Here is a 57,671-nt window from a genome sequence, read left to right on the forward strand (position 1 = left end):
GGCCCCGGCCCCGGGGCGGGGGGGGCCCGCACGACCGCGCGAGCGCGCGGCTCGGCGGTCGGCACGGGCGACCCGTCGGCCACGGCCCCGTCTGCACCGGCGCCGTCGACCCCCGGCTCTCCGCGCGGCCACTCGGCCTCGTGGACCAGCTCGTCGCGCGGGTTGGTCTCGTCCTTCTCGGGCATGCCGGCCCAGTCGGCGTCGCTGATGATCCCGGCCTCGGCGAGCTCGACGAGGAACGGCGACGGGGTGCGCGGCTTGGTCGCGTCCCGCCACCAGGAGCCGGCGAGCAGGAGCTCGGCGCGGGCGCGCGTGAACGCGACGTAGGCGAGACGGCGCTCCTCGTCGACCTGGTGCTCGCCGCTCGCCGCGAGGAACTCCTTGCGGCGACCGTCGAGGTCCTTGGCGTCCTCGGCGACCTCGTAGTGGAAGACGGGCAGGTCCTCGGCGTCGCCGCGCAACGGGTACGGCAGGTTGCCCAGCCCGGTGAACCAGCCGCTGTCGGTCGGCCCCTTGTCCCCCACGGCCGTGCTGGGGAAGATCCCGTCGACCATGCCCGGCACGGCGACGACGTCCCACTCCAGCCCCTTCGAGGCGTGCACCGTGATGATCTGCACCGCGTCCGGGTCGGGTTCGCGCACGGGGAGGTCGAGCCCCCGCTCCTGCGACCCGGCCGTGCCGAGCCACGCGAGGAAGGCGCCGAGCGTGGGCAGGTCAGCGGACTGCGAGAACGTCGCCGCGACGTCGCGGAACGCGTCGAGGTGCGCGCGCCCGCGGTCCCCGACCTCCTCGCCGTACCCGCCGGCCGCGAGCGTGGCCGCGGTGGTCACCTCGATGTCGAGGCCCAGCGCCCGCTCGGCCTGGGTCACGAGCTCGGGGAGCGACAGGTACGTCTGCCCGCGCAGGTCGCGCAGCACCCTGGACAGCGCGGCGAGCCGCGCGTGCCCGGCCTCGGTGAGCACGCGACCGTCCCGCGCGGGGTGCCCCGGGGCGGGCAGGTCGTCGAGCGCGTCGACGATCGACCGGTGGTCGACGACGTCGCCCTCGACCACCGTGAGCGTCCCGTCCGCGGCGACGCCAGGCAGCTCTGCCTCGCCCGACGTGCCCGCACCCGACGGACCGGCGGACGCTCCGCCGTCGGGCGGGCCGGCGGGAGAGGAGTCGGCAGACGGGCGGCGCGCCGCGTCCCGGCGCGCCAGGTCCGCCGCCCAGCTGCTCAGCGCGTGCAGGTCGGCCGCGCCCAGGTTGAGGCGCGGACCCGTGAGGACACGCATGAGCGAGTCGCCGCGCGACGGGTCGTGCGCGACCTCCAGGAGCGCCACGAGGTCCACGACCTCCGGGGTCGAGAGCAGGCCGCCCAGCCCCACGACCTCGACCGGCAGCCCCTTGGCGCGCAGCGCGACCTCCATCGCGAGGAACTGCGAGCGCGCGCGGCACAGCACCGCTGCGGTCACGCGTTCCTGACGGCGCGTGCGCGGACGCCACCGCTCGGCGACGAAGTCAGCGACCGCCGCGGCCTCCTCCTCGAGCGTCGCCGCGTACACACCGGTCACGACACCGCGACCCGCGCCGGGACGCTCGTCGAGCTGCGGCACGGGCACGCGCGTAGCGCCCTCGCGCAACGGCGCAGCCGTGACGTTGGCCGCGGCCAGGACGGCACGGTCGTTGCGCCAGGACGTGCTGAGGTACTGCACGTCGGCCGGTGCGCCCGTGCTGCCGGGGCCCGTCGCGCGGAACCGCTCGGGAAACCGTGCCAGCCCCGACGCGCTCGCGCCGCGCCAGCCGTAGATCGACTGGTTCGGGTCGCCGACTGCCGTCACCGGGTGCCCGCCGAACAGCGCGCACAGGAGCTCGACCTGTGCGTACGACGTGTCCTGGTACTCGTCGAGCAGCACGACGCCGTACCGGGCCCGCTCCCCCGCGCCCACCGCGGGCACGGTCCGCGCGAGCCGGGCCGCGATCGCGACCTGGTCCCCGAAGTCGAGCGAGTCCGACGTCCGCTTGCGCTCCTGGTAGGTCTCGACGACGTCGAGCAGCCGGTGGCGCTCACCGAGCGAGCCCAGGAGCCGCTTGACCTCGGCATAGTGCTCGGTGCGCTTGCCGCCGAGCGGCGTCGCCAGGATCTTGTCGACGATGCCCGTGATGCCCGCGCGGGCCTCGTCAGGGCTCAGCAGGTGCTCGCTCAGCGCCCCGGACAGCGACAGGACCGCGCCCACGACCGTCGAGAACGCGGCGTCGGTCTGGAGGTCTCCGGCCCAGCTCTCGACGACCTCCGCCGCGAGCTGCCACTGGCTGGCCTCCGAGAGCAGCCGCGCGCCGGGCTCGATGCCGATGCGCAGCGCGTGGTCCCCCACGAGCGAGGCGGCGTAGGAGTTGTACGTCGAGATCGCGGGCCGGTCCAGCATCGACAGCGCAGCGCCGTCCTTGCCCAGTGCGCGGTCGAGCTGCACGAGGCGCGACTGGACGCGTTCGGCGAGCTCGCCCGCGGCCTTGCGCGTGAAGGTCAGCCCGAGCACCGCCTCCTTGGCGACCCACTCGTTCGCGATGAGCCACACGACGCGCGCGGCCATGGTCTCGGTCTTGCCCGACCCCGCCCCGGCCACCACGAGCATCGGCGCGAGGGGCGCCTCGATCACGGCGACCTGCTCGTCGGTGGGTCGCGGACGCCCGAGCATCTCCGCGATGCGCACGGCCGAGAACCGCGGCTCGGGCAGCTCCCGCTCGCCCGGCCCGTCAGCCCCGGCCGGGAACCCGACCGCCCCGAGGTCGACGTCGTCGAACAGCGACTCGGCGCTCATGCGATCACCTGGCGGCCTTCCGTCATGAGGGGGCACGAGCGGCGCACGGGGCACACCGAGCACAGCTTGTTCTCGCGGGCCGTGAACACCGAGTCGGCCATGGTGTCCGCGACGTCCTCCACGAGCTCGCGCGCCCAGCTCGACCCGTCGGGCTCGGGCTCGAGCGCGGGCTGCGTCCGCAGGCCCGCGTCCTTGCCGTCGCCCACGAACACGAGCTGGGCGCCCGCGCTGCGGGTGCCGTCGGGCAGGTCGAGGACCCCGCCCTCCACGGCGAGCTGATAGGTACCGAGCTGAGGGTTGGTCACGGCCTCGGCGACCGACGGCTTGGTCTTGCCCGTCTTGAGGTCCGCGACGCGCACCGCGCCGTCCCCGGCGTCCTCGACCCGGTCGATGACCCCGCGCAGCACGGCGCGGCCGATCTCGAGCTCGAACGGCGCCTCGACGAGCAACGGCTCGCCCGAGGACTGCAGGTACCCCGCGAGCCGGCCGACCATGTCCTCGGCCTTGTGCCGCGTCTGGGTCGCGGGCCAGCCCGGCGTGAGCGCGAGCTCGGGCCAGCGCCGGTCCAGCTCGGCAGCGAGCTCGGAGTGCGTCCCGCGCGGCGCCTCCTGCGCGATCGAGTGCACCAGGTTGCCCAGGGACTGCGCGGTCGCGTCGGGGGCCGTGCCGCCCGCGCTCTCCACGGCCCAGCGCAGCGCGCACCTGCTCACCGACTCGACCTTGGACGGGGAGATCATGACCGTGTCCTCGGGACCCCACAGGGGTTCGGTGCTGGAGACCGGGTTGACGCCGTACCAGGACTCGGGGCGCGCCTCGCCGACGCCTGCGAGCGCCAGGTCGGCGAGGAGCTCCGCGAGGTCGTCGGCGCGCGCGGGGTCCGAAGAGTCCGCGCGGCCGCGCCGCCCACCAGGGGCAGCCGACCGCACGGAAGGTGCGGGCACCTCGGGCGACGCCTTCACGACCTCCTCGACGAGCAGGCTGCGTGCCGAGGCGACGAGCCCGCGCAGGTCGAGCGGCTGCCCGACCTCGACGCGGCGCGGGTCGCGGTCCTCGTCGGGTACCGCGGGCCCGTCCCCGTCGTCGCCGGGCACCGCGCCCGGTCCCTCGTCGGTGTCGTCAGGTCCCGCGGGCGGGCACACGAGGTCGACGAACGGCGAGGGGACCTCGTCGACGTCGCTCACGGCCGTCACGAGCAGGCGTCGCGTCGCGCGCGAGGTCGCGACCGCGAAGGACCGCAGCTCGTCGGTGAGGACGGCGCGCCGGGCGTCCGGCCCCAGGCCGTGCGCGTCCTGCGAGCGCCCAGCGAGGAGCTCGACGAGCGCCTCGGAGCCGAGCAAGGAGTCACGCAGCCGCAGGTCCGGCCACACGCCGTCCTGGACACCGGCCACGACCACGACGTCCCACTCGCGACCGGCCGCGCCCGCGGGCGTGAGGGCGGCGACCGAGTCCGTACCCGCGGCGCGGGCCGCGAGCGAGTCGGCGGGCAGGTCCTGGGACTCGAGGTACTCCACGAACGCCGACGGCGGAGCACCCGGCATGCGGTCGACGAAGGTCTCCGCGGCACGGAAGAGAGCGAGGACGGCGTCGAGGTCGCGGTCCGCGCGGGCGCCGACCGCTCCCCCGCCCAGCGCTGCGTCGCGCCACCGGTCCGACAGGCCGGTCGCGTGCCAGATCGCCCAGAGGACGGTCTGCGCGGTCGCGTCGGGGGCGAGCACGGCCTCGCGTCCGGCGGCGATCACCCGGGCCACGGACACGGCTCCGCGGCGCACGCTCGCGGGCAGCGTCGCGGCGCGCGACTCGTCGAGCAGGACCTCGACCAGGAGGGCGTCGGACGTCCGTCCGCCACCCGAGCCGAGCTCCTCGGCGCGCAACGCCCGGCGGAGCCGCCGCAGCGCGACCACGTCGAGGCCTCCCACGGGCGAGGTCACGAGCGCGGCCGCCGTCACGGGGTCCAGCTCGTCGAAGCCCGACGGTGCGTCGGACGCGGCGGGCTCGCGCTCGATCAGCGTCTCCGCGGGGTCGCCCACGTCGCGGGTCACGGCGTCGTCGATCCCGGCCGCGCCGCGCACGCCGTCCAGCCCCCGCGAGTACCCGGCCGGGGGCAGACCCACCGCGACACGCATGATCGCGAGCAGCGGCGTGACCGCGGGCTCCTCGCGCAGCGGCACGTCCGAGCCGAGGATGCCGACGGGCACCGAGGCCGCGATGAGCGCACGGCGCAGCGTCGCGAGCTGAGCCCCGGCACGGCAGACGACGGCCATGCGCCCCCAGGGGGTGCCGTGCAGCAGGTGCTCGGCGCGCAGCTCGCGGGCCACGTACGTGGCCTCCTCGGCGCCGCTGCCCAGCAGGGCGACCGAGGCGCCGCGTGGCGGGCCGTCCTCCGGGACGGGGACGGGCGACGCCGCCGCCCCGCGGTGGACCGCGCCGGCGACCGTGCCGATCTGGGTCGTCACGGTCCGCGTGACCTCGCGCAGGTCGCCCTCCTGCCGCCAGGCGGTGCCGAGGACCTCGACGCGGGCGTCGAACTCTCCCGTCGCGGCGCGCCGCCGCACGGGTGCCGCGGCCCGCCCGACCAGGGCCGGGCTCGCACCGCGGAAGGTCTGGACCGCGGTGTCCGGGTCCGCGAGCAGGACGAGGCGCGCGCCGTCGTCGTGCACCACGCGCAGGAAGCGCGCCGTCGCGATCGTGGCCTCCTGGTAGTCGTCGACCACGACCAGGTCCCACCCGGGCCGGGGTGCCCCCGTGACCTCGTCCTCCCAGGCCAGCAGTGCCTCGGCGGCCTCGTCGACGACGACCGCGGGGTCGTAGCGCGAGCCCAGGTCCGGGGTCCCGACCCGCAGCGCCGTCACGTCGAGGTACTCCTGGTAGACCTGCGCGGCGGTCCGCCACTCGGGGCGGTCGTGCGCCCGGCCCAGGTCGTCGAGGTCTGCGGGCGTCAGTCCGCGCTCTGCCGCTCGCATCAGGAGGTCGCGCAGCTCCTGGCGCAGGCCGCGCAGGGCCAGCACCTCCTCCGGCAGGCCGTCCGGCAGGCGCAGCGGCACACCGTCGCCGTCGAGGTGACCCGCGAGCAGCTCGGCGAGCAGGAGGTCCTGCTCAGGACCGGAGATGAGGGTGGGCGGTGGCTCGCCGGTCGCCGCGGCCCGCGCCCGCAGGACCGCGAACGCGGCGGCGGCGGCGGTGCGGACCATCGGGGCGCTCACGGTGCGGTCCGCGCGCGCCGACAACCGGTCGCGCACCTCGGCCGCGGACCGCCGCGACGCCGCGACCACCAGGATCCGGGCCGGGTCCACGCCCTCGCTCAGCGCCTGCGCGGCCACCTCGATGGCCACGGTCGTCTTGCCCGTCCCCGGCGCCCCGACGACGAGCGTCGCAGGCTCCGTGCGCACCGCGTCGAGCGCGGCCCGCTGGGTCTCGTCGAGCCGGACGGGGGCCGCGGAGGCGGCGTCCGGGAGGACGAGGCGGAGGTCGGGAAGGTGCAGCACCCGAAGATCTCATCACGAGGCACCCACATCGCCAGGCCGCCCCGGCGACCAGGGTCGCGAACGCCGCTAGAGCGTCGGCCACCCGTTCGGCAGGCACCCCTCGGTCGACATCGACTGCTGGACCATGACGGGCGCGAGCGCCCCCGGCGCGGGGCAGCTCACGTGCCGGTGCCCCAGCACGTGCCCGACCTCGTGGTTCACCAGGTACTGCCGGTACAGCGGCAGGTCCTGCCCGAAGTCGGTCGCGCCGTTCACCCAGCGCGAGAAGTTGAGGATCGCGGCGCCGGTCACACCGCACGAGTACGCCCCCTCGGTCTGGAGCGGCGCGCACAGCCGGTCGGTCGTCGCAGGGCTCGCCAGGACCACACGGATGTCCGCGTCGCCCCCGGTCCGCGCGAACGTCACGCCGTCCACCGCGCTCCAGCCCCGCGGGTCGTTGAGCGTCGCGAGCACGGCGGCCGCGAACGTCTCGCCGTCCACGGGCAGCCCCTGCTCGACCTCGACACGCACACGCCGGACCGCCCCCGCCCCGGGCGCCGGCACCTCGGCGGGCACGATCGTCAAGGCTCCGCCGAGGTCCGGCACGACCTCCCGGCCGACCAGCCCCGACCCCTCCTCGACGACCCGCTCGAGGGGCAGCGGCAGCGACCCCGGACCGTCGAGGCCGACGAGCGGGTCGCGGACCGAACGGCTCGCGGGGTCCTCCGAGCGCGCATCGGCCGCGCCGTCCGTGCTGGCGGTCCCGCCCGCCGCGGAACCGGCGCTCGCCTCGGGCGCCGCGCCGTCCTCCTGCCCGACGCCGTCGCCCCCTGCGCGGTCCGTCGCACCGGAGGCCGCAGGGGCCACGGGACCGGTCGGGGCGCCGGGGATCAACGAACCCACCCCGAGGACGCCGGCCCCGAGCCCGCCCAGGACACCGGCCACGACGAACGCTGCCGCCGGACCGCGGCGCATCCCGCGCCGACGTGCGCTCCCGAGCCTCGCCCGGGCGCGTGCAGCACGCGACGGGCGCGCCGCCGTCGGGCCGGGAAAAGCCGCCTGACCTGGGTCTTCACCCTCCACCGGACGATCCCCCAGAGGGCCCCTCCAACCGTCGACGGGCGCTCCTGGTGCATTCACGTGTCCATGATCGCATCGCCCGCCGCACCACCTCTGCGCTGCCCGTACTATCGCGGCATGTCGGGGGTCGCAGAGAAGCAGAGAATGCCCGGTTCCGTCCGCGCACGCATGCCCAAGGGCGAACGGCGTGTGCAGCTGCTCACGATCGCCGAACGCCTGTTCTCCGACCACGGCTACCACCACATCACGATGGACGACATCGCCGACGGCGCCGGGGTCAGCAAGCCCGTCCTCTACCGGCACTTCCCGTCCAAGCTCGACCTGTACCTCGCGCTCGTCGACCAGCAGGGCGTGGCGCTCGTGGACTCGGTCCGCACCGTCCTCGCACCGTTCCGGTCCGCACCACCGGGCACCTCCCCCACCGACGTCGACGCGCTCGCCGTGGACGGGCTCGCCGTGATCGAGGCCATCGTGCGGGCGTACGTCGACTACGCGCGGACCGCCGGCCCGTCCGCGGGTCTCCTGTTCGAGTCCGACGTCATGCGCGACCCCGGCGTCCGCGCCCGCGTGCTCGAGCCCGACGAGGTCAACGCCCGCGAGTTCGCCCGCGTCCTCGGCCGCCTGACGTCGCTCACCGAGCACGAGGCGCTCGTCGTCGCGCGCACGTGCACCGCGATCGCGCGCAACGCCGCGGGCGAGGCCGCGCGCGCCGGCACCGACGTGACGAGCGAGGAGCTCACCCGGCTCGTGCCCGCGCTCGCGTGGCGCGGGGTCCACGGGATGCTGCGCCGCGACCGCTGACACCGGTCGGGCCCCTCACCCGCCTCCACCAGCGAGGGAGCGCCCGGGGCGTCCGGGAATCTCGTTAGTATCGGAGGAGTTGTCGACCAGTGGCCGGCGGGATCACCCGCAGGCGACGCTCGCGAAGGAGAATCACGTGGAAGTCACCATCGGTGTGCAGAACTTGGCCCGCGAGCTCGTGATCGAGACGGAGGAGACCACGGAGGCCGTGGCCGCCGCCGTCTCCGCCGCTCTGGCCGGCGGTCCGGCCCTCGAGCTGCTCGACTCGCGCGGGCGCCGCGTCATCGTCCCGACGGCGTCGATCGGCTACGTCGAGATCGGCACCGAGGAGCAGCGTCGGGTGGGCTTCGGCTCGCTCTGACGACTCGCGGCTGACTCGCTCAGCGCACGAGAGCGGGGCCCCGCCGGACCCCGCCGGGGGCCCGCTCTCGTCGTCTCAGGCCGCGAGGCCTAGCTCCACCCGCTCAGGCCGCGAGGCCCAACTCCACCCGCTCAGGCCGCGAGGCCCAACCGCCCCATCCGGCGCGTGTGCTCCGCCGTGAGCTGGGAGAACACCCAGGCCTGCCGGTCGGCGGCGGTACCCGTCACGTCGGCAGCCCCGGGCGTGCCCGCCTCGGTGCGGTGTCCCGCGCCGTCCGCGAGGAGCCGGCCCAGGCCCTCACGCTCGGAGAGCAGCGTCTGCACGAGCCCCAGGGCCTCGCCCACGAGGCGACGTCCCCACAGCGCGAGGCGGGACGCGAGCACGGGGTCGGCAGCAGCGGCGTCGGCGATGACGGTGGCCGAGCGCTCCGAGTCGACGCCGTCCGAGAGGATCTCCAGGACCAGGTCGCGCGACTCGTCGTCGAGCCCGTCCGCGGCGAGGCGGCAGAAGTCGTCGGCCACACCGTGCCCGACGTACCCCTTGAGGACGCCCTCCCACCAGGTGCTCGACGGGGTGCGGCTCTCGAAGTCGTCGAAGATGCCGTCGAAGGCTCCCATCTCGGCCTCGGGGTCACCGCCCAGGTCCGCGATGCGCTCCAGGACCCGCTCATGCCGCGCGAGCATCTTGCCCGCGTGCCGCGAGAGCTGGTGGCGCTGCGCGAGGGTCGGCGCGTTCGCCGCGTCGGCCGCCAGCCGTCCGAACGTCGCGAGCTCGGTGTAGGCGATCAGGCCCAGGAGCCCGATCACGTCGCGGTCGGTCGCGAGCCTGGCCGTACGGTCGGACAGGTCGTGGTGCTGGGGCTCGCTCATCCGGCCAGAATAGTCGAGCGCCCTCCGCCGGCCGCGACATGAAACGTGACAACACGGGTGATGACGGGTCCAGCGGGAGCAGTCCGATACTATGGGTGGGTACATCGGTTGCCCGGTCGTCCGAATCCCCGGCCCCCGGTGGGTGCTCCCTGAGCCCCACCCCGTGCCGAAAGACTTGCGAACGACACTGCACGACGCCGACCTCGGTCGGTGCGCGCGGGCGGAACCGGGGTTCGCGCCTCACGGCCGACGACCCCCGACGACGTCTTCGCGGCGAATACCCACGATCGGCTGCCGGCCACTAGGCGCGAGAGACCGTACCTGCCTGGGACTTCCCCGGAGCATCGTGGACCCGCCGAACCGTCGGGTCGATCACGCACGTGCGGCGCCTCGCGCCAGACATCAGAACCACGAGGCACCAGTGACCACCACCGAAACTCCCGTCGAGCCCACCGAGCTCGACCTCCCCTCTGTCGAGAACCCTGCCGACGACGTCCAGGGCACGCTGTCGTCGAGCGTCCAGGCCAAGGACGTCTCCTTCGCGGACTTCGGCGTCCGCCCGGAGATCGTCGAGGCGCTGGCCGACGCCGGCATCACCCACCCCTTCCCCATCCAGGCCATGACGCTGCCGGTCGCGATGTCGGGCCACGACATCATCGGCCAGGCCAAGACCGGCACCGGCAAGACGCTCGGCTTCGGCGTGCCGCTGCTGCACCGCGTCGTCGCTCCGGGCGAGGAGGGCTTCGACCAGCTCCCCGCCCCGGGCAAGCCGCAGGCGCTCGTCATCGTCCCGACGCGTGAGCTCGCCGTCCAGGTCGCCGGCGACCTCGAGGCCGCGTCGGCCAAGCGCAGCGTCCGCATCATCCAGCTCTACGGCGGCCGTGCGTACGAGCCGCAGATCGCGACGCTCAACGCGGGCGTCGAGGTCGTCGTCGGTACCCCGGGTCGCATGATCGACCTCATGAACCAGGGGCACCTCAACCTCACGCGCGCTCGCTGCGTCGTGCTCGACGAGGCCGACGAGATGCTCGACCTGGGCTTCCTGCCCGACGTCGAGAAGCTCCTCTCGCGCACGCCCGCAGCCCGCCACACGATGCTGTTCTCGGCGACCATGCCGGGCGCGGTCGTCTCGATGGCGCGCCGCTACATGACGCAGCCCACCCACATCCGGGCCAACGACCCGGACGACGGCGGCCAGACCGTCAAGAACATCAAGCAGGTCGTCTACCGCGCGCACGCGCTCGACAAGGTCGAGGTCCTCGCGCGCATCCTCCAGTCCGAGGGCCGCGGTCTGACGATCGTGTTCGCGCGCACCAAGCGCACGGCCGCCAAGGTGGCCGACGAGCTCGCGGACCGCGGCTTCGCGTCGGGCGCGATCCACGGCGACCTGGGCCAGGGCGCCCGCGAGCAGGCGCTGCGCGCGTTCCGCTCGGGCAAGATCGACGTGCTCGTCGCGACCGACGTCGCAGCCCGCGGCATCGACGTCGACGACGTCACGCACGTCGTGAACTACCAGTGCCCCGAGGACGAGAAGACCTACCTGCACCGCACGGGACGTACCGGCCGCGCGGGCAACAAGGGCACGGCCGTCACGTTCGTCGACTGGGACGACGTGCCCCGCTGGTCGCTCATCAACAAGGCCTTGGACCTGAACATCCCGGAGCCCGTCGAGACGTACTCGACGTCCCCCCACCTGTACACGGACCTCAACATCCCCGAGGGCACCAAGGGCCGCCTGCCCAAGTCCGCGCAGACCCGCGCGGGCCTGGACGCCGAGAAGCTCGAGGACCTGGGCGAGACCGGCAAGCGTGGCGGTGCACCGTCGCGCGGCGGCCGCGACGCAGGCCGCGACGCGGGCCGTTCGGGCTCGCGCGACGCCGGGCGTTCGGGTGGCCGCGACAGCGAGCGCAGCGGCTCGCGTTCCGGCGGCCGCGAGGGTGGTCGCGCCGGCGAGGGTGCACAGCGCTCCTCGTCCACGGGTTCCACCGACGCTGCTCAGGCTCCGCGCACCGAGGCTCCGGCTGCGGGCGCCTCGGCCGAGGGCGCTCCCTCACGTCCGCGTCGTCAGCGCAACCGCCGCCGCACGCACGGCGGCGCGTCGGGTGCCGGGACGGCAGGGACGCCGGCTCCGACCGAGTGATCCTCGACCGCTCCGCCTGACCTGACGGCGGGCCGTCGCTCCACGGCCGCCTGCGCCTCCGGCCCGCTGCCCCGGGGGGGGGGGCCCCCCCGTCGTGTCCAGGGACCTCGTCGGAGCACGTCCCGCAGGTCGGGTCTAGCGTGGGTCCATGGAACCTCGCGTCAGTCTGATCACCCTCGGGGTGCGCGACGTCGCCCGGGCGCGCGCCTTCTACGTCGACGGCCTGGGCTGGGAGCCGGTCAACGAGGTGCCGGGCGAGGTCGTCTTCCTCCAGGTCGGCCACGGCCTGCTGCTCTCCCTGTGGCGCCGCGCCGACCTCCTCGAAGAGGCCGGTCCTGGCGTCCACGAGGCCCACCACTCCCCTGAGCATTCGCCGGGGCACGTCGTACCCGTCGCGCTCGCGCACAACGTCGGTTCCCCCGCGGAGGTGGACGACGTCCTGGCGAGCGCGCTCGCCGCAGGAGGCTCCGTCGTCGTGCACGCGCAGGTGCGCGTGTGGGGTGGGTACTCGGGGTACTTCGCGGACCCGGACGGGTTCCGCTGGGAGGTCGCGCACAACCCGGGCCTCGTGGTGTCCGACGACGGACAGGTCACCTTCGTCGCGCCGGAACCCGACCCCGGGGCCTGGTAGGACCCGGTCGCCTCACGGGGTCCAGTCGACGTCCACGACCTCGTTCCACCCGATGCCCGCCGCGGTCCAGCGTGGGGACACCTGGACGAGCCGGTCGCGGAAGTCCGGGTAGCTGCGGTCGGCCTGGTCGGACCACGCGACCTCGGCCGTCGCGGGCAGGCGCGGGAAGAGCATGAAGTCGGCGTACTGGTCGACGGGCACGAACTCGTCGAGGCTCTCGGGGGTCTTCATGAGGCTGTCCGGGTAGGAGCGGTCGGACCACAGCAGCACCTCGACACCGGCCATGTCGGACTCGTCGGCCAGGACACTCTTCCCGTCCGGCGAGGTGAGCTCGGTCGCGGGGTCCCAGCCGTACGCCTCCTCGAGCGTGATCTGCGCGGCCCACTCCAGGCCGTACGGGGTGTCCTGGTCGTACTTCATGTCGAGGTAGGTGCGGTCCGCCGGGGACATGATGAGCCGCGCGCCCAGGTCGAGGGCGTCCTGCACGTCGACCAGGTCGGCGTTCGTCGCCTCCCCGCCGATGACCGGGCGCAGCCGCTCCCCCACACCCCAGTACTGGACGAGCGTGCCCGGCGGCAGCGCCTCGGCAGCACCCCACTGGTGCCAGCCGATCACGGTCTTGCCGTGGCCGGTCGCGATCTCGTTCGCGGCCTCGGCGTAGTTCTCGTACCAGCCGGGCGGGCTGGGGGCCTCGTCGCCGCCCAGGTGCAGGTACGGTCCGGGGTTCTGCCCCGCGACGGACGCGAGGACGGTCTGGAGGAACGCCCGGACGTTGCCCATGTTCTCCTCGCTCGAGCAGACCACGGGGTTGTTGACCTCGGGGCCCCAGTACTGCGCCGTGGGGACGCCGTCGCACGTCAGCGAACCGAGCGACGCCTGGGCCGCGAGCGTGTGGCCGGGCCCGTCGATCTCCGGGATGACCGTCATGAACTTCTCGCCCGCGTACGCGACGATCTCCGCGTACTCCGCGGCGGTGTAGTACCAGCGTTCACCCTCTCCGCTGCCCGGCTCCCACCACTCCTGCGTCGTGGAGCCGATCTCGGTGAGCTCGGGCAGGGCGTCGACGGCGATGCGCCACCCCTGGTCGTCCGTGAGGTGCAGATGCAGAGCGTTGAGCTTGTAGGTCGAGGCGTGGTCGATGAAGCGCTTGACGGACTCGACCGGGTAGAAGCGGCGGGCCACGTCGAGCATCGCGCCACGGTAGGCGAAGCGGGGCTCGTCGGTGATCGTGACGGCCGGGGCGGTCCAGCCGCCTGCGGGGGCGTCCTGGACGGTGGTCGACTCGATCTCCGGCGGGAAGAGCTGGCGCAGCGTCTGGACACCGCGGAACAGGCCGGGGGGCACGGCCGCCGTCAGGACGATCTGGTCGTCGTCGACCGTGAGCTCGTACGCCTCGACCGCCGGGTCGTCGAGCAGGCCGTCCCGGTCCCAGGCGACCTCGGTGTCCGGGACGAGCTCGAGCCGGATCTCGCCCGCCGCCCCATCGACAGCCGGGCCGAGCGGCAGGTCGAAGCCCGTCGCCGTCCCGAGGTACTCGGCGAGCTCCTCCCCGACGTGGTGGACGTCAGGGGCCAGGTACTCAGGGGTGACCAGGGCGATCGTCGAGTCCGCGGTGAGGACGAATCCCTCGCCCCCGTCGAGGCTCACGTCGGTGGGCACGGGGACGAGCCCCAGGCCGAGCGACGGGACAGTGCTCTCCTCGGCCGTGCAGGCCGTGAGCAGCGTCGCGGTGAGGATCGTGGAGAGGAACCCTGCGGCCAGGGCGGCGGGTCGACGGCGACCTGGCGAGTTCATCAGCACTCCTTCGTCACTCACGACCGGGGACGGCCACGCCGTCTCCTGGCGACCACCCTAGGGGCGACCAGGGGCGCGGCCACGTGGGTCAGCCGTCTCGATGAGGTAACGAATCCGGTGGGATCGGTCCCATGATGTCCGGCAGGCCGTACCGCTGCTGGAGCCGGCCCCGCCGCCCGACAGCACGACGCCCGCGAGACCCGAGGGTCTCGCGGGCGTGTCGACGAGAGGCGGCTAGTTCGCCATCTGCACGAACGCCGTGACGGCGTCCGCGACGAGCTGCACCGCGATCGCCGCGAGCAGCAGGCCCGCGATGCGGGTCACGAGGATCGTGCCCGAGTCGCCCAGGACGCGGTGGATGACGTTCGCGAAGCGCATCGCCAGGAACAGCGTGAGGTGCACGGCGACGACGCCGGCCGCGATCGCGACCCAGTCCGCGGCGGACCCGTCGGCGCGCTGGACGAAGACCATGGTCGCGACGATCGCACCGGGCCCGGCCAGGAGCGGCGTGCCGAGCGGGACCAGGGCGACGTTGACGCCCTTGTTGCCCGACGGCGTCGGCTCCTCCATCTTGCCCGTCAGCAGCTCCATCGCGACCAGCAGGAGCAGGAGGCCGCCGGACGCCTTGAGCGCCGGGAGCGAGATGCCCATGTAGTTGAGGATCTGCTGGCCGAAGACCGCGAACGACACGATCACGCCGAACGCGACGAGGATCGCCGTCCGGGCGGCCTGGTTGCGTTGCTTGGCGCCCATGGCGCTGGTCAGTCCCAGGAAGATGGGGACCGTCCCGGGAGGGTCCATGATCACGAACAGCGTGATGAACACCTCGGTGAAGAGGCGCAGGTCCATGATGTCGTTCACGACACCACCGCCCGCGCCGTCATCGGATCACGTCCAACGTGCCTAGCTCCTCGATCGTCTCCAGCACTCGTGGTGCTGTCGTGTTCTCGCCGAGCCGGTTCGGTTTGCCGGCCCCGTGGTAGTCGCTCGAACCCGTCACGAGGAGGCCCAGGGTGTGGGCGATGTCCTCGAGGCGGGCAACCTGCTGTGTGCTGTGGTCGCGGTGGTGCACCTCGAGCCCCAGCAGTCCTGCGTCGGCCATCTGCTCGATGACCACGTCCGGCACCACGCGTCCTCGTCCGTCGGCGCCCGGGTGGGCGAAGACGGGCACGCCGCCCGCCGCGCGCACCGCGCGCACGGCGTCCAGGACGTCGGGTGCGTAGTGCGGCACGTAGTAGCCGGTGCCGGGGTGCAGGATCGTGGCGAATGCCGCCGAGCGGTCGCTGACGTGGCCGGTGGCCACCAGGGCGTCCGCGATGTGCGGCCGCCCGATCGTGGTCCCCTCCTGCGTCTGCGACAGGACATCTTCCCACGTGAGCGGGTAGTCCTCGCCGATCCGCTCGACCATGCGCCGGGCGCGCGAGACGCGGTCCTCGCGCGTGCGCTCGGTCTCGGCCAGCAGGTCGGGGTGGGTGGGGTCGTGCAGGTAGCTCAGGAGGTGCACGGAGACGTGTCCCGCGCGGGCCGAGATCTCCGCGCCGCGCACCAGGGCGATGCCGTGCTGCTGGGCGGACTCGGCGGCGTCGGCCCAGCCGGCGGTCGTGTCGTGGTCGGTCAGGGCGACGACGTCGAGCCCTGCGGCGGCTGCGTCCGCCACGACGTGGGCCGGAGCATCGGTCCCGTCGGACGCCGTGGAGTGGGTGTGGAGGTCGATGCGCACCGTCTCAGGATAGTGAGGGTGCGCGTCGCGGCCCGCCGAGGCAGGCCCGACGGCGCCGCTCACGGCACGCGCCCTCTCGCCCGGGCGGGGCGAGAGGGCGCCACGGGTCAGAGGCCGGTCATCTTCTGCATGGCCTCGTTGTAGCGGGCACCGGCGACGCCGAGGCGGGCCGCCGCCTCCCCGAGGGACGAGAGGTCGGCCGCGGAGAGGTCGAGCGTGGTCGCACCGAGGTTCTCCTCGATGCGGGACAGCCTCCGGGTGCCCGGGATCGGGACGAGGTCCGGGCGCTGGGCGAGCAGCCAGGCGAGGGCGACCTGGGCGGGCGTCGCCCGGTGGACTGCCGCGACCTCGGTGACGAGGTCGACGAGCGCCTGGTTCGCGGCCCGGTTCTCCTCGGTGAAGCGCGGGATGAGGGTGCGGACGTCCCCCGGGGTGAACTCGGTCGAGGCGTTCACGGTGCCCGTGAGGAAGCCCTTGCCGAGCGGGCTGAACGGCACGAGCGAGATGCCGAGCTCGTCGAGGGCCGGCAGGATCTCGTGCTCGATCTCCCGGGTCCACAGCGAGTACTCGCTCTGCAGCGCGGTCACGGGATGGACGGCGTGGGCGCGGCGGATGGTGCCCGCGCCGGCCTCGGAGAGTCCGAAGTGGGCTACCTTGCCCTCGGCGACGAGCTCGGCGACCGCGCCCGCGACGTCCTCGATGGGCACGCCCGGGTCCACCCGGTGCTGGTAGAACAGGTCGATCCGGTCCGTGCGCAGCCGCTGGAGCGACGCGTCGGCGACGCGACGGATCTGCTCGGGGCGGCTGTCCACGCCGATCGACCTCCCGTCGCGGATGTCGAAGCCGAACTTCGTCGCGAGGACCACCTGGTCGCGCAGGGGTTCGAGCGCCTCGCCCACGAGCTCCTCGTTGACGTACGGGCCGTACACCTCGGCGGTGTCGAAGAACGTGACACCGCGCTCGACCGCCCCGCGCAGCACCGCGATCATCTCGTCGCGGTCACCCGGGTTGGGTCCGTAGCTCTGGCTCATGCCCATGCATCCCAGCCCGAGGGCCGAGACCTCGAGCCCTCGTCCGAGCGTCCGTGTCTCCATGTGCGCCTCCTGTGATGTCGTGCCGGTCGCGGTTGCGACGGGCGGCGCCTCACGCGCGCCGCTTCGTCGACGTCCCACAGCCGACGCTACGTCCGCCGCGCCGCCGCGGGCAGGGCCCAGCGGTACCTCTCTCGTCAGGGCACCCCTCGGTGGCCGACCGTCCCCGAGTCCCGCACAGGACGTTCACGCGAGACCCGCCGGGCTTTCGCAGTGCTCCCAGGTGCCCCTGGCAGCATCCGAAGAGATGCGTAAGAGCCAGCCCGCCCTCCGGGCCACCGCCGTCCCGTCCGCCCCGTCGATCGATCTCCTCCCGAGCCTCGCGCAGGCGTCAGCGGCGGGTTCCCCTGCCGCCGTCGTGTTCGTGCACGGGGTGCGCACGTCGAACACGATCTGGGGCCGTCAGCTCGCCCACGTGCGCGACGCGGGCCACCTCGCGGTCGCGGTCGACCTGCCGGGGCACGGCGAGCGGAGCGGCGAGCGGTTCACGCTCGAGCGGGCCTTCGAGATCCTGGACGACGCCGTCGCGTCCTTCCCCGACGACGTCCCGGTCGTCGTGGTGGGCATGTCGCTCGGCGGCTACACGTCGCTCGCGTACGCGGCGAGCCACCCCGAGCGGCTGGCCGGCGTCGTGGCGTGCGCGTGCAGCGCCGACCCGCGCGGCAAGCCCGTCGCCCTGTTCCGCGAGGCCGCGGCCCTCGTGGACACCGCGGGCAGCGCGACCCGCCGTGCCCTGGGGCGTGTGCAGGACGTGCTGCGCGCCGGACGCTCGCTGCCCGGCGGCGTGCGAGCCTCGGCACAGCTCACGGGTGCCGGGTCGTTCGCGGACCCGCAGCTCCCCGGCCGGCCCGCGTGGCAGGTCGTGACCGACGTGCTGCACGAGCTCGCGGGCCGCTCCTCGCGCGCGGACCTGCGCGCCGCGAACGTTCCGGTGTGGCTCATCAACGGGCAGCGGGACCACCTGCGTCTCGACGAGAAGCGCTACCTCGACACGGCCCCGGGCACCGCGCTCGTGGTCGTGCCGCGGGCCGGCCACGACGTGAACCTGGACGCCCCCGACGCCTTCAACGCCGCGCTGACCCGAGCGCTCGGCGATCTCACGAGCCGCTGGTCCCCTGTCCGTCGCGGCGAGCTCGCCGCGGCCTGACGCTTCCGGGCAGCGGCCCCGTTCGACGGTCCCGGGCAGCGGGCTCGGCTCGGAGGGGCCCGGGCAGCAGACTCGGCTGCGAAGCGCGTGTCGTGCCGCGCCGGCCCCTCGGTGAGCCTCGCGCTCGGGTGGGCCGGCGCCGTCGGGCAGGGGGCCACGCGTCGTGGCGACCTGAGGGCGGAGCGCCCCCGACCGGCCGGACAATGACGCCCAGCACGCGCGTATTGTCGCTACACAATTTGAAGTCTGCCACTTAAAGAGCACCTTTTGTGTGTTGACGACAGAACTTTCGTCTATCTGTTGACATAGCCCGAACCGTGCGTTCTGATGATTGACAGTTGCTCCTGGAAATCACCGGGGGACCCGGATCTCCTGCTCGGGGCAGGTCGGAGACCCGGACCGACGGTCGGCGCGCACGCATCGTCGCGTGCACCGGCTCGGCCACCCGTGGCCACCGACCTCGCCCCGTGACACGGGTTCCCACCGATCGATCGGTGTGCGCCCCTGTCGCTGACGTCCGGCGAGCGCGACCTGTCGCGCACGCGGGACCGACACCCCGCTCCGGGGCCGCTGCCCCGGGGTCCGTCGACCGAGAGACGTGGCGTGACGCGCCGCGGCGCGCCGTCGCGCCGCACGGGCTCGCCGTCCGCGTCCGGAAGGACATCCATGAGCGACCCGACGACCGAGCTCCTGCCCGCGAACCCCCTGTCCAGGCGATCGCTGCTCCTCGGAGCAGGCGTGCTCGCAGCGGCGCCCGTCGCCGCGTACGTGCTCGGCCCGGGCGGCGCCGTCGCCGCCGCTCCGGCAGCCGCGGCCACAGCCACGCCGAGCGCGACCGTGCGGCGGATCACGATGTACGCCGAACGCATCGCGGACGGCCTGGTCGGCTACGGGCTCGCACCGGGCGCGGCGACCGTCCCCGGTCCGGTCCTCGAGATGTGGGAGGGCGAGACGCTCGAGATCACGCTCGTGAACACGACCGACCAGCGCCTGTCCATCCACCCGCACGGCGTCAACTACGACGTGAACAGTGACGGGAGCCCGTTCAACGACTCGTTCAACGAACCCGGCGAGACACGCACCTACGTCTGGTCGACCGTGCCCATGGCCCGGGACCGCGGCATCTGGATGCCCGGGAGCGCGGGCTACTGGCACTACCACGACCATGCGTGGGGAGAGCACGGGACGCCCGGCGTGGCCGCAGGGCTCTACGGTGCGCTCGTCGTCCGCCGGGTGGGAGACGTGCTTCCCCAGAAGCAGTTCACGGTGGTCTTCAACGACATGCTCATCAACAACCTGGCCGCCCCCGACACCCCGATGTTCGAGGCGAAGCACGGTGAGCGGGTCGAGTTCATCTGCATCGGCCACGGCAACACCTTCCACACGTTCCACCTGCATGCGCACCGCTGGGCCAACAGCCGGACCGGGCTGCTCCAGGGCAGGGACGACCCGAGCCAGGTGGTCGACAACCGCGACCTCAACCCCGGTGACTCGTTCGGCTTCCAGGTCGTCGCCGGGCTGGGGGTCGGTCCGGGAGCCTGGATGTACCACTGCCACGTGCAGTTCCATGCCGACGGCGGGATGGCCGGGATCTTCCTGGTCCGCAACGCGGACGGCAGCATGCCGCCGGGCGCGCAGGAGTCGATCGACCGTTTCCGGGGGCACGGGGGGCACATGAGCGCCCCGAGCGCGCCAGCGGACCCCGCGGACCCCGCAGCTCCTGCAGACCCCGCAGCTCCCGCAGGTCCGGCAGGTCCGGCGGGTCACGCCGGTCACTGAGGTCCGGCGACCCAGCAGCCCGGCTGACCAGAAGCGCTGTCCACCTGCTACCGGCCCGCCGCTTCTCCCCCGAACCACCACCGCTCGGCGCCCGGGTCCCCGGGCGCACCGCACCGATGACGAAGGAGTTGGAGAGTGCTTTCGAGACGAGCAACATCCCCCACCACAAGAGGCCGATCCCGGCCGCGAGCCCTGCGAACCATGGCCGTCGGGCTCACGAGCCTCGCGCTCGTGGCTGGTGCGACCATGGTCCCCGCCTCCGCCCAGGTGGATCCCACCACCGGGGTTTCGGCATCGACGGTCCAGGCCTCCCCCGTGCAGGCGGCTCCTGCCCAGGCGGCCCCCGCCGGGACGGCCCCTGTCCGTGTCCTGGTGTTCCACGGAGCCCCGGACGTGCAGGACGACCCGGTCGTCGAGGCCACCCAGGCCTTCACCCAGCTCGGCGCCGAGCACGGGTTCGAGGTCGTCGCGTCGTCCGACCCCGCCGTGTTCAGCCAGGCCGCGCTCGGTGAGTACCGCGGCGTGGTCTTCCTGTCCGCCGAGGGCACCGAGTTCAGCGCTGCTCAGGAGGCGGCACTCAAGGACTACGTCAACGCCGGCGGTGGCTTCCTCGGCGTGCGCGACGCGGCGCGCGCCCACGAGGCCTCGCAGTGGTTCACGGGACTCGTCGGTACGCGCATCGCCGGCGCACAGCCCGACCCCGAGGACATCGCCGAGGTCACCGCGAGCGCCGACAACCCGCCGAACGAGGACGTCGGGAACCTGGTCGACGGCGACCCCGGCACCAAGTGGCTGGCGTTCGAGACCGCGGCGACGATCACGCTGCGGCTCGACGAGCCGGTCGCCCTGGCGCGCTACACGCTGACGTCGGCCAACGACTTCGACGGTCGTGACCCGAGGTCGTGGACGCTGCAGGGCTCCACCGACGGGCAGACGTGGCAGGACGTCGACGCGCGGATCGACGAGGACTTCCCGCAGCGCTTCCAGGGTCGGGACTTCGACGTCGAGAGCGACACCGCCTATGGCTGGTACCGCCTGAGGATCACGCAGAACCGGGGCGAGAGCTCCACCCAGCTGGCGGAGATCTCGCTCTTCGGGCCCGACGCCGTCGAGCAGCCCGAACCCGAGCTCCCCGTCGAGCAGCGCACGGTCGACCTCGTCGACCGCCAGCACCCCGCCACGGCTTCCCTGCCTCTCACGTGGGACCGCGAGGACAAGTGGCTGGGCTGGTCCGACAACCCCGCCGGCCAGGTGCACACGCTCGCACAGCTCGAGCCCGGACCGGGCGCAGGACCGACGACGTCTCCGTTCGAACCCGTGTCCTGGTGCCGCGACTACGACGGCGGCCGGTCGTTCTTCACCGGCATGGGCGGCACCGCGGGGAGCTGGACCGACGCATCCTTCCGCGAGCACCTGCTCGGTGCGCTGCAGTGGACGACCGGCGTCGTGCGGGGCGACTGCCAGGCGACGATCGCCTCGAACTACCGCGTCGAGCGCATCACGGCCCCGAACACGGCCGGCACGCTCGACCAGGTCGGCGAGCCGCACGGCCTGACGATCGCCCCTGACGGCACGGTCTTCTACGTCGGGCGCGGGGCGTGCCCGACCGGACCGGTCGTGAGCTGGGAGAACCCCGACGTGGGCCTCGGCTGCGGCACGATCCACGAGTGGGACCCCGACACCGGCGCCGTGAGCCTCCTCACGACGCTCGACGTCATGGGCAACCGGGGCAGCGGCAGCGAGCTCGTGAAGAACGAGGAGGGCCTGCTCGGCATCGTCCCCGACCCGGACTTCGCCCAGAACAGGTGGATCTACGTCTACTGGATGCCGCACGAGTCGATCGACCGTGAGAGCCGGGTCGGTCAGCGCACCGTCTCGCGGTTCACCTACGACCCCAAGGGCCCGAGCATCGACCAGAACACCCGTGTCGACCTGCTCGAGTGGGACACGCAGATCCACAGCTGCTGCCATGCGGGCGGTGGCATGGCGTTCGACGACGCGGGCAACCTCTACGTCGGCTCGGGCGACAGCAACTCGTCCGGGGGCTCGGGCGGCTACTCCGGGAACAACTGGACCCAGGAGTTCGGGGGCATCAGCTTCCAGGACGCGCGCCGCACGTCGGGCAGCACGAACGACCTCAACGGCAAGATCCTGCGGATCCACCCCGAGGACGACGGCACCTACACAGTCCCCGAGGGCAACCTCTTCCCCGCGGGCGAGTACCCGGCGGACAAGACCAGGCCGGAGATCTACGTCATGGGCGTGCGCAACATCTCGCGCCTGCAGATCGACCCCGACACCGACTGGCTGACGGCCGCCTGGGTCGGACCGGACGCGACCCTGCCCGACCCCGAGCTCGGCCCCGCGAAGTACGAGACGGCGACGATCATCACGTCCGCCGGCAACCAGGGCTGGCCCTACTGCATGGGGAACGGTCAGCCGTACCGCGACCGGAGCAACGAGGACGCGAGCGTGCTCGCGGGCTGGTACGACTGCGACAACCTCAAGAACACCTCGCCGCGCAACACCGGCCTCGTGGACATCCCGCCGGCACGCGACAACATGATCTGGTACTCCCCGAGCGGCGGCGGGCCGGTCTTCCCGGAGGGCGAGGACGGTATCCCGACCTACGTCGACGACGAGGCGACCTACACGATCCCGTGGCTGCGGGGCGGTGGTCAGGCCGTCATGTCCGGCCCGACCTACCGGACCTCGCAGGTCGACCCGAAGAGCGACGTCGCGTGGCCCTCGTACTGGGAGGGCAAGTGGTTGCTCGGTGACCAGTCCAACCCGAACAACCGCACCGCGGTGACGGTCGACCCGGAGACCGTGGGCGAGCAGGGGGCCCCGGCGTTCATGGAGGACCTGCGCCACATCATCCCGGGCGGTCGCGGCGACGAGCTGGTACAGAGCTGGATGGACGCGAAGTTCGGTCCCGACGGCGCGCTGTACCTGCTCGACTACGCCGGTGGCTTCTTCAGCCTCGACCCGAACCAGAAGCTCGTGCGCGTCACCTATCAGGGTGGGGCTCCCACCCCGGCCGTGACCGCGTCGGGGACGAGCGTCCAGGGTGACCCGCTCACGGTCGCCTTCTCCGGCGAGCGCTCCGGTGGCGTGTCCTACCACTGGGAGTTCGGCGACGGCACCACCTCGCGCGAGGCGAACCCGCGGCACACCTACGCACGGGTCGGCTCGCACGAGGCGACGCTCACGGTCACCTACGCCGACGGCACCACCGCCACGGCCACGGCCGACGCGACCAGCACCTGCACGATCCCTGACGGCCGCAAGACGGTGTTCTTCGGGGAGGTCGACTCCGGGGTGGCGAACGCCGACCTGGGCGGCTGCACGATCAACGACCTGTTCCAGGACGAGAAGGAGTGGAAGAACCACAACCAGTTCCTGCAGCACGTCAAGGCCGTGGCGAAGGGCCTGGTCGACGACGGCCGCATCAAGGGCGCGGAGCGCCGGGACCTGGTCAACGCCGCGGCGCGCTCGCAGATCGGCGTGGAGCCCGGCGGGTACCGGACGATCTTCGACGGCACCGAGAAGTCGCTGTTCGACTGGGTCCAGCTGCCCGGTGGGAAGTTCGACCTGCGGGCCGACGGGTCGCTGCGATCGTCCGGGGGTCTGGGGATGCTCTGGTACGAGGCGGAGGAACTCGGGGACTTCTCGGTCAAGCTGCTCTTCCGCGACGTCTCACAGGGGGCCGCGTTCGCGAACAGCGGCGTCTTCACGCGGTTCCCCGACCCGACGGCACCCGGCGACGCCGAGTGCGCCGAGGGACAGTCCCCGGCGTGGGTGGCGATCTCGTGCGGTCACGAGATCCAGATCTACGACGGCCCGACGGGCGAGCCGCAGAAGACGGGCTCGGTCTACAACTTCGACCCCGTCGGTCGTGACGACGCCGGGCTCACCCCGAAGGGCGAGTGGAACGAGTACGAGATCCGGGTGGTCGGGCAGAAGTACACGATCATCCGCAACGGCGTGGTCATCAACGAGTTCGAGAACACGCCGGGTCAGGAGTCCTCGCGTGCGGGCGACCCGCCGACGGACCTGCGTCAGTTCGACCGCGGGTTCATCGGGCTGCAGAACCACGGGAACGCGGACCTCATCGAGTTCCGCGACATCCGGGTGGCGGACCTGTAGCACCCGGCCCGGGGGGGGGGGGCGGCGCACGCCGCCCCCGCTGACCGTCGCACGACCCCACCAACAGCTCTGCACATCGACGAGGAGTGCACACCCATGGAACGAAGAAGTTCACGAGCGCGCGGCGCACGACGGCTCATGGCCGCCGTGGTCGCCGGCCTCACCGCTGCCACGGTCGTCTCCGTCGCCCCGGCGACGGCCGTCCCACCCACCACGAGCCTGTCGTCCGCGACGACCGCGACGACGGTCGCGGCCGAGCAGGTGCTGACCTGGACCGGCGACAACAGCGTCACCGACTACAAGGCCTTCCCGGCGACGGCCACCGCCGGCAAGGCGACGATCGTGTTCGAGAACAGCATCGCGACCGGCAGCACGTTCGGCATGAGCCACACGCTGACCTTCGACACGTCGACTCCCGGCTACAACCACGACGTCACGCTCGACATCCTGGCGAGCCCGTTCGACGCGAGCGGCGGCAAGCACGTGGCCGAGGTCGTCCTGACCCCGGGCACGTACCGCTACTTCTGCGCGATCCCCGGCCACGGCGAGATGTGGGGCGAGCTCGTCGTGACTGACGGGGGCGGGGGCGGCGACGACACGACCGCGCCGTCGGTCGCTGCCGAGGTGACGGGCGAGCGCGACGGCGACGGCGCGTACCTCGGCGGCGCCACCGTCACGCTCGCTGCGACCGACGACGGCTCGGGCGTCGCCGGGGTCGAGTACGACCTCGACGGCGCGGGCTGGCGTGCCTACGACGCTCCGTTCGTCGTCGGCACGGTCGGCGAGCACTCCCTCCAGTTCCGCGCGACGGACGAGGCGGGCAACACCTCGGACCCGCAGACGGCGACGTTCACGGTCGTGGAACGGGGCGGTGAGGAGGACACGGTCGCGCCGACCGTGACCGCCGAGGTCACGGGCCGGCAGGACGCCGCCGGGGCGTACGTCGGCTCCGCGACGGTGACCGTCGCGGCCCAGGACGAAGGGTCAGGCGTCTCCTCGATCGAGGTCGACGCGCACGGGGGGCACTGGATGCCCTACACCACGCCGGTCGCGATCACCGAGCCGGGCGAGCACACCGTCTCCTACCGCGCGACCGACGCGGCGGGCAACGTCTCCGAGGTCGGCACGACGACGTTCACGGTCGTCGCGGGCGACGGCGAGCAGGACACGACCGCCCCGACCGTGACCGCGGAGGTCACGGGCGAGCAGGACGACGCGGGTGCGTTCGTCGGGTCCGCGACCGTCGCCCTCACGGCGACGGACGACGCCTCGGGCGTCGCGTCCGTCGAGTACGACCTCGACGGCGCGGGCTGGGCCCCGTACACGGGTCCGGTCGTCGTCACCGGGCCGGGCGAGCACCAGGTCGCGTTCCGTGCGACCGACACGGCGGGCAACGTGTCCGAAGACGGCGTCACGACGTTCACCGTCGCCGAGGACGGTGGCGGCCAGGACACGACCGCCCCGGCCGTCGTGGCCGAGGTCGGCGGCGAGCAGGACGGGACGGGCGCGTACGTCGGGTCCGCGGCCGTGACCCTCACCGCGTCCGACGAGGGATCGGGCGTCGCGTCCGTCGAGTACGACCTCGACGGCGCAGGCTGGGCCCCGTACACAGGTCCGGTCGTCGTCACCGGGCCGGGCGAGCACACGCTCGTCCACCGTGCCACGGACGAGGCGGGCAACGTGTCCGAGGTCGCGTCCGTGACCTTCACGGTCGTGGGGGCGCAGCCCGGTGACACGGTCGCTCCGGTGGTCAGCGCCGACGTCTACGGCGCGAAGAACAGCGCCGGCGAGTACGTGGGCCGCGCGCTGGTCCGTCTCGCCGCGACCGACGAGGACTCGGGTGTCGCCACGATCGAGTACCAGGTCGACGGAGGGACCTGGTACCGGTACGCGTCGCAGGTCGCGGTGTCGACGCCGGGGCAGCACACCGTCGCCTTCCGGGCGAGCGACGTCGCGGGCAACACGTCGGCTGCGAAGAGCATCACGCTCGTCGTGGCGTCGACCGTGCCCGACGACACCGTCGCCCCCGAGGTGACGGCGACCCTCAGCGGGAGCCGGGACCTGCGCGGGGCCTTCCTCGGCACGGCGACGGTCACCCTCGTCGCGACCGACGAGGGCTCGGGCGTGGACCGGACCGAGCTCCAGGTCGACGGCGGGGTCTGGCAGCGCTACGCGGCGCCCGTCGTCATCGCCTCGGACGGGAACCACACCGTCTCCTACCGCGCGACCGACGCGGCGGGGAACGTCTCGAAGGTCAGGTCGGTGATCTTCACGATCGTCGTGCAGGGGCGTGACCGGTGCCCCGGCTCCGACGTGCGCCCGACGGTCGTCATCGACGGCAACGACAGCACCGTCACCAACGTGGACACCGGGGACGGCTGCACGATCAACGACCTCGTCGCCGAGGGCGCCGACTACCCGAACCACCGGACGTTCCTGCAGCACGTCAAGCAGGTGACACGGGACCTCGTCGACGACGGCGTCATCCGACCGGTCGAGCGGAGGCGGATCGTGGCAGCGGCCGAGCTGTCGGACATCGGGCGCTGACGAGGCAGATGCCCGTCGGGGACCGGAGGTGACCGGACAGGTGGTCTCGGAGTCGTCCGAGACCACCTGTCCTGCGCTCCCTGCTCCCCGGCCGGGGCGGGCCCGGCGCCCGAGGCCGAGCGCCGCCGTCGAGCCGCACGCCCCTTCCCCGGCACCGATGGGAGACTGGTACCCATGAGCAACGACACCACCCCTGTCAGCGCGCCGGCCGCGGAGTCCGAGCAGGAGATCGCCGCCCGGAACGACAACCGGTCGCACCGGCCCGACTCCGAGGCCTTCAAGGCGTTCATCACGAGCGGCTGGGCGCCGCGCGCGAGCAGCGACGTCGAGGCCGGCGTCGCCGCGCCGTACACCGCGGCCCGCCGCGCCGAGCTCTCGGCGGGCTTCCCCGGCGCGCGCCTCGTGATCCCCGCCGGGCCGCTCAAGGTCCGTTCGAACGACACCGACTACCGGTTCCGCCCGCACTCGGCGTTCGCGCACCTCACGGGCTTCGGCACCGACCAGGAGCCCGACGCGGTCCTCGTCCTGCACCCGGTCGAGCCCGGCACGGGCGACGACGGCTCGAACCACCACGCCGTCCTGTACGTGCGCCCCCTCGCGGCGCGCGACACCCAGGAGTTCTACGCCGACTCGCGCTACGGCGAGTTCTGGGTCGGCGCCCGCCCGAGCCTCGACGACGTCACCACCGTGACGGGCATCGAGGCCGCGCACATCGACGAGCTGCGCGACGCGCTCGCCAAGGACGTGGGCGAGCACGTCGTCCTGCTGGTCGTCACCGGGGCCGACGAGAACATCGAGGCCCTGGTCGAGGCCATCCGCCTCGAGAACGGCCAGACCGACGACGCCGCGGCGGACGCCACGCTCGTCGAGGCCGCCTCCGAGCTGCGCCTCGTCAAGGACACGCTCGAGATCGCGCACATGCGCGAGGCCGTCGACGCGACGATCGAGGGCTTCGCCGAGGTCGTGCGCAACCTTGCCCGCGCGACCGAGCACCGCCGCGGCGAGCGCGTCATCGAGACGACGTTCGACGCGCACGCCCGCCTCGAGGGCAACACGGTCGGGTACGAGACCATCGCGGCCGCGGGCGAGCACGCCACGACGCTGCACTGGATCCGCAACGACGGCCAGGTCCGCGCGGGCGAGCTCGTGCTGCTCGACGCGGGCGTCGAGGTCGACTCGCTCTACACGGCCGACGTCACGCGCACCCTGCCCGTCGACGGCACCTACACCGACGTCCAGCGCCGCATCTACACCGCAGTGCTCGACGCCGCCGACGCGGCCTTCGCGGTCGCCGTCCCGGGGGCCCGCTTCCGCGACATCCACGCCGCTGCGATGGAGGTCATCGCCGAGCGCCTCGCCGAGTGGGGCCTGCTGCCCGCGACGGCCGAGGAGTCCCTCGCGCCCGAGGGCCAGTTCCACCGCCGCTGGATGGTGCACGGCACGAGCCACCACCTGGGCCTCGACGTCCACGACTGCGCGCAGGCGCGCCGCGACCTGTACGTCGACGGCGTCCTGGAGCCCGGCATGGTCTTCACGATCGAGCCCGGCCTGTACTTCAAGAGCGACGACCTCACGGTCCCCGAGGAGTACCGCGGGATCGGCGTCCGTATCGAGGACGACGTCCTGATCACGCACGACGGCAACGAGAACCTCTCGGCAGCGCTCCCCCGCCGCCCCGAGGACATCGAGGCCTGGATGGCGTCGTTGCGCGACTGAGCACGACGCGTCGCGGCCCGACCGACGACGCACCAGCACGACCGCAGCACGACGAAGGCGGCGGTCCCGAGATGTTCTCGGGGCCGCCGCCTTCGTCGTGCCGGTGTCAGACGGCGCGCGCCACGACGAGCAGCTCGCCCGCGCCTTCTCCCACGGGTTCGCACGCCCACCCGCCGAAGACCTGCTCGACGGCGAACCCCGCCGCCTCGACGCTTCGGCGCACCTCGCCCTCGGGGCGGAACCGGAGCGTCGCGGTGCTCAGGAGCTCGTCCCCCTCGGGCATCTCGTAGCCGAGCGTGAAGTCGACGACGCCGTCGCGCTCACCCGTGATCTCGCACCAGGTCTGGACGACGCGCCCGTCGCTCAGGACGACCGGGTCGCGCTCGTCGGGCGTGTGCCACGTCTCCCACGCACGGTCGCGAGGGTCGCGGGTGTCGAACACGAGGATCCCGCCGGGGACGAGGGCCGCGCGGACGTCCGCGAGGACGCCCGCCCACTCGTCGTCGGCGACGAAGAACTGGGCGACGTGGCTCGTCATGAGGGCGACGTCGAACGCGCCTGCGGGCGCGTCGGGGGACGTCCCGTGGATCCAGGTCACGGCGTCGGCACCGGGTCGGCGCCCGGCCGCGTCGAGCGACGCGCCGGCGGGGTCGATGCCCGTCACGCGGTGCCCCGCGGCCGCCAGCGCCACGGTCAGCCGTCCTGTGCCGCACCCGAGGTCGAGCACGCGCGGGCCCGGGCCCTCGGTCGCGCGGGCGAGGAAGTAGTCGTCGTCCGGACCCCAGGTGTTCTGGGCGTCGTAGACCTCGACGAGGCGGGCCTCACGGAACTCGGCCTGGTGCGTGGCGGTGTGCATGCGGCCACGCTAACGGGCGCCTCGTGGGCGGTCACGAGATTTCCCTCTTGTGTACGCCACACACAATGCGTATGGTCTACACAGTGTAGGGAGCACACACAGTCTGCGACGCACACGGAGGTAGCGATGCCCGACCCCATGATCGACGTCCGGGGCCTCACCAAGGCCTACGGATCCCACGCCGTCCTGCAGGGCGTGGACCTGACCGTCCGGCGCGGCGAGATCTACGCGCTGCTCGGACCCAACGGCGCGGGCAAGACCACCGCCGTCAACATCCTCACGACCCTCGTCCGACCGGACGCAGGGACCGCGAGCATCGCGGGGCACGACGTCGTCCGCCAGGCCGCGAGGGTCCGCGAGGTCATCGCGCTGACCGGCCAGTACGCCTCGGTCGACGGGTTCCAGACGGGCGAGGAGAACCTCGCGATGATGGCCACGCTCGCACACCTGCCCCGCGCCGTCGTGGCGGCCCGCACGGCCGAGCTGCTCGACCGCTTCGACCTGACCGACGCCGCACGGCGCCGCGTCGAGACCTACTCGGGCGGCATGCGCCGCCGCCTCGACCTGGCGATCAGCCTCGTCGCGGACCCTCAGGTCCTGGTCCTCGACGAGCCGACCACCGGCCTCGACCCGCAGTCCCGCACCGAGCTGTGGGACGTGGTCCGCGAGCTCGCCGCCGACGGCATCACGGTCCTCCTCACGACCCAGTACCTCGAGGAGGCCGACCGCCTCGCCGACACCATCGCGGTCCTCGACGGCGGGCGGATCGTGGCCCGCGGCACCGCGAGCGAGCTCAAGGCCCTCGTCCCGGGCCAGCACGTGCGGGTCGACGTCGAGGACACGCGCGCCCTCGCGGCCGTCCAGGACCTCGGGCTCGAGATCTCCGGGACCGACCCCAAGGACCTCGCGGCCATGGTGCCCACGACCGACCCCCTCCGCACCGTCCGTGACGTCCTCGCGCTGGCCGACGAGCGCGGCATCCCCGTGACGGGCGTCAGCGTGGTCAAGCCCTCGCTCGACGACGTCTTCCTCGCTCTCACGGGATCGCGGGCGTCGCGGGCCGCGAGCCCGTCCGCAGCCCCCGGCCCGGCCGACCAGCAGGCACCCGCACCGACGAAGGCAGGCACCCGATGAGCACCACCGCCCCAGAGACCGCACGGGCCACGCGCCCCACCCCCGGCCGCCGGGCGGCGAGCACCGCCCGCAGCACCCGGCACTCCCCCGCGGCCGCGCTGCGCGACGTCTCGGCCATGACCGGCCGCGAGCTGCGCCGCACGCTGCGCAGCGTCGACGGCCTGGTCACGGCCCTCATGCTGCCCGTCCTGATCATGCTCGTGTTCGTCGTCGTGTTCGGCGGCGCGATCGAGGACGACGGCAGCTACGTCGGCTACGTCGTGCCCGGGATCCTGGTCCTGTGCCTGGGCTTCGGCTCGGCGACGGCCGCCCTCTCGGTCGCGCAGGACATGACGAGCGGCACGATCAACCGGTTCAAGACCCTGCCGATCTTCGGCCCGTCGGTCCTGTGGGCCCACGTGCTGGCCAGCACGGTCCGCAACCTCGTCTCGGCGACCCTCGTCCTGCTCGTCGCGGTCGCGCTCGGCTTCACCCCCGGCGCGGACCTGGGCGGCTGGGTGGGCGTCGCGGGCTACCTCGCGCTCATGGTCCTGGCGTTCACCTGGCTGAGCTGCCTCGCGGGCCTGGTCCTGAGCGTGGACGCCGCAGCGAGCTTCAACATGTTCTTCCTGTTCGTGCCGTACCTGTCGAGCGGTTTCGTCCAGGTCGAGACCATGCCCACGTGGTTGCACGGCTTCGCGATGCACCAGCCGTTCACGCCCATCATCGAGACGTTGCGCGCGCTGCTCTCGGGCACCTCGGCCGCGGGGAGCCTCGTGCCCGCGATCGCGTGGCTCGTCGGGATGTTCGCGGTCTCGTGCGCCCTGGCCTCGGTCCTGTACCGCCGCCGGACGGCGCACTGAGCGCGGACCTGAGCGGACGAGCGACACGGTCGCCGTGGCCCGTCCCGACACGTCCCCGACCGGACCCGCGATGATGTACCCATGACGGACACCACCGATCCCGGCCTGCCCCACGCCATCGCCCTGGCGTGGGGCGTGGCCGAGAACCCGCAGCGCGGCCCGCGCCGCGAGCTGAGCATCGAACGGATCGTCGAGCAGGCCATCGAGATCGCCGACGCCGAGGGGCTCGGGGCGCTCTCGATGAGCAAGCTCGCGACGGCCCTGGGGTACACGACCATGTCGCTGTACCGCTACGTCACGAGCAAGGACGACCTGCTGCTCCTCATGCAGGAGCAGGCGATCGACATCGATCTCCCCTCGGGCGCCCGGGCCGAGGTCGACGCGGTCATGGAGGGGCGAATCCCCGACGGCGACGAGCCCACGTGGCGGCGCGGCCTGCGCGAGTTCGCGCTCGCGACGCTCGCGGTCTACGAGGCCCACCCGTGGTTCCTCGACGTCGCGGTCCAGGGCGTGCCGCTCACGCCCAACAACCTGCGCTTCGTGGACCTGGGACTGCGCGCGATGCACGGGACCTCGCTCACGGACGAGGACAAGCTCGCGATGATCATGCTCGTCACGAGCTACGCGCAGAGCGCGGCCCGGATCCAGCGCGAACTGCGCGGCGCCCGGCAGACACCTGGCGGCCGGGACGTGACCGGCGCCGCGTACGCCGAGGTCTTCTCCGAGCTCGTGACGCCCGAGCGCTTCCCGTTCCTGCACCCCGTCGTGGCGTCGGGGGCGTACCTGAGCGAGGACGACGGGGTCGACGACGTCGTGTTCGGCCTCGAGCGCGTGCTCGACGGGATCGGGGTCTACATCGACCGCTCGCCCGCCGAGCGCGCGGACTCGCCCCTCCCCTCGTCGCAGGAGCGCGCCGCAGCCGAGGCCTACGCGCGCGACCCCCAGGTCAAGGAGGCGTCCAAGGCGCGCCGCGAGGCGGAGAAGGCGGTCCGAGAGGCCGAGAAGCGGCTCAAGGAGGCGCGCAAGCGCGAGCGCGACGCGGCGAAGGCCGCTGCCGAGCGGGTGGCGCGCTGACCTAGCGCGTGCCCGACGACGTCTCGTCGGTCGCGCCGTCGGCCGCAGCCTGGGCGTCGGTGGCCGACGCGCCCTTCCCCTCGACAGGTGCACCGTCGGCCGGGGCGGGCGGTGTCACGTCGCTGCGCATCGCACCGTAGCGGGGCGCCCCCGACGGCGTGGTCCAGCGCGGGTCGGGCGTCCGGACCGGCGGCGCGGGCTGGGCCGGTGCGTCGGTCGGCTGGACCGGGCTCACGACCGGAGCGGGCGCCTGCGGCTGCTGCGCACCCCACGGCTGACCGGGCTGCCCCTGGTGCTGACCGGGCGCCTGGCCCGGCTGGCCCCAGTGGCCCGGCTGCGCGGGCTGTCCCGTCTGGCCCGCGACCGGCGGGACCTGACGCGCGACGGCCGCGGCGCCGTCGGGCATCTGGGACAGGAGGCGACGCGCGTCGCCCGCCCGCTCCGCGAGGCACAGCAACGAGTACGACGACGCGACGATCTGGCTCGACGACGTGAAGTCACGCTTGCCGCCCGTGAGCGAGTACGACAGGACCGAGAACAGCAGGCCGAAGCCCGCACCCAGACCGATCGCTGCGAGCATCAGCCCGCCCCCGCTGTTGAACATGTACAGCAGCAGACCCACGAACAGGCCGAACCACGCACCGGACGCGAGGCCCGCGAGCGCCACCCGCCCGTACGTGAGGCGGCCCATGACCCGCTCGACCATGCGCAGGTCGGTGCCGACGATGGTCACGTACTCGACGGCGAACTTGTTGTCGGAGAGGTAGTCGACGGCCTTCTGCGCCTCGAGGTAGGTCGCGTAGGACGCGATCTGCTCCCCGCTCGGCGGCGTCGGGACCTTGGGCGCGGAATTGGGACGAGTCATGCTCATCTGCCCAGTCTCCCGTACATGTGGGCGTGAGGCGAGGGGGTTCGCTCTGGGGGGACGGCCGGAGTGCTCAGACCGCGTCGAGCACGGCCAGCAGGCGTACGACCTCGTCCCGCATCGCGTCGCGGCCCGCACCCAGGTACTTGCGGGGGTCGACGACGGTCGGGTGCTCGTCGAGGTAGGCCCGCAGCGCCCGCGTGAGCGTGTTGTTGAGGTGCGTCGAGACGTTGATCTTCGTCATGCCCTCCTTGACCGCGCGCGTCAGGTCGTGGTCGGCGACCCCCGACGAGCCGTGCAGCACCAGGGGGACGGGGACGGCGGCGCGCAGCTCGGCGATCCGCTCGAAGTCGAGCGACGCCGTCCGGTCCGTCATGGCGTGCGACGAGCCGACCGCGACCGCGAGCGCGTCGACCCCGGTCGCCGCGACGAACGCGACGGCCTCCGCAGGATCGGTGCGCACCCCGGGGGCGTGCACGCCGTCCTTGCCCCCGACCTTCCCGAGCTCGGCCTCGACGAAGACCCCGCGGGCGTGCGCCTCGCGCACGACGTCGGCCGTGGCCTCGACGTTCTGCTCGTAGTCGAGCGCGGACCCGTCGTACATGACCGAGGTGAACCCCAGACGGACGGCCTCGCTCACGAGGGCACGGTCCTCGGCGTGGTCCAGGTGGACCACGACGGGTGCGCTCGACGCGCGGGCGATCGCGAGCGTCGCGAGGGCGATCGGCTCGAGTCCGCCGTGGTACTTCGCGGCGTTCTGGCTGATCTGCAGGACGACGCCCGTGCCCGCGCGGGCGGCCGCGGCGACGAAGGCCTCGGCGTGCTCGACCTGGATCACGTTGAAGGCTCCGACCCCGCGACTCTCGGCGCGGGCCCGGTCGACGAGCTGGTGGGCGGTGACGAGCGGCATTCAGTCCTCCGTGGTTCTGGTGTCGATCAGGTTCTCGGCGAGGACGCGCGCGCCGAGGCGGCGCACGTCCTGGGGGTCGACCTCCCCCGCGACCGGCTGCAGCACGGCTGCGGCCGACGTGGCGACGGTCAGGGCCAGTCGCTCGGCCCAGGGCCTCCCGGCGCTCACCGCGAGCGCCGCCATGGCCGCGTCGCCCGCGCCCGTCGGGTTGCCCTGCACGGGGACGTCGAGCCGTGCGCGGGCCGCCGGGGTCGTGGACCCGGGCTCGAACGCCGCGAGGCCCTTCTCGCCGTCGGTCACGACGACGTCGCGCGCCCCCAGCCCTTGCAGCGCGGCCACGCCCTCGGCGAGGCCGGTCTCACCGGTCGCCTCCGCGAGCTCGGCCCGGTTGGGCTTGAGGAGGTCGGCGCCCGCCCGTGCGGCCCACAGCAGGCCCGGTCCCGAGGCGTCCACGTGGACCGGGCAGCCGGCCGCGCGCAGCGACCGCACCAGGTCGGTGAACCTGTCCTGCGTCGTGCCCGCGGGCAGCGAGCCGGAGATCGTGACGACCGTCCCGTCCCCCACGAGCCCGACCGCGGTGCGCACGAACAGCGCCCACTCCTGCGCGGTGAGCGGCGCCCCGGGTTCGTTGAGGACCGTGGGGTGACCGCCGTCGTCGGGCCCCGCGTGCTCCGGGACCACCGCGACCGCCTGCCGCAGCGCCCCCGCGACGGGCACGAGCGACGCGGGCTGTCCCGCGGCCTCGAGGTCCGCCGCGAACGCAGGCCCGAGGAGCCCGCCCACGGGGGCGACCGCGACCGAGTCGCCGCCCAGCGCCCGCACGACGCGGGCGACGTTGACGCCCTTGCCGCCCGCACGGGCCGCGACCGAACGGACGCGCAGCGCCTCGCCCGGGTCCAGGCGGTCGACGCCGTAGGTCACGTCCCAGGCCGGGTTCGGTGTGAGGCACAGGACCCGGACCTGCTGGTCGCCGCTCACATCGGCTCCAGGTCGCTCGTGGCCACCGCGTCCCACGCGAGGACCGTCGCGCCGTACGTGCCGGCGGCCGAGCCCAGCACGGCCGGGACCAGTCGCGGGGCCGGGTGGATGGTCAGGTAGGACCGCACCGCGGCGTCGAGGGGGACCATGAGGTCGTCGCCCGCGCGCACGAGCCCACCGCCGACCACGACGACCGGGAGGGCCAGGACGCGGACCATCGCGGCGACGAGCTCGCCGAGCCGGTCGACCGCGCGGTCCCACACCTCGCGGGCCACGGCGTCGCCCGCCGTCGCCCGGGCCAGGACCTCGGCCGAGCCGGGCACCTCGAGAGCAGAGGCGCCCGTGCGCTCCCGGTAGCTGCGCGCCATGCCCGCGGCCGACGCGTAGGTCTCGGCGCACCCGCTGCCGCCGCAGGGGCACGGCGTCCCGCCGCGCACTCCCCCGTGGCCCAGCTCGCCCGCGAAGCCGCGCCCGGCGTAGACCTCGCCGCGCAGCACGATCGCCGCGGCGATGCCCGTACCGACCGACACGTACGCGTGGTCGGGCTCGCCGCGGCCCGCGCCGAGACGGGCCTCCGCGAGGCCGCCCGCACGCACGTCGTGGCCGAACCCCACGGGCAGTCCCGTCGCGTCCGCGACGACCTGCCGCAGCGGCAGGTCCACCCAGTCGAGGTTCTCCGCGTTCAGCACGACGCCGGCGTCCTCGTCGACGACGCCGGGCACCGCGAGGCCCACGCCCCGCACGTGGTAGCCCGCCGGGACCTCGGCACGCAGCGCCTCGACCGCCGCCAGGACCGCGGCGACCGAGGCCTCGGGCCCCTGCGCGGCACGCGTGGGTGCCACGCGCTCGAGGAGGATCTCGTCGGGTTCGCCCGGGCTCGCACCGCGCGCGACCAGCGCCGACTTGATGTCCGTCCCGCCGACGTCGAGCGCGACCACCGCCGGACGGAGCCCCGCCGTCCCCGCCGCGGGCTCCGGGGCGGCGGGGAAGGCGGGCTGCTCCTCCCCGGGCCTCATGATGCGACGTCCTCCAGGATGATCGAGCGCGTCAGGTGGCGCGGGGCGTCGGGGTCCAGGCCCTTGCGCTCGGCGTTCGCGACCGCGAGGAGCTGGCAGCGCACGAGCGTGAGCTGAGCGTCCTCGTCGAAGCGGACCACGAGGGCTCCCGTGCGCTCGACGTCCTCGACCAGCCCCGGGACCTCGGCGCCGAGCAGGATGACCGCGCTCGTCTCGTCCGAGATGCTGATGGGACCGTGGCGGTAGTCCATGGCCGGGTACGCCTCGGCCCAGGCGAGCGACGCCTCGCGCATCTTGAGCCCCGCCTCGTTCGCGAGCCCCACGGCCATGCCGCGCCCCAGGAACGTGAACTGGGTGCGGGCCAGGACCTCCTCGGGGACCTGCCATCCCACGACGTCCTCGGCCGCTGCCGCGAGCGCCTCGACGTCGTCGCCGAGTCCGGCACGCAGGAGCGTGAGCGCGGCCGTCGCGAACCGGGTCTGGACCACGGACTGCTCGTCGGCGAAGGGCATCACGACCACGTCGTCCGCGGCGCCCGCACCGGGCGAGGTCGGGTCACCCACGATCGCCAGGGTGCGCTGCCTGCCGCCGAGCACGTCGAGGAGGTGCAGGATCTCGGTCGTGGTCCCGGAGCGCGTGATCGCCACGACCCGGTCGTAGTCGCGGCCCACCGGGTACTCGCTGCCCGCGAACGCGTCGGTGACGCCCTGGCCCAGCTCCTCGCGGCGGGCCGCGTAGGCCTGCGCGACGAACCAGGACGTGCCGCAGCCGACGATCGCGACGCGCTCGCCCGGCTGCGGGAGGACCGCGGCGCGCTCGGCCGCGAGGCGTGCCGCCTCACGCCAGACCTCGGGCTGGCTCGCGATCTCGGTGCTGACGTGGGAGGTGCTCATGGTGTCGAACCCTTCTGGTGGGGCCACCGGGTGCGCGGACCGCGCACGCCCGGAGTCCGTCATGGTGCGGACGTCGTGGACGGGACGCCGGGAGGGGCGGGAGGTGCCGTCGGGACGACGACGACCTCGACCCCTGCGTCCCGCAGGGGGGCGAGCTGCTCCTCGGTCGCGCCCGCGTCGGTGACGAGCGTGGTGACGGCGGACAGGTCGCAGATCTGCGCGAACGAGCGGACCCCGAGCTTGTCCGAGGTCCCGACGGCGACCACGGCGCGCGAGTGCTCGACCAGGGCGGTCGTGACACCGGCCTCGTCGGGGTCGGCGCACGTGAGCCCGGCGTGCTCGTCGATGCCGACCATCCCGACGACGAGCACGTCGAGCCACAGGCTCCGGGCCATCGTCACGGCGAGAGGTCCGGTGAGCTCGTAGGACTGCGCGCGTGCGGTGCCGCCCAGGCATACGGTCCGCACCTGGGGGCGCAGGACGAGGTCGGTCGCGATGTTGAGCGCGCTCGTGACGACCGTGTAGACGTGCTCGCCGTGCCGAGCCGCCTGCTCGGAGGCCTGGTCGGAGATCTCGCCGAGCATCTTCGCGACGAGCGTCGTGGTGCGCCCGCCGTTGAAGCCGACGACGGGCTGGCCGGTGTGGCGCTGCGCGACGAGCCGCGCGGCGGCCTCGGCCACGAGCTGGCGGTCGTCGACCTGCTGGCCGTAGCGACCGGGCAGGCCGTAGGCGACGGACGCCGCGACCACCCCGCCGTGGGTGCGGTGCGCGAGGCGCCGGTCGGCCATCTGGTCGAAGTCGCGGCGCACCGTCGACTCGGAGATGCCGAACTGCTCGGACACCTCGGTCACGGACAGCCGCTGCCGGTCGGCGAGCAGCGCGAGCATGCGTTCCCACCTGACGGACTTGCTGAGCCCGCCTGGTGCGTCGCCGACGGTCGGGTCTTCGTGGCGTGCCATGCGTCTCTCCCTGCCTCGGGGGCTGCGGCGCCTGCGCTGCGAGCCGGACCACCTGATGGACCGCGTGACTGATTCTGACGGATTAGCGTCTTTTCCTGTCAGATTCAAGCAGACATCGTGGCGGGCGTCCAGCACGCTGCCACCGCCCGGGCCGCTCGGCACACGGTCGGCACAGGGTCGGCACCTCCTCTCCTCCAGGTCGCCGGACCGTCGAGGCGCCACCGCACCGCGCGGTGCGTAGTCTTGCGACGTGAGTGCAACTACCCGCGTCTTCGTCGCGCGCCTGGCCGGTACGGCGGTGTTCGACCCCCTCGGTGACCAGGTCGGACGCGTGCGTGACGTCGTCGTCCTCCTCCGCCCCAAGGGGGCCCCGCGCGCCGTCGGCCTCGTGGTCGAGGTGCCCGGTCGACGACGCGTCTTCCTGCCCCTGACCCGCGTCACGAGCATCGACGCGGGACAGGTCATCAGCACCGGCCTGGTCAACATGCGCCGCTTCGAGCAGCGCGCCATGGAGACCCTCGCGGTGAGCGAGCTGCTCGACCGGACCGTGCAGTTCGTCGACGGCTCGGGGTCCGCGACCGTCGAGGACCTCTCGATCGAGAAGCAGCGCACGGGCGACTGGCTCGTCAACCAGCTCTTCGTGCGCCGTCACACGACCCCCAACGCGCTGGGGATCCGGCGGCGCGGCGACGCGTTCGTCGTCGAGATCGGCGCGGTCACAGGCCTCGCCGGGACGCCCGAGACCCAGGGCGCCGCCCGCCTGCTCGCGGCCTACGACGACCTCAAGCCCGCCGACCTCGCCGACGTCCTGCACGACCTCGGCGACACGCGCCGCCTCGAGGTCGCCACGGCCCTCGACAACGAGCGCCTCGCCGACGTCCTCGAGGAGCTCCCCGAGGACGACCAGGTCGCGATCCTCTCGGGCCTCGACACCGACCGTGCGGCCGACGTCCTGGAGGCCATGCAGCCCGACGACGCCGCCGACCTCCTGCACGAGCTCCCCCAGGAGCAGGCGGCCGAGCTCCTCGAGCTCATGGAGCCCGAGGAGGCGCGCGACGTGCGCCGGCTCCTCGCGTACGACGAGGACACCGCGGGCGGTCTCATGACGACCGAGCCCGTGGTCCTCGGACCCGAGACCACGATCGCCACGGCCCTCGCGCAGATCCGCCGGCAGGACCTGCCGCCCGCGCTCGCCGCGCTCGTGTTCGTCGTGCGCCCCCCGCTCGAGACGCCCACCGGACGCTTCCTGGGCGTCGTGCACTTCCAGAAGCTCCTGCGCGAGCCCCCGCACGTGTCGGTCGGGTCGGTGCTCGACTCCGACATCGAGTGGGTGCGCCCCGACGCGCCGCTCGGGCGCGTCACGCGCCTGCTCGCGGCGTACGACCTGCTGGCCCTGCCCGTGCTCGACGACGAGAAGCGCCTGCTGGGCGCCATCAGCGTCGACGACGTGCTCGACCACATGCTGCCCGACGACTGGCGCGAGACGGACGACGACGCGGACGAGTCGAGCCTCGGCACGCAGACTCCCGCGTCCTCCGCCTTCCCGATCCGCCGAGGAGGTCTCCGTGGCTGAGCGCCTCGACACGCCCAAGGCCGCGCGCCGCACCCTCCTGCCGCGCGTCCGCGTCGAGCAGGACGCGTTCGGCAAGATCTCCGAGGGCATCGCCCGGTTCATGGGCACCCCGCGGTTCCTGCTCTACATGACCGTGTTCTGCCTCCTGTGGCTGGGCTTCAACACGTGGGGACCCGAGTCGCTGCGTTTCGACTCGGCGGCCCTGGGCTTCACGGCCCTGACGCTCATGCTCTCGCTCCAGGCGTCGTACTCGGCCCCGCTCATCCTGCTCGCGCAGAACCGCCAGACGGACCGCGACCGCGTGAGCGCCGAGCAAGACCGCCAGCGCGGCGAGCGCAACCTCGCCGACACCGAGTACCTCGCGCGCGAGATGGCCGCGCTGCGCATCGCGCTCAACGAGGTCGCGACGCGCGACTTCGTGCGCTCCGAGATCCGCAACCTGCTCGAGGAGCTCGACGAGAAGGAGTCGGAGCGCGCCGCGGAGGCCGCCGACGTCGGCCGCTCGACGACAGGCTCGGCGGGCTCGACGGGCGCGTCCGGCCGGGGCGGCCTCGACTCCCCGCTGCCCCGTTCGACGTCCGGCCGCGGCGCGAACCGCGACGGGCGCCGCGCGACCACCGGACGCCGCGGGCCGGACACCACGACCGAGCAGTAGGGCGGGTCCGAGCGGTCCGGGGCGGTCCGGGCCTGCTCCAGCGCCTCGCGCGGTCAGGCGGTGGCTACTGCATCCCCTCGTTCGCGACGGCGCGCAGCCGGTCCACGAGCGCGGGGTCGCCGTGGACCGTCAGCCCCTGCCGGTCGGCCCGGCCCCACAGCCACAGGTCCAGCGCCCACGCCGGGCCCGAGACCTGGGCCGTCGTGGACCCGGGCAGGTCCACGAGCTGCGCCGAGTCGAGGTCGTACGCCGTGCCCGACTCGGGGCCGACCCCCGTGAGCCGCCCGAACGCGAGCTCCCACGACCGCGGCGTCTCCCCCGGCCCGTCGACCGCGACCGAGACCGTGCTCCCGTCGGGCGTGAACGTCCCCCAGGCGGGGATGCCGTCGACCAGGACGCGCAGGACCTCGTCGACCCCGTCGGCCGCTACCTGCGGGTCCGCGCCCGTGACGTCCCGTCCCGCGGTCTGCTCGGCGTCGACCCGGTGCACGAGGGCCTCGTGGGCCTGGCGCCGGGACACCCACCCCACGGTGCGCCCCGCGTCGTGCCAGGACCAGCACGGTTCGGACGGATCGCGGCCCGCGAGGGCCGCGAGCAGGCGCGCGGTGGCTGTCGCGGCGAGGTCGGGCAGCGCCGAGTCGTGCGCCGGACGCGCGAGGGGAGCGACGTCGTCGGCGTCGAGGCCCTCACCCGCTGCCGGCCCGACGACGGCGCTCCAGAAGGACTGCACCTCGGCCAGGTGGTACGTCAGGTCCGCGACTCCCCACTCCGGGCAGGCCGGGACGCGCGCCCCGGGCGGCGCGGCGCGCACCGCGTCGAGGAAGAGAGCCGAGTCACGCGCGATCGAGGCCAGGGCGTCCATCCTCGAACGCTAGCGGGCCGCTTAGGATGGGGCCATGGCTGGCGGCTCTGCAACACCCACGACCGACGTTCTCGAGGATCTCGTCCGGACGGCTCTGACCCAGGTGATGGACCCGGAGATCCGGCGCCCCATCACCGAGCTCGGGATGGTCCGGTCGGTCGAGGTGGCGGGGGGCGCCGAGGGCGCCGCGCCCGGGGACGGCACTGCGGCAGGCGGCGCGCGCGTCGTCGTCGGCGTCGACCTGACCGTGGCGGGCTGCCCCATGAAGTCGACCCTCGTCAAGGACGTCACGGCCGCGGCGCAGACCGTGCCGGGCGTGGGCGAGGTGAGCGTCGACCTCGGCGTCATGAGCGCCGAGCAGCGCACCGAGCTGCGCACCATGCTGCGCGGAGGCGTGGGCGAGCCCGAGATCCCCTTCGCCAAGCCCGGCTCGCTGACCAAGGTGTACGCGATCGCGTCGGGCAAGGGTGGCGTCGGCAAGTCCTCGGTGACCGCGAACCTCGCGGTCGCCCTGGCCGCGGACGGGCTCAGCGTGGGGGTCGTCGACGCCGACATCTACGGCTTCTCGATCCCCCGCATGCTCGGTGTGGACCGCCAGCCCACACGCGTCGACAACATGCTCCTGCCGCCCGTCGCCCACGGGGTCAAGGTCGTCTCGATCGGCATGTTCGTGCCGCAGGGGCAACCCGTGATCTGGCGCGGGCCCATGCTCCACCGGGCGCTCCAGCAGTTCCTCGCGGACGTGTACTGGGGCGACCTCGACGTCCTGCTGCTCGACCTGCCGCCCGGCACGGGCGACATCGCGATCTCGGTCGCACAGCTCCTGCCGACCAGCGAGATCCTCGTCGTGACGACCCCGCAGGTCGCGGCCGCCGAGGTCGCGGAGCGTGCGGGATCGATCGCGACGCAGACCCAGCAGGGGGTCGTGGGCGTCGTCGAGAACATGTCGTGGCTCGAGCAGCCGGACGGGTCACGGCTCGAGCTGTTCGGGGCCGGCGGCGGGGCGAAGGTCGCGGCGAACCTCACGGCCGCGACGGGCGGACCGGTCGAGCTGCTCGGGCAGGTCCCCCTGGACATGTCGCTGCGCGAGGCCGGGGACGACGGCACCCCCGTGACGCTCTCCGACCCCGACTCCCCTGCGGCCGTCGCCCTGCGCGGCGTCGCGCGCAACCTGGCCGCCCGCAGCCGCGGCCTCGCGGGTCGACGGCTGGGTCTCTCTCCCGTCTGACCCCCCTTCACCGCCCGAACGTCGCGAAGGCCCGCCTCCCCCGGGGCGGGCCTTCGTCGTGCCTCGCGCCCGCACCCGACGACGCGCACGGACGTCGGCGCCGTCCGAGCCCGACCGTGTGACCTGGCACACCTGTCCCGGGTGTAGGGTGCCCACATCGTTCGTCAGAAGCGTGACCAGCGCCGGTCGCCCAGGGGGGCATCGACAACGCATCACGGCAGGAACCACACCTGATCGTGATCTTCTGCGCAGACATCTCATACCTGAGGTGGATACGCGGGCCGAATCGGCCCCCCTAGGCTTCCCGGAGCATGCCAAGACCTTGAGCCTCCTGCTCATCGGATTCACCTGGAGACCTGCCGTGGGCGTCACCCGCCGGATCATCTTCCCAGCCCTTCGCATCGTGATCTGGGCGGTGATCGCCGTCACCCTCGTCGTGATCGCCTTCAAGTCCGCGCCGCAGGCCGAGGGCGACACCGAGACCCCCTCGGCCGTCGTCACGTTGCCGCAGGTGGCCGTGGCCAAGGGACCCATCACCAACACCGTGACCCTCACGGGCCAGGTCGTCGCGGACCCGGCGAGCACGGAGAAGGTCACCCAGCTCGGCAAGGTCACGGCGGTGCACGCCAAGGTCGGCGACGTCGTCGCGGTCGGCGCCCCGCTGCTGGAGGTCACCCTCGAGACGCCGCAGGAGCCGCTCGTCACGACGAACAAGGAGACGGGCGAGGAGACGGTGACCGAGCGCAAGCCCAAGGTCACCAAGAGCACCATGAAGGCCACGACGCCCGGCTCGGTCGCGACCTTCACCGCGATCAAGGACCAGGAGGTCGCGGTCGGCGACACGTTCGCGACGGTCTCCCCCGGCACGCTGTCGGTGTCCGCCTCGATGCTCCCGGAGCAGCAGTTCCGCCTCCTGACCATCCCCACCGAGGCGACCGTGACGGTCACCGGCGGGCCCGCGCCCTTCACGTGCACCGGACTGCGCATGGGCACGGCCGCCGCGGCTCCTGCGGAGAACCCGGACCCGACGGGCGCCGAGCCCGGTGCGACGCCTTCCGCGTCGATCACGTGTGCCGTCCCTGCGGGCGTCACGGTCTTCGCCGGCCTCGCGGCCAAGCTCGAGGTCACCGCCGGCTCGGCCGAGGACGCGCTGCTCGTCCCCATCACCGCGGTCCAGGGATCGGTCGAGACGGGCAACGTCTGGCTCGCGGGCGAGGAGGGCGGCGAGCCCGTCGAGACGGCCGTGAAGCTCGGCATCACCGACGGCACCCAGGTGCAGATCGTCGAGGGCGTCGCCGAGGGCGACCTCGTGCTCCAGTTCGTTCCTGGCCAGGACGTCGCCCCGGTCGACGAGGGCATGATGTACGGAGGCTCGGCCGGATGAGCCTGCTCGAGCTGCACGGCGTGACCCGGTCGGTCCGCCTCCCCGACGACCGGATCCTGGAGATCCTGCGCGGGATCGACCTCACGGTCGACGCGGGCGAGCACGTCTCGATCGTCGGCCGGTCGGGGACCGGCAAGTCCACGCTGCTCAACATCCTGGGGCTGCTCGACACGCCCACGGCGGGCGACTTCCTGCTCGACGGCGTGCCCATCGGCCGCCTCTCGGGGCGGGTGCGCGCGCGCCGGCGCGGCGCGGACTTCGGCTTCGTGTTCCAGCAGTTCAACCTGCTCCAGGCGCGCACGGCCCTCGAGAACGTCGCCGCTCCGCTGCTCTACGCCCAGGGCAAGCAGTTCTGGGCCCGCAAGCGCCTCGCGGCGGAGATGCTCGAGCGCGTCGGCCTCGGCGACCGCCTCGACACCATGCCGGAGAAGCTCTCGGGCGGCGAGCAGCAGCGCGTCGCGATCGCCCGTGCGCTGGTCCGTGGTCCGCGCGTGATCCTCGCCGACGAGCCCACGGGCGCTCTCGACGTCGACACGGGCGGCGAGGTCATGGACCTGCTCGACACGATCGCCCAGGAGAACGGGTCCGCCCTGATCGCCATCACGCACGACCTCGCGGTCGCCTCGCGCGCCAAGCGCCACTTCCGGCTCGCCGAGGGGGTCCTCACGCCCATCGCGATCGGAGCGCGCAGCGCGGGCTCCCTCGACGGCCTGGGCTCCGGCATGGAGCACGTGCCCGACGGCGAGGACCACCAGGCGGAGCACGTCGCCGTCACGCTGGGCCCGGTCGCGCCCGCCCCGGCGGCAGGCGCCGAGCCGGCCGGGACGCCCCGTCCCCGCACCGGCGTCGACGGGCTCTTCGACGACTCGGTGGTGGCCTCGTGACCGGCTTCTTCGGTGCCCTGGCCGAGGCGTGGGACGAGCTGCGGGTCCACAAGCTCCGGGTGCTGCTCGCGCTCATCGGGGTCGCGGTCGCGGTCTGCGCGATCACGACCATCACGGCGGCGGGCGACATGCTGCGCCAGGTGTCGGCCGAGGCCAACGAACGCTGGAGCGGCCGCCCGGCGACCCTCAGCGTCTCGGCGTACCCGACGGGTCAGGAGATCCCGGGCGTCGAGGAGTACGTCGCCGCCTACGAGGACATCGCGGCCCGCTACGAGGTCGAGTACTCGTCCATGGTCATGTGGTCCGAGACGACCTTCCGGTTCCCCGGCGGGACCATGCCGACGCAGACGAACGCGGTCAGCGCCGACTGGGCCACCATGCACCGCTTCGTGGTGGACGGCGGCCGGTGGTTCACCGAGAGCGACGCCGACAACCTCTCCCCCGCGCTCGTCGTCAACCAGGCGTTCCTCGACGCGCTCGGCCAGCGTATCGAGGACCATCCGACGATCACGATCGGCGGAGAGAACCCGGTCGAGGCGACGATCATCGGCTCCTACGCCAACACCTGGCCGGGCGAGTCGCCGAGCGCGTACATGCTCGTCGAGTCCAAGCTGCGGTGGAGCACCCCCGAGTCGCTCATGAACGCGGGGCCGCCGATGCTCGAGCTCTGGGTCCCGACCGACACCGTCGACGCGCTCACCCACGCGGTCCGCCGTGACCTGTCCGGTGCCATCGCCGGGGCGCAGGTCGACGTGTCCCGCATGGACAGCCCGGAGATGAACATGATCGACGGGGCCACCAAGTGGGTCATCCTGGGCGTGAGCGCGGTCGCGCTCCTGCTGGGCGGCCTCGGCCTCGTCAACATCGCGCTCGTCACCGTGCGCTACCGGATCCGCGAGATCGGCATCCGCCGCAGCTTCGGGGCGTCCTCCGGTCGGGTCTTCTTCTCGGTGCTCATGGAGAGCGTCGTCGCGACCGTCGTGGCCGGGGTCGTCGGGGTCTCGCTCGCGATCGTGATCCTGCACAACGTCCCGCTCGACACCATGATGGGCTCGCCCGTCCAGGACCAGCCGGGCTTCCCGGTCTCCGCCGCCGTGACCGGCATGGTCGCGGCAGTCAGCGTGGGCGCTCTCGCCGGTCTGATCCCCGCGCTCGTCGCGGTCCGGGTCAAGGTGATCGACGCCATCCGCTACTGACCCGACGCTCGTGGGAGGGCGTGCCGCACAGCAGCGCACGCCCTCCCAGAGCCCGACGAACCACCGCGGTCGAGGCCGCGCGCAGTGTCGACACGCATGTCCTAGGGGGGGCACCGCATGAACCTACCGTCATCCACCCGGCCGTCCGGGCCCGGGCGCGCCCGGCCAGCGCCCGCGAGGGCCCCGGTCCTCGCGCTCCTCGCCGGACTGTCGCTCGCGGCATGCACGGCACCGGAGAGCGAGCAGTCGCCTCTCGACCTGACGCTGTTCGCGAGGTTCGACACCTTCCTCGAGGAGAATTCCCAGATCGACTGGGTGGCGAGGCACGAGGACGCCATCGCGGACTGCATGAAGGCCCAGGGGTTCGACTACGTTCCCGACCTGCCGGTCGTCACCGTCGCCGACCTCGACGGCGCCCCGCAGCAAGGCACCCCCGAGTACGCCGCCGAGTACGGCTACGGCGTGACCGACTCCCCCGGTCGCACCGAGGAGATCACCGAGGGTGAACGGTTGCTCGAGGAGCAGGGAGACCCGCAGCAGGACCTCGTCGACGCGATGTCCGCCGCGCAGAAGGCGGCGTACGACTCGGCCCTGTGGGGCACCGACCCCGCGACCGGCACCGAGGACGTCCGCAAGAGCGTCGCCACCGAGGACCGAGGGTGCCGGGCGATCGCCGAGGACGAGGTCGGCCCCGACCCCGCCTCGTTCCTGTTCACCCCGGAGCTCGAGGCCCTGCAGGCCTCCATGGCGCAGATCGACGTCCGGATCGCCGACGACCCGCGGCTCACGGCCACCCACGAGCAGTGGGCCGACTGCATGTCCGACGCCGGGATCGTCGGCTTCAGCCACCCCGACGACGCCCTGCAGTCGATCGTCACGGAGCTCACCACGGACTTCCCGACCCTCGAGAGCGCAACCCTGGAGAACCCCGCGTACGCCGCGCTGCAGCAGCGAGAGCTGGCGACCGCGACCGCGGACCTCGCGTGCCGCACCGAGATCGACTACGACGCGCAGCAGCAGACGGTCCGCCACGACCTCGAGGCGGACTTCCTCACCGAGAACCGGGAGCTCGTCGAGCAGGCGGTCGCCCAGTTCGAGAAGGTCTCCGGCTGGGACGCGCCATGAGCTCGTCCGACGAGACGTCCCCCCACGCACGCCAACCCACCACTTCCCACCGAACGAAGGAATGCACCATGCGTCGACCCTCGACACGGCCCGCCGCGATCACGGCACTCAGCCTCACCGGGATGCTCCTGCTCACTGCCTGCGGGGGCGGCGCCGACGCGCCCTCCGCCGACGAGGACAGCCCGCTGACCGCGTTCTACGAGTCCATCAGCGGCGACCTCGACAGCGAGGCGCAGCAGAAGAAGTGGGAGGAGCAGAACCGCAAGACCGAGGAGCTCACGGCCGCCTGCATGGTCGAGCAGGGTTTCGAGTACATCCCGGTCGACCACAGCGCCGGCATGGTCACCTTCGACGAGGAGGAGCACGACCCGGAGAAGTACGCCGCCGAGTACGGCTACGGCATGACCATCTACCAGGAGCCGAGCGAGGAGGAGCAGGCCGAGATGGACTCGTTCGTCGACCCGAACCAGGAGTATCTCGCGTCGATGTCCGAGACCGAGATGAACGCCTACTACGAGGCCCTCTACGGTGCCATGAGCTCGGCCGAGCCCGACGAGAACGGCGAGATGCCGCAGTTCACCCCCGAAGAGATGGGCTGTCAGGGAATCGCCCAGGACGAGGCGAGCGGCGGCGAGCAGGAGCTCTGGGAGTCCGAGGAGATGACCGCGTTCAGCGAGGCCACCACCAAGCTCTACGAGGACGTCGAGAAGTCGCCGAAGCTGACCGAGGCCGCCGCGAAGTGGTCCGACTGCATGGCTGAGGCCGGACTGGACCACACCACTCCGCAGGCGGCCATGGACTACTTCATGGAGGCGTCCAACGCCCTGTACGACAACGAGACCGGCGAGGGCCCCAGCGAGGACGAGCTGACCACGCTCCAGGAGGAGGAGAGGAGCACGGCCGTGGCCGACTACGCCTGCCAGGAGAAGGTGGGGTACCAGGACGTCCACCGCACGGTCCAGTTCGAGCTCGAGAAGACGTTCGTCGACGAGAACAAGGACCTCCTGGACCGCGTGGCCGCCGCCTACAAGGAGCTCGAGAAGTGAGGCTCTCTCGCTCCCGCGCAGACCGCACGAGCGGCACCCCGGCGACCGACGTCGAGGGTGCGCAGGCGGGCGGGGCGGCGGTCGACGTACCCGGTACCGGGCTGCGGGGCCACCGCCTCATCTGGCTCGTCGCCGGGATCGCCGTCCTGAGCCTGCTGGCAGGCATCGTCGTGAGCCGCCTGGTCGTCTCCCCCGCGCAGGCTGCCGCAGACGCCAAGGCCCCCGACGCCGGGCTCATCACCGTCCCGGTCGAGAAGAAGGTCATCGCGAACGACGTGACGCTGCGCGGAGACGTCAAGTACGACGACGCCGTCCAGGTGAAGGTCGAGACCGCGGACCTCGGCGGTCCCGCGGTCGTGACCGGGCAGGTCCCGGCACTCGGGGCCGAGCTCGGCCAGACGTCGATCGCCCTGGAGGTCTCGGGGCGCCCGGTCATCGTCCTGCCCGGCGAGCTCCCCGCCTACCGGACCCTGCGCGTGGGGGTCTCGGGCCCGGACGTCGCCCAGCTCAAGGCGGCCCTCACCGCAGTCGGGATCGACCCGGGGAAGGCCGACAGCAACGTCTACGACGCCGCGACGGCGACCGCGGTCGACAAGCTCTACGCGAACGTCGGGTATCCCTCGCCGTCGAGCGGCGACGAGGCGAAGGACGGCGTGGAGGCCGCGACCCAGGGGGTCAAGGACGCCGAGGACGCGCTCACCTCGGCTCGCGCGGACCTCTCGACGTCGAGGGGAGGAGCGACCGAGGTCGAGAAACTCGAGGCGGACAACGCCGTGCGGGGGGCCGAGCGAGCCCTGGCCGCCGCACAGGCCGGGACGACGGACCCCGCAGCCGAGCCCGGGACACCGCCCCAGCCAGGGGACGTCGCGGGCGCGCAGGACGCGCTCACGCTCGCGCGGGCGCAGCGGGCTGCGCTCGACAAGCCGAAGGACGTCGCGGCACAGACCGCCGCGGTCACCAGGGCGCAACGCCAGCTGGACGACGCCAAGAAGGCGCTGGGCGAGGCCCGCACGCAGACGTTGACCGCGCTGCCTGCGAGCGAGGTGCTCTTCCTCTCCGGCCTGCCGCGACGCGTCGACGAGGTGCTCGTGGAGCGCGGCGCGACGATCTCGGGCCCCGTGATGGCGGTCTCCGGGGCGACGCTCGTCATCGAGGCGTCGGCCGGTGCCTCCGACGCCGAGCTCCTGGCGCCCGGGGCCAAGGCGACCTTCACCCTGCCGGACGACTCGGAGGGGACCGCGACCGTGACGTCGGTCGAGGCCCGCAAGGCGGACGGCGAGGGCAAGGAGTCGGGCGCCGAGGCCAAGAAGGGCGCCCGCTTCACGGTCTCGCTCGCGCCGGACGCACTGACGCCGGAGCAGATCACCCTCTTGCAGGGGAGCAACCTCCGGCTCACGATCCCGGTGAGCTCGACCGACGGAGAGGTGCTCGCCGTGCCGCTCGCGGCGCTGACCGCCGGGCCGGGCGGCGAGTCCCGGGTCGAGGTCCTGCGCGATGACGCCGCCACCCCGAGCAAGAGCACGGGCAAGGACCGGGCGACCGACCTCGTGCCGGTCACGACCGGCCTCGCTGCCGGTGGGTTCGTCGAGATCGTCTCGTCCGACGACCCCCTCGAGCCCGGTGACAAGGTGGTGGTCGGCAAGTGACCGGGGACGTCGACTGGCTCGGCCTGAACGGGTCGGCAGGTCCCCCCGCGAGCGTCCTCGACGGTGGTCGGGACACCCCGGCGGCCCCTGCCGACGACCAGGTCGGGGCGGGTCCCGGCACCGTGACGGTCGATACCCCTCCAGCGGTCGTCGAGCTCGTGGACGTGACCCGGAGCTTTCCTGGGCCGCCCGTCGTGGACGCCCTGACGTCGGTCGACCTGCGGATCGAACCGGGCGACTACGTGTCGATCATCGGCCCGTCCGGCTCGGGCAAGTCGACGCTCCTGAACCTCCTGGGTCTCCTGGACCGGCCCACGTCCGGGGACTACCTGCTCGACGGCGTGGCGACCGGGCGCGCGTCCGAGTCGGTGCGCTCTGCCCTGCGGGGCGGCCGGATCGGCTTCGTCTTCCAGTCCTTCCACCTGCTGCCGCACCGCACGGTGCTCGACAACGTCCTCCTCGCGACGCTGTACAGCGGCGTGCCGAGGGGCGAACGGCAGGAGCGCGCGCGGGCCGCTCTGGACCGGGTCCACCTGTCGCACCGCGTCGACTTCACGCCGACCACGCTCTCGGGCGGGGAGCGTCAGCGCGTCGCGGTCGCCCGTGCCGTCGTCGCGAGCCCGCACCTCCTCCTCGCCGACGAGCCGACGGGCAACCTGGACTCGACCAACTCGGTCGAGATCATGGAGCTGTTCGACGAGCTGCACGCGGACGGGCTCACGCTCGTGGTCATCACCCACGACCCGGCTGTCTCCGCCCGGGCACAGCGCCGGGTGCGGATCGCCGACGGCCGGCTCACGGAGCTCGACCGATGAGGGCGTTCGAGGCGTTGAAGGCCCGGGTGCCTGGTCGGGCGACGCAGGACCCGCCAGGCGACGTACCCACGAGCGGCCGACGGACGTCGAAGCAGCGGGTCCACCGAGGCCGGGCGCGCGACCGGTTCAACGCTCGCGACCTCTTCGCCGAGGCCGCGCACGGGATCGGCGCCCGTCCCGGGCGCCTGGTCCTGACGATCCTCGGCACGGTCCTCGGCATCGCGTCGGTCGTGATCACGGTCGGTCTCGCGCAGACCGCCGCGGGTCAGATCAGCCGCCAGTTCGACGCCGTGGCCGCGACCCAGGTCGTCATCACCCCGGCCAAGGCCGGCACCGGGGACGACGCACGCCCGAAGGGCCGCATCCCGTGGGACGGCGCGGAGCGCGTCACCCAGATCAACGGGGTCGTCGCTGCGGGGCTCGTCGCTCCGGTCGACGTCGAGGGCCGGCAGGTCACGGCCGTGCCGGTCAACGACCCGTCGGTCGCCGACAAGGCGAGCCCTGCGGTCGTCGCGGGCTCCGCCGGTCTGCTCGACGCCGTGCGGGGGCAGGTCGTGGTCGGACGCTTCTTCGACAGCGGCCACGACGCGCGCAACGACCGGGTCGTGGTGCTCGGTGAGCGCGCCGCCGAGCAGCTCGGCATCAACCGCGTCGACAGCCAGCCGTCGATCTTCATCGGCGAGGACGCGTACACCGTCATCGGGATCTACGGCGACGTCAAGAGACGCACGGACCTCCTCGACGCGGTGGTGCTCCCGGTCGGCACGGCGAGGCAGGACTTCCTCGTGGGCGCGCCCGAGGAGCTGCAGATCCACATCGAGACGGGTGCCGGTTCCTTGGTCGCCGAGCAGGGGCCCGTCGCCCTCGACCCCAACTCACCCGAGTCCTTCAAGGCCCAGGCGCCGGCGAGCGGTTCCTCGCTCCAGGAGAACGTCCAGGCGGACATCAACGCGATCTTCCTGGCCCTGGGCGGGATCGCGCTGCTCGTGGGTGGCCTCGGCATCGCGAACGTCACGCTGCTGTCGGTCATGGAACGTGTGGGGGAGATCGGTCTGCGGCGTGCCCTCGGCGCGACGAAGCGGGACATCGCCGGGCAGTTCGTGGTGGAGTCCGTGGTCATCGGGCTCCTGGGCGGCCTGGTCGGCGCGTCGCTGGGGGTGTTCACGGTCGTGATCGTGTCGGTCGCGCAGGAGTGGACGCCCATCCTCGACATCCGCATGGCGATCGGCTCGGCGCTCCTGGGTGGCGTGATCGGCCTGCTCGCGGGGACCTATCCCGCACTCAAGGCGGCGGCGATCGAGCCGATCGCCGCGCTGCGCGGGGGCATCTGACCCCGGGACGCACCCCTCGACGGCCGACCACCCGCCCGGGTGGTCGGCGAGCCGGCGCTCGCGGGCGCCCCCGTCGTCGTCGGGCGGCGGCGCCGTCCACCGTGCCGACCGGGACGTTCGCCACGACCAGCCCCACCATGTTCAACATTGTTTGTTTCTGTTCGAATGTGTCACCATGGCTGCATGCTCGCCTCCCAGCGCCACGAACGCATCCTCGCGGGGCTCCGCGACCACGGTGCCGTCCGGATCGCCGACCTGACCCAGGAGCTCGGCGTCTCCGACATGACGGTCCGCCGAGACCTGCTCGAGCTCGCCGAGCAGGGCCTGCTCCGCAAGGTCCACGGCGGCGCGGTCTCGCCTCAGGCCACGTCCCACGAGCCCGGGTTCGAGGCCAAGAGCACCCTTGCTCTCGACGAGAAGCGCGCGATCGCCCGCGCCGCCGCGCGTCTCGTCTCCCCCGGGTCCTCGATCGCCCTGTCCGCGGGCACGACGACGCACCTGCTCGCGGTCGAGATCGCGGCGGACCCGCGGCTGCGCCCGCTGACCGTCGTCACGAACTCGCTCCCGGTCGCCGAGGCCCTGCACCGCGCGGGCGACCCGCGGCTCGAGACCGTCCTCACCGGTGGCTCCCGGACGCCGTCGGACGCACTGGTCGGCCCCCTCACCGAGGCCGCGCTCGCGAGCCTGCGCGTGGACCAGACGTTCCTGGGCGCGCACGGCGTGAGCGTCGAGGCCGGGCTGACGACCCCCAACCTGGACGAGGCCGCGACCAACCGAGCGCTCGTCGCGATCGCCGGAAGCACGGTCGTGCTCGCCGACCACACCAAGTGGCGCACCACGGGCCTGAGCGTCTTCGCACGGCTCGACCAGGTCGACGTCCTCGTGACCGACGAAGCCCTCCCGGCCGGCGACCAGGCAGCCGTGCGCGACGTCGTCGAGCAGCTCGTGGTCGCCTCGCGCGACGAGCCGACTCCGCCGGCCCTGCCTGGCCCGTACCCACCCACCCCCGCACCCCAGGACGGTCGTACCTCCCGATGAACCAGCACCTGCGCCGCACCCCGACCCGCCTGGCCGACGGCCGCGAGCTCGTCTACTTCGACGACTCGCCCGCGTACGTCGCGGGCGAGCTCACGCGTCGGCTCGACGACCCCCGCCCGCTGGGCGACCGGTTCGCCGCCGTGACCGGCCCCGACGGGCACGAGCACCCCTACACGGGCCCCGAGATGCGCCTCGACCCGCTCTCGGGCGACTGGATCCCGATGGCCGCGCACCGCATGAACCGCACGTTCCTGCCAGCTGCGGACTCGTGCCCGCTGTGCCCGGCCCGCCCCGGCGCGGCCTACTCGGACGGCGAGGTCCCGGACACCGACTACGACGTCGTGGTCTTCGAGAACCGCTTCCCGTCGCTCCAGCTCGTGCCGGGCGTCTCCGACGTCGACGGAGCGCTCGAGGGCGAGGGGACCCTCGAGACCCGCGCTCCGGCGTCGGGCCGTTGCGAGGTCATCGTCTTCTCGAGCGACCACTCCTCGTCGTTCGGCGCGCTGCCCCCGCAGCGAGTGCGCACCATCATCGACGCGTGGGCCGACCGCACCGAGGCCCTCGGGCGCGAGCCTGGCGTCGAGCAGGTCTTCTGCTTCGAGAACCGCGGCCAGGAGATCGGCGTCACGCTCCACCACCCCCACGGGCAGATCTACGGCTACCCGTACCTCACGCCCAAGACCCGCTCGATGCTCGCCCAGGCCCGCGCGCACCACGAACGCACGGGCGGCAACCTGCTGCGCGACGTCCTGGACGCCGAGCTCGCCGACGGCCGTCGCATCGTCCTGCAGACCGAGCACTGGGTCGCCTACGTGCCCTTCGCGGCCCGCTGGCCCGTCGAGGTGCACGTCGCGCCGCGCCGGGACGTGCCCGACCTGCCCGCGCTCACCGACGCCGAGCGCGACGACCTCGCGGTCGCCTACCTCGAGCTCCTGCGCCGCCTCGACCTGTTCTTCGAGGGGCCGGGTGGCGCGCCCGTCCCCCTGCCCTACATCGCGGCCTGGCACCAGGCCCCGGTGCGCGAGGGGCGCGAGCTCTCGCGCCTGCACCTGCAGGTCTTCTCGGTGCTGCGCGCACCGGGCAAGCTCAAGTACCTCGCGGGCTCGGAGTCGGGCATGGGCGCCTGGGTCAGCGACACCACCCCCGAGCGGATCGCGGCGCGCCTGCAGGCGCTCGCCCCGGCCCCGGCGGCGCAGTGGGTCGAGTCCTGGCCCGACGACGTCGGTGCGGACCGCGTCCGGCAGGCCTTCGCGGCCGCGTACCCCACTGACGGCACGGAAGGCGGGGACGAGGCGGACGTTGCCCCCGAGGTCCGCGTCTACGCCGCACCGGGGCGCGTCAACATCATCGGCGAGCACACCGACTACAACGCCGGGCTGTGCCTGCCCATCGCGCTCCCCCACCGCACGTACGTCGCGCTGCGCCCCCGGACCGACTCGGTCGTGCGCCTCGCCTCGGCCCAGGAGCCCGGCGCCGCGTGGACCGGGCGGCTCGAGGACGTCGCGCCCGGAGCCGTGACCGGCTGGGCCGCGTACGTGGCCGGGGTCGCCTGGGCGCTCGGGCAGCACCTCGAGGCGACCGGCGGTTCGGCCGAGACCATCCGCGGCTTCGACGCTGTGGTCGACTCGTGCGTACCCTACGGCGCGGGCCTGTCGTCCTCGGCCGCGCTCGAGTGCTCGGTCGCGGTCGGGATCGACGACGTCGCCGGCCTGGGTCTCGCGGCCACCGACGCCGGTCGCGCGACGCTCGCAGCCGCCGCGATCCGCGCCGAGAACGAGGTCGCGGGCGCCCCGACGGGCGGCATGGACCAGTCGGCCTCGCTGCGCTGCGCCCCCGGCCATGCGCTGCTCCTCGACTGCCGGCCGGGGCTCGACCCTGCCCGCGCCGTCGAGCAGATCCCGTTCGACCTCGCGGCCGAGGGGCTCGCGCTGCTCGTGATCGACACCCGGGCCGAGCACGCCCTGGTCGACGGCCAGTACGCGCAGCGACGGGCGACGTGCGAGGCGGCCGCCGCGACCCTGGGGCTCGCGAACCTGCGCGAGCTCGCGGACTCGGTCATCGCCGCCGCGGAGGGAACCCCGAGAGGCGAGGCGGCGTTCGCCGAGGCCCTCGGCGAGGCGCTCGACCGCCTGCCCGACGACGTCTCGCGCCGTCGCGTCCGGCACGTGGTGACCGAGATCGCCCGGACCCAGGACCTGGTGTCGCTGCTGCGCGCGGGGCGAGCCTCCGACGTCGGGCCGCTCATGGACGCGTCCCACGCGTCCCTGCGCGACGACTACGAGGTCTCCGCGACCGAGCTCGACGTCGCGGTCGAGGCCGCACGGCACGCCGGCGCCCTGGGCGCGCGCATGACGGGCGGCGGGTTCGGCGGGTCCGCGATCGCGCTGGTCCCGGCCGACCGCGCCGACACCGTCGCGGAAGCCGTCGCCGCAGCCTTCGCCCGAGCAGGGCTCGGCGCGCCCGGGTTCCTGCGGGCCGTACCGTCAGCCCCGGCCGGCGCCTGCTGACGTCCCGCTGCCCACGAGGGTGGGCGGGGGGGGGGCCCGCCCCCCCCACCTCGTCCGGCCCGACGCCGAGGCCGTGGCGCGTCCGCGCACCCGGGAACCACCAGTTCCAGCGCCCCAGGAGCGACATCGAGGCCGGGAGGAGCAGGCCGCGGACGATCGTGACGTCGAGCAGGACAGCGACCGCCATGCCCACCCCGATCTCCTTCATGGCCACGAGGTCACCCAGCGCGAAGCCCGCGAACACGATCCCGATCGACACGGCCGCGACCGTGATGACGGGACCGGACGCCACGATGCCCGCGAGGACCGCGCGGTCGTTCGCGCGGCGGTCGTCCCCCGTCCGACGGCGCCACTCCTCCGCGATGCGCGCGAGGAGGAAGACCTCGTAGTCCATCGACAGGCCGAACAGGAAGACGAACAGCAGCGCCGGACTCGTGGCGTCGATCGTTCCCGTGGGCTCGAAGCCCAGGAACCGCGCACCCCAGCCCCACTGGAAGACCGCGACCAGGACCCCCAGCGACGCGGTCAGGGCGAGCAGGTTCAGGACCAACGCCTTGAGCGGGACCACGACCGAGCGGGTGAGCCAGCCCAGCAGGAGCATCGCGGGCAGCACGACCACGGCGAACGCCCAGGGCAGCCGGTCGCGCGACTGCTGCGTCGCGTCGACCAGCTCGGCCGCGGGGCCCGCGACCTGCACCGAGAACGGGACGTCGAGCGCCCGCACGTCCCGGACCACGGCCTGCGCCGTCTCGTCCGTCGCGGTGCCCACCGGGGTCACCTCGGCGACCGTCACGTCGGGCGGGAAGTCGGTGAGGTGCTCGACGTCCTCGACACCGGGCAGCGCGTAGACCGCGTCGAGGAACGACTGGACGCCGGGATCCTCGACGGGCGCCCCCAGCACGAGCTCGACCGGCTGGACGCCCAGGATCTCGAAGTCCTGCTCGATCCTCTCCTGGGCAACCCGCTCCGGCGTCCCCGGGGGGAGCGAGCGGGCGTCCGAGGCGCCCAGCGCGAGCGACGCCAGCGGCGCGCTCAGGAGCAGGAGGACCGCAGTCGACCCGAGCGTCACGGCCACGGGGCGGCGCTGCGCGAACGCCGCGGACCGGGCGAGCAGACCGGAGCCGCGCCCCGTGCGGCGGCGGGCCCAAGTCCGGGTCCGCGCGGCCGGGATCGACGCGCGCAGCACCGCGACCAGGGCAGGCACGAGCGTGAGCCCGGCGAGCGTCGTGAGCGCCACCACGAGCAGGCCGCCCAGCGCCATGCTCGCGAGCAGGGGGTCCGCCAGGACGAGCAGCCCACCGAGCGCCGACGCGACCGCGAGCCCCGAGACGAGGACCGCCCTGCCCGCGGTCGACACGGTCCGGGCCAGCAGCTCCTCGAGCGGGGCCCCGGGCGCCGCCTCACGCTCCTCCCGGAACCGCACGATCACCAGGAGGCTGTAGTCCACCGCCAGGCCGAGGCCCAGGAGCGTCACGACGTTGACCGCGAACTCGCTCACGGGCACCGCTCCGGCGAGCGCGCTCAGCGCGAGGAGGGAGGCCGCGATCGACGCGAGCGCGGCGACGATCGGTGCCAGCCCGGCCCGCAGGCCGCCCAGCACGAGCACCAGCACGACGCACAGCACCACCAGGGCGACCGACTCCCCCACCACGGCGTCGGCCGTGGCGATGTCGGCGAACGTCCGCTCGGCCATGAGCTCCCCGCCCACGACGACCTCAGGGGCGTCGATGGTCTGGAGAGCAGCCGCCACACGGTCCCCGACCTCGAGCGCCTGCTCGTCCGTGAGGTCGGGGTCGAGCTCGACCACGACGAGCGAACCGAGGCCGTCGTCCGAGATCAGCCCACCGGACGTGAAGGCGTCCGAGACCTCCAGGACCCCCGGCATCTCCCGGACCTCGTGCATCACGCGGCTCCCGCTCTCGACGAGCGAGGGCGTGAAGAAGTCGACCCCGCCGACGACCGCCGTGAGCGTCTCGCCCTGCGGGTCGAGCTCGTCGAGCAGGGCCTGGGCCCGGGCCGACGGCGCGCCGGGCGGCAGGCTGTCGACCGTCGTCGTGCGGTCGAAGACCCCGCCGCCGATCACCGCGCCCAGCAGGGCGAGCACTCCCCACAGGGCGAGGACGGCGATGCGATGCCGGGCCATGACCCGTCCCAGGTGCGCGAGCATGGGTCGACTACCTCCCGACGACACGGTGGGACGTCGTCGTCGACGCCCCGGCAGATGGTGACAGACGCTGCGCCGCAGCAGCAAACGAGGCTGCGCCTGTCGTGGTGGGTGCGTGGTTCGGCTGCGACACGCCGGGCGTGTCGCAGCCGAACCATGCACTCAGCGAGGAGCTGTCACGTCAGCCACAGCTCGACGCGTCGTAGGCCGTCTCGACCACGACCTCCTTGTCCCCCGCGCTCGCCGTCACGGTCGCCGCCCCGGCCTCGATCGAGGTCGAGCGCGTCGCGAACGTCTGCTGGGCGGACTTGCCCGGCAGGACCCCGACCATGGTCTTCTTGCCGAACGGCGTGCTGAGCACGACGTCGACCGGCACCGTGTCGTCGTTGACGGCACGCACGTTGAGCGTGACCTTGCCGGCCACGCACTTGGGCTGGACCGTCACCGACACCGCGAGCTCGGGCTCGGCCTCGGCACCCAGGTCCTTGACGCGGATGTTGCGGTAGGAGACCGTCTCACCGGCGCCGTGGTTCTGGATGCCGATGAACCCGTTCGACAGGTCGCGCGCCGGGTCGGTGCTCGTGAAGTCGTTGACGAGCACGTCGT

Annotated in this window: 42 protein-coding genes and 2 pseudogenes (1 of these 44 only partly in view); 26 read left to right on the plus strand and 18 right to left on the minus strand. The window is 73.3% G+C overall.

Annotation, left to right across the window (positions count from 1 at the left end):
* The 3 genes from H9640_RS03710 to H9640_RS03720 all read right to left on the minus strand — a co-directional run.
* The coding region (locus tag H9640_RS03710) for an ATP-dependent helicase (protein WP_191789479.1) at positions 1–2,798 on the minus strand (2,798 nt) is incomplete at its 3' end.
* Positions 2,795–6,277 (minus strand): UrvD/REP family ATP-dependent DNA helicase, encoded by a 3,483-nt coding sequence (locus H9640_RS03715; RefSeq protein ID WP_225226701.1) that lies wholly within the window; start codon positions 6,275–6,277, stop codon positions 2,795–2,797. The genes H9640_RS03715 and H9640_RS03710, both read right to left, overlap by 4 nt.
* Before the next feature lie 69 nt (positions 6,278–6,346).
* Entirely contained in the window at positions 6,347–7,234 is an 888-nt protein-coding gene (locus H9640_RS03720; protein ID WP_191789367.1) for a DUF3152 domain-containing protein, read from the minus strand.
* 249 nt (positions 7,235–7,483) lie between these two features.
* On the opposite strand from H9640_RS03720, the gene H9640_RS03725 reads away from it, so the two are divergent.
* Together H9640_RS03725 and H9640_RS03730 are read left to right on the plus strand one after the other, a co-directional pair.
* Positions 7,484–8,140, plus strand: coding sequence for a TetR/AcrR family transcriptional regulator (locus H9640_RS03725; protein ID WP_191789368.1), 657 nt, complete (start codon positions 7,484–7,486; stop codon positions 8,138–8,140).
* Positions 8,141–8,276: 136 nt separating this feature from the next.
* Complete coding sequence (locus H9640_RS03730) at positions 8,277–8,501, plus strand: DUF3107 domain-containing protein (protein ID WP_030150741.1); 225 nt, start codon at positions 8,277–8,279, stop codon at positions 8,499–8,501.
* Positions 8,502–8,632: 131 nt separating this feature from the next.
* Here H9640_RS03730 and H9640_RS03735 read toward each other — a convergent pair whose 3' ends face one another.
* Positions 8,633–9,370 carry a ferritin-like fold-containing protein gene (locus H9640_RS03735; RefSeq protein WP_191789369.1) on the minus strand — a complete coding sequence of 246 codons (738 nt, stop codon included), beginning with the start codon at positions 9,368–9,370 and terminating at the stop codon, positions 8,633–8,635.
* Positions 9,371–9,791: 421 nt separating this feature from the next.
* Between H9640_RS03735 and H9640_RS03740 the strand changes: the two genes are divergently transcribed.
* Positions 9,792–11,510 (plus strand): DEAD/DEAH box helicase, encoded by a 1,719-nt coding sequence (locus H9640_RS03740; RefSeq protein WP_191789370.1) that lies wholly within the window; start codon positions 9,792–9,794, stop codon positions 11,508–11,510.
* Positions 11,511–11,658: 148 nt separating this feature from the next.
* On the plus strand, positions 11,659–12,141 hold the full coding sequence (locus tag H9640_RS03745) for a VOC family protein (RefSeq protein ID WP_191789371.1): 483 nt from the start codon (positions 11,659–11,661) through the stop codon (positions 12,139–12,141).
* A 12-nt stretch (positions 12,142–12,153) separates the two neighbouring features.
* Here H9640_RS03745 and H9640_RS03750 read toward each other — a convergent pair whose 3' ends face one another.
* From H9640_RS03750 to H9640_RS03765, 4 genes are all read right to left on the minus strand, one after another.
* Complete coding sequence (locus tag H9640_RS03750; protein ID WP_191789372.1) at positions 12,154–13,935, minus strand: beta-N-acetylhexosaminidase; 1,782 nt, start codon at positions 13,933–13,935, stop codon at positions 12,154–12,156.
* 234 nt (positions 13,936–14,169) lie between these two features.
* Positions 14,170–14,796 carry a MarC family protein gene (locus H9640_RS03755; RefSeq protein WP_191789373.1) on the minus strand — a complete coding sequence of 209 codons (627 nt, stop codon included), beginning with the start codon at positions 14,794–14,796 and terminating at the stop codon, positions 14,170–14,172.
* A 19-nt stretch (positions 14,797–14,815) separates the two neighbouring features.
* Positions 14,816–15,655 (minus strand): PHP domain-containing protein, encoded by an 840-nt coding sequence (locus H9640_RS03760; protein ID WP_191789374.1) that lies wholly within the window; start codon positions 15,653–15,655, stop codon positions 14,816–14,818.
* A gap of 107 nt (positions 15,656–15,762) precedes the next feature.
* Positions 15,763–16,749 carry an aldo/keto reductase gene (locus tag H9640_RS03765; RefSeq protein WP_191789375.1) on the minus strand — a complete coding sequence of 329 codons (987 nt, stop codon included), beginning with the start codon at positions 16,747–16,749 and terminating at the stop codon, positions 15,763–15,765.
* Between the two features lie 244 nt (positions 16,750–16,993).
* On the opposite strand from H9640_RS03765, the gene H9640_RS03770 reads away from it, so the two are divergent.
* From H9640_RS03770 to H9640_RS03790, 5 genes are all read left to right on the plus strand, one after another.
* Positions 16,994–17,893: an alpha/beta fold hydrolase gene (locus H9640_RS03770; protein ID WP_191789376.1), complete on the plus strand. Its 900-nt coding sequence runs from the start codon at positions 16,994–16,996 to the stop codon at positions 17,891–17,893.
* 666 nt (positions 17,894–18,559) lie between these two features.
* A complete protein-coding gene (locus H9640_RS03775) occupies positions 18,560–19,672 on the plus strand; it encodes a multicopper oxidase domain-containing protein (RefSeq protein WP_191789377.1) in 1,113 nt (370 codons plus the stop codon).
* 201 nt (positions 19,673–19,873) lie between these two features.
* Positions 19,874–23,821 (plus strand): ThuA domain-containing protein, encoded by a 3,948-nt coding sequence (locus H9640_RS03780; RefSeq protein ID WP_191789378.1) that lies wholly within the window; start codon positions 19,874–19,876, stop codon positions 23,819–23,821.
* Between the two features lie 96 nt (positions 23,822–23,917).
* Complete coding sequence (locus tag H9640_RS03785; RefSeq protein WP_191789379.1) at positions 23,918–26,368, plus strand: OmpL47-type beta-barrel domain-containing protein; 2,451 nt, start codon at positions 23,918–23,920, stop codon at positions 26,366–26,368.
* A gap of 174 nt (positions 26,369–26,542) precedes the next feature.
* Positions 26,543–28,084, plus strand: coding sequence for an aminopeptidase P family protein (locus tag H9640_RS03790; RefSeq protein WP_191789380.1), 1,542 nt, complete (start codon positions 26,543–26,545; stop codon positions 28,082–28,084).
* Between the two features lie 106 nt (positions 28,085–28,190).
* Here the strand turns inward: H9640_RS03790 and H9640_RS03795 are convergent, their stop codons facing one another.
* Complete coding sequence (locus H9640_RS03795) at positions 28,191–28,940, minus strand: class I SAM-dependent methyltransferase (RefSeq protein WP_191789381.1); 750 nt, start codon at positions 28,938–28,940, stop codon at positions 28,191–28,193.
* 126 nt (positions 28,941–29,066) lie between these two features.
* Here H9640_RS03795 and H9640_RS03800 point away from each other — a divergent pair, with 126 nt between their 5' ends.
* The 3 genes from H9640_RS03800 (at position 29,067) to H9640_RS03810 (ending at position 31,990) form a co-directional block, all read left to right on the plus strand.
* The gene (locus tag H9640_RS03800) at positions 29,067–30,074 is read left to right on the plus strand and encodes an ATP-binding cassette domain-containing protein (RefSeq protein WP_191789382.1); all 1,008 of its coding nucleotides are present in this window, start codon (positions 29,067–29,069) and stop codon (positions 30,072–30,074) included.
* Entirely contained in the window at positions 30,071–30,916 is an 846-nt protein-coding gene (locus tag H9640_RS03805; protein ID WP_225226647.1) for an ABC transporter permease, read from the plus strand. Before H9640_RS03800 ends, H9640_RS03805 begins: the two co-directional genes overlap by 4 nt.
* Positions 30,917–30,997: 81 nt before the next feature.
* Complete coding sequence (locus H9640_RS03810) at positions 30,998–31,990, plus strand: TetR/AcrR family transcriptional regulator (RefSeq protein WP_191789383.1); 993 nt, start codon at positions 30,998–31,000, stop codon at positions 31,988–31,990.
* Position 31,991: 1 nt separating this feature from the next.
* Here the strand turns inward: H9640_RS03810 and H9640_RS03815 are convergent, their stop codons facing one another.
* From H9640_RS03815 to H9640_RS03840, 6 genes are all read right to left on the minus strand, one after another.
* On the minus strand, positions 31,992–32,861 hold the full coding sequence (locus H9640_RS03815) for a general stress protein (protein ID WP_191789384.1): 870 nt from the start codon (positions 32,859–32,861) through the stop codon (positions 31,992–31,994).
* Between the two features lie 67 nt (positions 32,862–32,928).
* Positions 32,929–33,765, minus strand: coding sequence for a class II fructose-bisphosphate aldolase (locus H9640_RS03820; protein ID WP_191789385.1), 837 nt, complete (start codon positions 33,763–33,765; stop codon positions 32,929–32,931).
* A complete protein-coding gene (locus H9640_RS03825) occupies positions 33,766–34,743 on the minus strand; it encodes a 1-phosphofructokinase family hexose kinase (RefSeq protein ID WP_191789386.1) in 978 nt (325 codons plus the stop codon).
* Positions 34,740–35,759, minus strand: a complete 1,020-nt coding sequence (locus H9640_RS03830) for an ROK family protein (RefSeq protein WP_191789387.1) — start codon at positions 35,757–35,759, stop codon at positions 34,740–34,742. The genes H9640_RS03825 and H9640_RS03830 overlap by 4 nt, the downstream gene beginning before the upstream one ends.
* Entirely contained in the window at positions 35,756–36,652 is an 897-nt protein-coding gene (locus tag H9640_RS03835) for an SIS domain-containing protein (RefSeq protein ID WP_191789388.1), read from the minus strand. Before H9640_RS03835 ends, H9640_RS03830 begins: the two co-directional genes overlap by 4 nt.
* Positions 36,653–36,711: 59 nt before the next feature.
* Entirely contained in the window at positions 36,712–37,611 is a 900-nt protein-coding gene (locus tag H9640_RS03840; RefSeq protein WP_191789389.1) for a DeoR/GlpR family DNA-binding transcription regulator, read from the minus strand.
* A gap of 250 nt (positions 37,612–37,861) precedes the next feature.
* Here H9640_RS03840 and H9640_RS03845 point away from each other — a divergent pair, with 250 nt between their 5' ends.
* Positions 37,862–39,184 (plus strand): magnesium transporter MgtE N-terminal domain-containing protein, encoded by a 1,323-nt coding sequence (locus H9640_RS03845; RefSeq protein WP_191789390.1) that lies wholly within the window; start codon positions 37,862–37,864, stop codon positions 39,182–39,184.
* A complete protein-coding gene (locus H9640_RS03850) occupies positions 39,177–39,839 on the plus strand; it encodes a DUF1003 domain-containing protein (protein WP_191789391.1) in 663 nt (220 codons plus the stop codon). The genes H9640_RS03845 and H9640_RS03850 overlap by 8 nt, the downstream gene beginning before the upstream one ends.
* Before the next feature lie 64 nt (positions 39,840–39,903).
* Here the strand turns inward: H9640_RS03850 and H9640_RS03855 are convergent, their stop codons facing one another.
* Complete coding sequence (locus H9640_RS03855) at positions 39,904–40,701, minus strand: maleylpyruvate isomerase N-terminal domain-containing protein (RefSeq protein ID WP_191789392.1); 798 nt, start codon at positions 40,699–40,701, stop codon at positions 39,904–39,906.
* A 34-nt stretch (positions 40,702–40,735) separates the two neighbouring features.
* Between H9640_RS03855 and H9640_RS03860 the strand changes: the two genes are divergently transcribed.
* The 12 genes and pseudogenes from H9640_RS03860 (at position 40,736) to galK (ending at position 54,901) form a co-directional block, all read left to right on the plus strand.
* Complete coding sequence (locus H9640_RS03860; protein WP_191789393.1) at positions 40,736–41,929, plus strand: Mrp/NBP35 family ATP-binding protein; 1,194 nt, start codon at positions 40,736–40,738, stop codon at positions 41,927–41,929.
* Between the two features lie 322 nt (positions 41,930–42,251).
* A complete protein-coding gene (locus H9640_RS03865) occupies positions 42,252–43,313 on the plus strand; it encodes an efflux RND transporter periplasmic adaptor subunit (RefSeq protein ID WP_191789394.1) in 1,062 nt (353 codons plus the stop codon).
* Positions 43,310–44,197: an ABC transporter ATP-binding protein gene (locus H9640_RS03870; RefSeq protein WP_191789395.1), complete on the plus strand. Its 888-nt coding sequence runs from the start codon at positions 43,310–43,312 to the stop codon at positions 44,195–44,197. The genes H9640_RS03865 and H9640_RS03870 overlap by 4 nt, the downstream gene beginning before the upstream one ends.
* A complete protein-coding gene (locus tag H9640_RS03875) occupies positions 44,194–45,393 on the plus strand; it encodes an ABC transporter permease (RefSeq protein WP_191789396.1) in 1,200 nt (399 codons plus the stop codon). The genes H9640_RS03870 and H9640_RS03875 overlap by 4 nt, the downstream gene beginning before the upstream one ends.
* Positions 45,394–45,510: 117 nt before the next feature.
* Positions 45,511–46,518 (plus strand): hypothetical protein, encoded by a 1,008-nt coding sequence (locus H9640_RS03880; protein ID WP_191789397.1) that lies wholly within the window; start codon positions 45,511–45,513, stop codon positions 46,516–46,518.
* Between the two features lie 68 nt (positions 46,519–46,586).
* The gene (locus H9640_RS03885; RefSeq protein ID WP_191789398.1) at positions 46,587–47,564 is read left to right on the plus strand and encodes a hypothetical protein; all 978 of its coding nucleotides are present in this window, start codon (positions 46,587–46,589) and stop codon (positions 47,562–47,564) included.
* Entirely contained in the window at positions 47,561–49,210 is a 1,650-nt protein-coding gene (locus H9640_RS03890) for an efflux RND transporter periplasmic adaptor subunit (RefSeq protein WP_318243628.1), read from the plus strand. Before H9640_RS03885 ends, H9640_RS03890 begins: the two co-directional genes overlap by 4 nt.
* 122 nt (positions 49,211–49,332) lie before the next feature.
* Positions 49,333–50,025: an ABC transporter ATP-binding protein gene (locus H9640_RS03895; RefSeq protein ID WP_191789483.1), complete on the plus strand. Its 693-nt coding sequence runs from the start codon at positions 49,333–49,335 to the stop codon at positions 50,023–50,025.
* The gene (locus H9640_RS03900; protein ID WP_191789399.1) at positions 50,022–51,356 is read left to right on the plus strand and encodes an ABC transporter permease; all 1,335 of its coding nucleotides are present in this window, start codon (positions 50,022–50,024) and stop codon (positions 51,354–51,356) included. Before H9640_RS03895 ends, H9640_RS03900 begins: the two co-directional genes overlap by 4 nt.
* A 183-nt stretch (positions 51,357–51,539) precedes the next feature.
* Positions 51,540–52,394, plus strand: coding sequence for a DeoR/GlpR family DNA-binding transcription regulator (locus H9640_RS03905; protein ID WP_225226648.1), 855 nt, complete (start codon positions 51,540–51,542; stop codon positions 52,392–52,394).
* Positions 52,391–53,572 (plus strand): annotated as a pseudogene (gene galT / locus H9640_RS03910) (galactose-1-phosphate uridylyltransferase); the annotation flags it as partial. The gene H9640_RS03905 and the pseudogene galT, both read left to right, overlap by 4 nt.
* A complete protein-coding gene (galK, locus tag H9640_RS18955; RefSeq protein WP_225226710.1) occupies positions 53,558–54,901 on the plus strand; it encodes a galactokinase in 1,344 nt (447 codons plus the stop codon). The pseudogene galT and the gene galK, both read left to right, overlap by 15 nt.
* An 88-nt stretch (positions 54,902–54,989) precedes the next feature.
* On the opposite strand, the pseudogene H9640_RS03915 reads toward galK, so the two are convergent.
* A pseudogene (locus H9640_RS03915) lies at positions 54,990–57,068 on the minus strand (MMPL family transporter); the annotation flags it as partial.
* A gap of 178 nt (positions 57,069–57,246) precedes the next feature.
* Positions 57,247–57,671: the 3' end of a family 16 glycoside hydrolase gene (locus H9640_RS03920; protein ID WP_318243629.1), read on the minus strand. 2,887 nt of this gene lie beyond the right edge of the window; the window shows 425 of its 3,312 coding nt (coding positions 2,888–3,312); its start codon lies beyond the right edge, outside the window — the gene reads right to left on this strand; the stop codon is at positions 57,247–57,249.

This window comes from Oerskovia gallyi, assembly GCF_014836745.1.
GTDB classification, from domain to species: domain Bacteria; phylum Actinomycetota; class Actinomycetes; order Actinomycetales; family Cellulomonadaceae; genus Oerskovia; species Oerskovia paurometabola.

Coding starts and splice junctions, on each gene's coding strand:
- H9640_RS03720 (WP_191789367.1), bottom strand. CDS start 7,234: ATGCGCCGCGGTCCGGCGGCAGCGTTCGTCGTGGCCGGTGTCCTGGGC.
- H9640_RS03725 (WP_191789368.1), top strand. CDS start 7,484: ATGCCCGGTTCCGTCCGCGCACGCATGCCCAAGGGCGAACGGCGTGTG.
- H9640_RS03735 (WP_191789369.1), bottom strand. CDS start 9,370: ATGAGCGAGCCCCAGCACCACGACCTGTCCGACCGTACGGCCAGGCTC.
- H9640_RS03745 (WP_191789371.1), top strand. CDS start 11,659: ATGGAACCTCGCGTCAGTCTGATCACCCTCGGGGTGCGCGACGTCGCC.
- H9640_RS03750 (WP_191789372.1), bottom strand. CDS start 13,935: ATGAACTCGCCAGGTCGCCGTCGACCCGCCGCCCTGGCCGCAGGGTTC.
- H9640_RS03765 (WP_191789375.1), bottom strand. CDS start 16,749: ATGGAGACACGGACGCTCGGACGAGGGCTCGAGGTCTCGGCCCTCGGG.
- H9640_RS03770 (WP_191789376.1), top strand. CDS start 16,994: ATGCGTAAGAGCCAGCCCGCCCTCCGGGCCACCGCCGTCCCGTCCGCC.
- H9640_RS03775 (WP_191789377.1), top strand. CDS start 18,560: ATGAGCGACCCGACGACCGAGCTCCTGCCCGCGAACCCCCTGTCCAGG.
- H9640_RS03780 (WP_191789378.1), top strand. CDS start 19,874: ATGGCCGTCGGGCTCACGAGCCTCGCGCTCGTGGCTGGTGCGACCATG.
- H9640_RS03785 (WP_191789379.1), top strand. CDS start 23,918: ATGGAACGAAGAAGTTCACGAGCGCGCGGCGCACGACGGCTCATGGCC.
- H9640_RS03790 (WP_191789380.1), top strand. CDS start 26,543: ATGAGCAACGACACCACCCCTGTCAGCGCGCCGGCCGCGGAGTCCGAG.
- H9640_RS03795 (WP_191789381.1), bottom strand. CDS start 28,940: ATGCACACCGCCACGCACCAGGCCGAGTTCCGTGAGGCCCGCCTCGTC.
- H9640_RS03800 (WP_191789382.1), top strand. CDS start 29,067: ATGCCCGACCCCATGATCGACGTCCGGGGCCTCACCAAGGCCTACGGA.
- H9640_RS03805 (WP_225226647.1), top strand. CDS start 30,071: ATGAGCACCACCGCCCCAGAGACCGCACGGGCCACGCGCCCCACCCCC.
- H9640_RS03810 (WP_191789383.1), top strand. CDS start 30,998: ATGACGGACACCACCGATCCCGGCCTGCCCCACGCCATCGCCCTGGCG.
- H9640_RS03815 (WP_191789384.1), bottom strand. CDS start 32,861: ATGAGCATGACTCGTCCCAATTCCGCGCCCAAGGTCCCGACGCCGCCG.
- H9640_RS03820 (WP_191789385.1), bottom strand. CDS start 33,765: ATGCCGCTCGTCACCGCCCACCAGCTCGTCGACCGGGCCCGCGCCGAG.
- H9640_RS03830 (WP_191789387.1), bottom strand. CDS start 35,759: ATGAGGCCCGGGGAGGAGCAGCCCGCCTTCCCCGCCGCCCCGGAGCCC.
- H9640_RS03835 (WP_191789388.1), bottom strand. CDS start 36,652: ATGAGCACCTCCCACGTCAGCACCGAGATCGCGAGCCAGCCCGAGGTC.
- H9640_RS03840 (WP_191789389.1), bottom strand. CDS start 37,611: ATGGCACGCCACGAAGACCCGACCGTCGGCGACGCACCAGGCGGGCTC.
- H9640_RS03855 (WP_191789392.1), bottom strand. CDS start 40,701: ATGGACGCCCTGGCCTCGATCGCGCGTGACTCGGCTCTCTTCCTCGAC.
- H9640_RS03860 (WP_191789393.1), top strand. CDS start 40,736: ATGGCTGGCGGCTCTGCAACACCCACGACCGACGTTCTCGAGGATCTC.
- H9640_RS03870 (WP_191789395.1), top strand. CDS start 43,310: ATGAGCCTGCTCGAGCTGCACGGCGTGACCCGGTCGGTCCGCCTCCCC.
- H9640_RS03880 (WP_191789397.1), top strand. CDS start 45,511: ATGAACCTACCGTCATCCACCCGGCCGTCCGGGCCCGGGCGCGCCCGG.
- H9640_RS03885 (WP_191789398.1), top strand. CDS start 46,587: ATGCGTCGACCCTCGACACGGCCCGCCGCGATCACGGCACTCAGCCTC.
- H9640_RS03900 (WP_191789399.1), top strand. CDS start 50,022: ATGAGGGCGTTCGAGGCGTTGAAGGCCCGGGTGCCTGGTCGGGCGACG.
- H9640_RS03905 (WP_225226648.1), top strand. CDS start 51,540: ATGCTCGCCTCCCAGCGCCACGAACGCATCCTCGCGGGGCTCCGCGAC.